Source organism: Litorivivens sp. (assembly GCF_041624475.1).
Taxonomy (GTDB): Bacteria; Pseudomonadota; Gammaproteobacteria; order Pseudomonadales; family Spongiibacteraceae; genus Litorivivens.
Genome location: NZ_JBFJUX010000012.1, coordinates 57,098 through 107,280 on the forward strand (window position 1 = coordinate 57,098; position 50,183 = coordinate 107,280).

Here is a 50,183-nt window from a genome sequence, read left to right on the forward strand (position 1 = left end):
CGCCGATGTCCACCACCAGTCGCCGCGAGCCACCGGGCGAAAAGTCGTTGGCGACCCCGAGGTAGATAAGTCGGGCTTCTTCTGTGCCGGAAATGATATTTATGGGGGCAGGCAGAATGCGCTCAGCCTGTTCAATAAAACTGTTGGCATTGGAAGCTGTGCGCAGGGTGTTGGTGCCTACTATGCGGATATGGTCGGCGGGCACACCCTGCAGGCGCTCAGCCATTTTGCTGAGGCTGTCCAGGGCGCGGTTGATGGCTTCGTCGGACAGGGTGTTGTTCGCGTCCAGCCCGGCGGCGAAGCGCACCATATCTTTCTGGGTGTCGATAACGATGAGTTTATGCTGTTCGAAACGGGCAATAAGCAGGTGAAAGCTGTTGGAGCCCAGGTCGAGGGCGGCGTAAACTTCGGGTATGTCGTCAGACGGCATGAGGATCGGTAGGCTCCGGTTCAGCGGGGCGATTTTAGGGTTGATCGGCAGTGTAACGACAGCTCTGGCGGATTGCGATTGTTTCGACGGCAATATGTCGCAGATCTCCGTCATGGCTTAACCTTTTCTGTCATAAAGTAGTCATATATCTGCTATAGGCTGGCATGTGCCTAACGCTTTTTTTTTGCCAATGGAGTGCTGAATGACTGACTCAGGAGTACGGGATAGCTGGAACCCGAAGGAGTTGAGTTGGCTGTCGTTTAACGAACGTGTCCTGCAGGAAGCTGCCGAGCCGACTGTGCCGATCATTCAGCGAGTGCGTTATCTGGGGATTTTCTCCAATAATATGGATGAGTTCTTCCGGGTGCGGGTGGCTGATGTACGCCGCCTGGCGGCCTTTTCTACGCCGTCCAAGCAGGAAGAGTACAAGCAGTTACTGGAAAAGATACAGCTCCGGGTGGTGGAGCTACAGCACCGCTTTGACCATATTTACCTGGCTACACTGAAAGACCTGCGCAAGCGCGGGATTTATCTGGTGAGTGAACGACAACTGGACGAGCACCAGGTCCAATTTGTCCGCAATTACTTTTTTGAGCACATCCAGCCCGAGCTGGTGCCGATTATTCTCGACGACAACTACCCGCTGCCCGAGTTGAATGATTCGTCGATTTACCTGGCGATCAAGATAGTGTCGTCTGATCAGGTGCGCTATGCCATTCTTGAGGTGCCCACCGATCGTCTTGATCGGTTTATCAGTATTCCGCCACGCAAGGAAAAGCGGGCCAAGGTGATGATGGCGCTGGAAAACCTGATCCGGGTCTGTCTGCATGATGTATTTCGCGGAATTTTTCATCTCGAAAGTGTTGAAGCCTATACCATCAAGCTTACCCGCGATGCGGAGCTGGAGCTTGGGGAGGAGGTTACAGAGAGTTTCTTTGAACGGATGGAGCGCAGCCTAAAGCGCCGCCGCAAGGCGGACCCGGTGCGCTTTGTCTATGACAGCGAGATGCCTGAAGATTTGCGCGACTACCTCGCCCGGCGCCTGGGCTTGGGGCGGCTGGACTCCGTGCTGCCCGGCGGCCGCTATCACAATTCCAAGGATTTTATGGGCTTCCCCAATTTGGGGCCTGCCTATCTGGAATTGAAACCTCTGCCGAAAATACCGGTGCCGGCCATCGACAATCACGACAATATCTTTGACGCGATCACTCAGCAGGATGTGCTGCTGTACTACCCTTATCACAGCTTTTCCTATGTGATTAACCTGTTGCGCACGGCGGCCATTGATCCTGCGGTGCGATCCATTTCGGTGAGCCTGTATCGGGTGGCGTCCAACTCTCACGTGGTGGATGCGCTGATTAATGCCGTGGCCAACCACAAGGAGGTTACTGTGGTGGTCGAGCTACAGGCGCGGTTTGACGAAGAGGCCAACCTCGCCCTGTCGCATCGCCTGCAGGAAGGGGGCGTCAACGTGATTTTCGGGGTCCCGGGCCTGAAAGTTCACGGCAAGCTGATTTCCATTACCCGTCAGGAAAACAATTCCGTACGTTATTTCACCCACGTCGGTACCGGAAACTTTAACGAGAAAACTGCGGAGGTTTATACCGATTTCAGCCTGCTGACTTACGACCAGGAGATTGGGGAAGAGGCGGCAAAGACCTTTGAGTTTATTCGCTACAACTATCGCCGCCCGAACTATAAGCACCTTATCGTGTCGCCGATCAACAGTCGCGAGCGACTGCTGAAAATGATTGATCGCGAGATTGGTGCGGCGAAGGCAGGCGAAGATTGCGGTCTGACTCTGAAGTGCAACAATCTGGTTGACTCGGAATTTATCGAAAAGCTCTACGAGGCCAGCCACGCCGGGGTGCCGGTGCGTCTCATTGTGCGCGGTATGTGCTCGCTGGTGCCGGGTATAAAAGGGTTGAGCGACAATATTGAGGCGATCAGCATTGTCGACCGTTTTTTGGAGCATCCGCGAGTATTCATGTTTTACAACGGCGGTGATCCGCGCTACTTCCTGTCATCGGCGGACCTGATGACCCGCAATATTGATTACAGGGTGGAGGTCATGTGCCCGGTTTATGATCCGGCGGCGAAAAAAATATTGCAGGACATTCTAGATATTCAGTGGGCGGATAATGTGAAGGCGCGAGTGCTGGAGCCCGATTTTGCGAACCGGCTGCGACTGCCGCGCAAGAAGAAAACCAAACGCATCCGCTCTCAGGTGGCCATTCACCGTTACCTGAGTAAAGGACGTCTGCCGCGCCTGAAAAAACTGAGCTATCGGCCGCCTAACGGCGATTGATGTCTTAGCCTTCTATTACCAGCAGATTGCCAGTGACCTTACGCGGTTTGCTGATATCGCCGTCCAGCAGCTCGCCGCCGAAATCCTTCGCGCAACGCTTTGCGAGTTCAAGAAAGGGCGGTCGGCCGGGATCGGCAATAATAATAGTGCCAACCTTGGCTTTAACGGCTTTTTTGACGAGGCTGTAAAGCGGGTCAACAAGCTCGTCCCAGAAGCAGATATCGCCGCCGAGAACGTAATCAAAGCCTTTCAGGTCCTTGATTTTCAATTCTTCATAACGCGCAACGACGGTCTCTACTTCAACGTCGTTCAGCAGGCTGTGGGTCTCGAGAAAAGGGAAGACATTAGGGTCGGCGTCGGTGGCGGTAACATTGGCGTCAAAGTGCTTGGCACAGAAGATGGACAGCAAACCCCAGCCGGCGCCCACCTCGAGGATGTCGGCATCAGGTTCCGGCTCGTGCCGCTTGAGATAATCCATGATCATGAAACTGGAGCCCCACACCTTAGTGCCGTGAATTTCCGGTGTGGGCAGCGCATCAATGATGTGTTTTATCAGGTGGTGTTTCTTTTTGAGGATAATCAGGTCGTTGAGGTAGTAGTAATCTTCGTTAGCCATGCGCACTCTAATTGTTAGTTTAGCTGTCTTCCCAGTCTGCCAGCGCCAGATGACAGTTTTAGTGGGGGATATCCTTGGGTGAATCAAAGTGTATCAGCTCGGCACAACCGGCGCGTATCTGATCCCAGTATTCGACCTTTAAGTGCAGTTCGGCAAAGCCGGCCGTGGGGAAGTGCTTGTGGTCCAGACCGGTGAGCATAATCAGCAGCTCTTCAAGCGCCGGGTTGTGACCGACCACCAGAATACGTTGCAGGCGCGTATCGCAATCTCTCAGCCAGGCTAGCAGTTGAGTGTGGTCAAAGGTGTAGAGTGCGTCGTCTAGGGTCAGTTCGCCAGAGGGCGCATCCAGTGCGTTGCGCACGCGCTTGATTGTACTGCGACAGCGCTTGGCCGGGCTGCTGAAGATATGCTCCACCGCACTGCAATGCTGCTCGATCACGCTGGCAATGGCCAGCGCGTCGCGCTTGCCACGCTTGGACAGCGGCCTGTCGAAGTCGTCGAGGCTTGCGTCGTCGTGGCTGGATTTGGCGTGTCGTAACAGGTAAAGAGTTTTCACTTGTTGTGTTCGCGCAGTACGCGTTGCTTTTGACGGTCCCAGTCGCGCTCTTTTTCGGTATCGCGTTTGTCGTGTTGCTGCTTGCCTTTGGCAAGCGCGATTTCAGCCTTGATAAGGTGTTTCTTCCAATAGAGCGCGGTACACACACAGGTATAGCCCTTTTGCTGGGTGGCTTCAAGCAGCCGGGCCAGCTCTTTGCTGTGCAGCAGCAGTTTGCGGGTGCGGGTGGGATCGCTCACATAATGCGTGGACACGGTTTGCAGCGGCGTGATCTGGGTGCCTAGCAGCCAGGCCTCACCATCCTTGAGCAGAACGTAGCTCTCTGTGATCTGCACCTTGCCGGCGCGGGCGCTTTTCACTTCCCAGCCGTGTAGGGCAACACCGGCTTCAAATTTGTCGGTGAGGTGATAGTCGTGACGTGCTCGCTTGTTGAGAGCGATCGTCGAACTGTTCTGTTTCGGTTTATTGGCAGCCATGGGCGCGCATTATAGGGCTTCTCGCTGGTAAAGCCTACGGAGCTGAGCCAAAATGCCTGCGTATCAGCTATTTATGGGGAATGGTATTGCAACGGGAAACCCTGCAGGGCGTTTGGGTCAGTCGCTGGACCTTTGTGGCTGCGGCCTCCGGTCTGGCTATCGGGCTGGGTAATTTCTGGCGATTTCCCCATGAGGTGGGGCACTACGGCGGCCTGCTCTACATTCTGGCCTATCTCTTTTTTCTTTTGACCCTCGCCATGCCGGTGATGCTGGCGGAAGTGGTGATGGGCTCGCGCGGGCGCGCAAACCCTGAAACCGCCATCCAGTTTCTCAATCTGGAGTCGGGCAGTCGCCGGGAGTGGCGCTTGTCGCCCGTCCTCGCAATGGTGACCGGGCTGTTGATTCTTGTGCACATGGCGGTGATTGCCGGCTGGATACTCAGTTATGCCTACTATCTGTCGGATCATAAGCTGGGAGCGATCAGTATTGAGTTTGCGGGTGAGTATTTTGCGAGCTACATCCAGTCGCGCGAGGAAATGCTGAAGGGCTTTACAGGCTTTATGATCATATTGCTGCCGCTGGCCATGATGCGCATGACGGTGGCGACGGGACAACTTCTGCGCCTGCTGGTGCCCATCATCCTGATCGCCCTGTTGGGTATGGCCTATGCCGCGTCGCAAATGGGCAACTTTCCGGCGGGGCTGTCTTGGATGCTGGCGGTGCGCCCGGAAGATTTCGGGCGCGATGCAATTGTCTCGGCCCTTGGGCAGGCTTTTTATTCATTGGGTATCGGTGTGGGCGCGATGATGATATACGGCGCCTATTTTCCCGATGGTCGTTCCATTTCCCGGCAGGTGGGTGCGGTTGCAGTCATCGATACAGTAGTGGCCTTGGTGGCGGGTATCAGCATTTATGCGTTGGTGCTGGATTACAATATCGAGCCGGGCAACAGCGTCCCGCTGCTGTTTATCAGTTTGCCCTATGTGTTTGGCAATCTGCCCTTTGGCGATCTGTTGGGCGGTGCCTTCTTTGTATTGCTTGGCTTGGTGATGTTGTGCAGCGCGCTGGCACTGCTGGAGCCGACGCTGGCCTGGCTGGTGGAAAAAAGCCCGCTGCCGCGCTGGTTTGCCGCATTGCTGCTGGTGGTGGGTGTGTGGCTGGCGGGGGTCTGGGTGATTGAGGATGTGGCCGCGCCGGGGCCCGCGACTCGACTCTTCATACTGAATCGCGTGACGTCGGAATTACTGCTGCCCTTGAGTGCGCTGGGGCTCGCGCTTTACGCGGGCTGGGTACTGAGGGATGTGCAGGCGCGGGATGAGCTGTACTACTGCAACCCCCGCACATTTTGGATTTGGCGAATACTTTTGCGGTATATTGCGCCCCCCGCCATTCTGGCGGTACTGGTATTGGCCAATTTACCCAAGCAGTGATCGAGTATGACGACCATCAGCCGCAGTGCCTTGCTGCCGTATTCTGCCGATCAGATCTTTGAACTGATCAACGACGTAAGCGCCTACCCGGAGTTTATGGACGGCTGTGTCGGGGCAGAGGTGCTCTCAGAAAGCGACGACGCCATGGTGGCCAGGCTTGATCTGTCACGTGCGGGCGTTCGCCAGAGCTTTACTACCCGCAATGCCCTGCAGCGGCCGCTTGAGATCAAACTGGATCTGGTTGACGGCCCCTTTGAGTCTTTTACCGGGCGCTGGACCTTGCTGGCGCTGAATGAGCGGGCCTGCAAGGTATCCCTGTTTCTGAGTTTCACGCTCAATAGCAGCGTACTGAGCGCGGCCGCCAGACAATTGTTCAACGGCGCGGCCAATTCCATGGTGGATGCGATGGTCAAGCGAGCAAAGGTTGTATATGGATAATCAGATGATTCATGTTGAAGTGGTCTATGCCACGCCGGACAAACAGCAGATTGTTGCGCTGGAAGTACCAGCGGGAACCACCGTGCGCGACGCGGCCTTGAAGTCGGGTCTCGACAGGCAGTTTGAGGGGCTGGATCTGGCGAAGGCTGATCTGGGGATTTTCGGCAAGGCCGTTGCCAAGCCGGAGAGCGTCGAATTAAGCGATGGCGACCGGGTGGAAATTTACCGCCCCCTGATTGCCGACCCGAAAGAGGTGCGCAAGCAGCGAGCGGCCAAGGTCAAGGCGCGGCAGGAGGCCGAGGGGCGCCGCTGAAGTCACCTTCTTCCTCGTCAAATTCGCCTTCTTCCATCGGCTCGACAGGCGGGCTCTGTTCTTTGTCTGCGACGATGGTGCTTTCGTAGTGACTCAGTGCCCCATTGTCGAAAAAGACCGTCAATCGCTGCTTTTCGACGGTGTCATCGGGCTTGCGCAATACGTAGAGGTAGTCCCAGCGATCGCTTGCAAAGCTGTCGCGAATGAGCGGGGTGCCGAGCACAAACTCAACCTGTCCAGTGGACATGCCGGGCTCAAGTTGACTGACCATTTCTTCGGTCACGATATTGCCCTGCTCGATAGGGAGTTTGTAAACGCCGGGAAACTCCAGCGTACTGCAGGCGAACAGCGGCGAAAGGATAATAATCAGGGCAAGGCTTTTTCGCATCATCGGGTACTTAACTTTCATCATCGGTAAAGGCGTGGGATAATAGCGCATTACGTAAACCAACGCTAAGGGATACCCCATGTCCGTCGAAAATCAGGAACTCAAGAAGGCCGGACTGAAGATAACCCTGCCGCGCGTGAAAATCCTGGAACTGCTTGAAACCGCCGAGCACAATAACCAGCACCTCAGCGCAGAAGATGTCTACCGCACGCTGATGGAGTCCGGCGAAGACGTGGGTCTTGCCACCGTCTACCGGGTGTTGACCCAGTTTGAATCTGCCGGCTTGGTTGTGCGTCATAATTTTGAAGGCGGCCATTCTGTGTTTGAGTTGGCCAAGGGTGAGCACCACGACCATATGGTGAACTTGGACAGCGGCGAAGTAGTCGAGTTCTGCGATGAAGTGATTGAAAAGCGTCAGCGCCAGATTGCGGATGATATGGGCTTTGAGCTGATCGACCACAGCTTGGTTCTGTATGTGAAGCGCAAGAAAAAATAGCCTCAGGGTGAGGAGAGAAAGCCAGCCTTAGTGCTGGCTTTTTTGTGGGTGGACGTCCGACATCCGAACAATCAATGCGCCGTTGCCACCATTTCCCGGGCGTGGGCCAAGGTGCTGTCGGTAATGGCCACTCCACCGAGCATGCGCGCAATTTCCTCCACTTTTTCATTGTCACTCAGCGCGACCAACTGGGTTTTAACGGATTTCTTGTCAGACTGCTTGCTGACCTTGATGTGGTGGTCGGCCTGACTGGCAACCTGGGCCTGGTGAGTGACACAGAGTACCTGAGTGGTCTGGCCAAGTTGCTGCAGCAAGGTGCCGACGATTTCCGCGGTGGCGCCGCCAATGCCCACATCCACCTCGTCGAAGATGATGGTAGGTACGGTAACGGCTTGGGCGTTGACCACGTGAATGGCCAGGCTGATACGCGACAGCTCACCGCCGGAGGCGATCTTGTTTAAGGGCCCGGGTTTGCTGCCGGGGTTGGTGCTGATCAGAAATTCGACGTCTTCCAGGCCGTGGCTGGCCAGAGTGCCGGCTTCGACGGGTTCGAGGTTAATCTGAAAGCGGCAGTTAGCCATGGACAGATCGGCCAGATGGGCTTCCACTTTTTTGCTGATGCTGGCCGCCGTTTTCTGGCGTTTCTTACTCAGGCTCTCGGCGGACTTGCGGTAGTCTTTTTCCAGCTGCTCCAGCGCGGCCGTCAAGCCTTCAACACTGTCATCGCCGCCCTGAATATCATCCAGTTCCTGTTGCAGGCGCTGCTGCAGGTCGGGCAATTCGTTGCCGCGGCAATGGTGTTTGCGGGCAATCTGGTAAATGGCGTCGAGTCTTTCCTCCACCTGATGCAAGCGTTCCGGGTCGATCTCCGCTCGATCCAGGTGGTGCTGCAGTTCCCGGCTGGCCTCTTCCACCTGTATCAGGGCGGTTTGCAGCATCTCTTCGGCACTGCTTTGCGAGGGGGCCTTGACCGGGCTGGCACGCAGGGACGACAGGGCCTGATGCAGAATGCCCAGAGCATTGACCTCGCCTTCCTTACACAGGTTCAGGGCGTGGTTGCTGGCGTTGAGAATATGCTCGGCGTTGGCCAGCGACTGCTGCTCTTCTTCCAGCGCCTCTACTTCTCCCGCTTGCAGCGACAGCGCGTCTAATTCATCGAGCTGGTATTGCAGCAGTTGTACGCGGGCGGTGCGCTCGTCGCTCTGCTCAGTCAGGGATTTGAGCTTCTGCTGGGTTTTGTGGTGCTGGCGGGCCAGTCTTGCGACCTCGCCGGCCAGATCGCTGGTGCCGGCGCAGATGTCGAGCAGTTCGCGCTGGTAATCTTTCTTCAGCAGCGACTGATGCTCGTGCTGGCTGTGAATATCCACTAGATGTTCGCCCAGGGCCCGCACATCCTGCAGGGTCGAGGGTTGGCCGTTGATGTAGGCCCGAGAGCGGCCTTCGGCGGTAATTACCCGGCGCAGCATCAGCTCTTCGCTGTCGAACAGGTCGCGGCTTTCCAGCCAGCTTTTGGCGGCGGGGAGGGTGGATATATCGAACAGGGCGTGAACCTCCGCCTTGTCGGTGCCGTGGCGCACGATGCCGGCATCGGCCCGGTCCCCCAGGGTAAGCCCCAGTGCGTCCAGCATGATGGATTTGCCCGCACCGGTTTCGCCGGTGAGGGCGGTCATGCCCGGTCGCAGGTCAATATCCAGATTTTCTGCAATGGCGTAGTTGCGAATACAGAGATGAGTCAGCATGCGGGCACCTGTAAGGATACTGGTTAATTATCTATGCGTGGTTATTTATACAGTAAGTTGTAGCGGTGCGGCAAGAGGGGGGTAGGATGACATTGTAAAAGAAGTCGGCTGCTGGCTAGAATGCAGCCGACGTTGTTGCGCAGATTCGAGAATAATATGGTCGCAGATGCTTTGAACGACAGGGCCCAGAAGCTGCTCAAAGTGCTGGTGGAGCGCTATATTCGCGAAGGTCAGCCAGTGGGGTCGCAGACGCTGTTGCAGGACAGCGGCCTGCCGGTCAGTGCGGCAACCGTGCGCAACATCATGGCGGAACTGGAAGACCGGGGTTATGTGGCATCGCCCCACACCTCGGCCGGGCGCATACCCACCCAGCAGGGCTACCGCTTTTTTGTGGATTCGCTGATCACCGTCTCGCCCCTCGAGGGACGCATTCTCAGCAACCTGAAGTTGGAGCTGGATGCGGAAAAAACCTCAGACGAACTGATTGCCTCTGCCTCTCAGCTGCTGTCGAACCTGACCCGCCAGGCAGGCTTGGTGACCTTGCCCAGCCGCCATCGGCTGAGCCTTCGCCAGGTTGAGTTTCTGCCGCTGTCTGACAATCGCATTCTGGTGATTCTGGTGGTGAATCAGCGCGAGGTTCAAAATCGCGTCATTCGCACCGAGCGCGCCTTTGCAGAGAATGAACTCAAGCAGGCCGCCAACTACATCAATCACCATTTCGCCGGCAAAGATCTGGATACCATTCGCGATCAATTGCTCGATGCCATGCGCTCCGACAAGGATGATATCGACCGCTACATGCAGGCTTCGCTCGATCTGGCAGCGCGGGCGCTGGATATGGGGGAAGGTGACGACCGGCCGTCGGAATATGTGCTGGCAGGTGAGACCCAGCTGCTGGAGTCGGCTACCCCGGACAATCTGGACAAGATGCGAGAGCTGTTCAATGCCTTCGAGAGGAAAAAGGATATTCTTGATCTGATTGATCGTTGTCTATTGGCTGAAGGAGTAAAGATATTTATTGGCGAAGAATCCGGCTACAAGGCCTTTGGCGACTTTTCGGTGATTACTGCGCCTTACCAGCTAGGTGATGGCCGTCCGCTCGGCGTGCTCGGCGTGATCGGGCCTACCCGAATGGCCTATGAAAAGGTGATTCCGATGGTGGATGTCACTGCCCGCATGTTGAGTGTGGCCTTGCGCTCCAGCTAAGGTCAACTCTTTGGTTTTCATAAAGAAATTATAATTTTTTTGGCGCTGCCCTTGAATTCGGTAGGCGCGGCCCCATTGTTGCCCTGCACGGGGTTGTTCCCGTGTCGGATAAAACGATGGAGTGAGAACGCGTGGCCGAGGAAAACCCAAAAGATCAGCAAGACGCAGCCGCAGAAAGCCCTGTAGATGAGCAGCAGGGTGCTGCTGCCCAAGAATCCGAAGGCGAAAAAACCGCCGAAGCCGGTTCCGCCGAGGCGCTACAGGCCGAGATCGAGGCGCTCAAGCAGGAGCTGTCAGACACCAAAGATCAGGCGCTGCGCACCGCCGCCGAAGCCCAGAATATTCGCCGTCGCGCCGAGATCGACGCCGATAACGCCCGCAAGTTTGCGGTTGAGCGCTTTGCCAGGGATTTGCTGCCGGTGGTAGACAACCTGGAGCGGGCTTTGGAAAACGCCCCGGGTGAGCAGACTGACGAGGCGGTCAAGGCCGTGCTGGAAGGTATCGAGCTGACCTACCGCAGCTTTGCCGACATGCTTGAAAAGCACAATCTCAAGGCCATCAACCCGGAAGGCGAGCCCTTCGATCCCCAGCTGCACGAAGCCATGTCCATGGTGGAGGCGCCGGGTGCTGAGCCCAATTCCGTGATTCAGGTGGTGCAGAAGGGGTACACCCTCAATGAGCGCCTGCTCCGGGCTGCCATGGTGGTCGTGTCCAAGTAACGGCCAAGCAGCAAAATTTTTGATTTGGCCTTGAATTCAGCGCGACCGGGCCAATATAGAAACCAGAAACGCATTGTAAGTGACCCGCCAGGCGGGCCAAATGGAGAGTTAGACATGGGTAAAATCATTGGTATTGACCTCGGTACCACCAACTCCTGTGTTGCCATCCGCGATGGTGACAAGGTCAAAGTCATCGAGAACGCCGAAGGCGCGCGTACCACGCCGTCCATCGTCGCCTATACCGAAGACGGTGAGGTGCTGGTAGGTCAGAGCGCCAAACGTCAGGCGGTAACCAACCCTCACAACACTCTGTACGCGGTGAAGCGCCTGATCGGTCGCCGCTTTGAAGACGATGTCGTGCAAAAAGACATCAAGATGGTGCCTTACAAAATCGTCAAGGCCGACAACGGTGACGCCTGGGTAGAAGCCCGCGGCGAGAAAATGGCACCGCCCCAAGTGTCTGCTGATGTTCTGAAGAAGATGAAGAAAACCGCCGAAGATTACCTCGGCGAGGAAGTGACCGAAGCGGTTATCACCGTGCCGGCTTACTTTAACGACTCCCAGCGTCAGGCCACCAAAGACGCCGGTCGCATCGCCGGTCTTGATGTAAAGCGCATCATTAACGAGCCGACCGCTGCGGCGCTGGCCTACGGCATGGACAACCTGGAAGGTGACCGCACCATTGCGGTTTACGACTTGGGTGGCGGTACCTTCGATATTTCCATTATCGAAATCGCCGAAGTGGATGGCGAGCACCAGTTTGAAGTGCTGGCCACGAACGGTGACACCTTCCTCGGTGGTGAGGATTTCGACCTGCGCCTGATCGATTATCTGGCGAGCGAATTCAAGAAAGACAACAGCATCGATCTGAAAGGCGATCCGCTGGCGATGCAGCGTCTGAAAGAAGCCGCTGAGAAGGCGAAAATCGAGCTGTCTTCCAGTCAGCAGACTGAAGTGAACCTGCCTTACATCACGGCAGATGCTTCCGGTCCGAAACACCTGGTGGTGAAACTGACTCGCGCCAAGCTGGAATCGCTGGTTGAAGAGCTGGTTGATCGTTCGCTTGAGCCGATGAAAGTCGCGCTGAAAGACGCCGGTCTGTCGGCCTCTGAAATTGGCGACGTGATTCTGGTGGGCGGTCAAACGCGCATGCCGATGGTGCAGAAGAAAGTGGCTGAATTCTTCGGTAAGGAAGCCCGCAAAGATGTGAACCCCGATGAAGCAGTTGCCATGGGTGCGGCTATTCAGGGTGCGGTTCTGGCCGGTGACGTGAAAGACGTGCTGCTGCTGGACGTTACCCCGCTGACCCTGGGTATTGAAACCATGGGCGGCGTAGCGACACCGCTGATTGAGAAGAACACCACGATCCCGACCAAGAAGTCGCAGATCTTCTCAACGGCTGAAGACAACCAGACTGCGGTGACCATTCACGTGGTACAGGGCGAGCGCAAGCAGGCGTCTCAGAACAAATCGCTGGGCCGTTTCGATCTGGCCGACATTCCGCCGGCACAGCGCGGCATGCCGCAGATCGAGGTTACCTTTGACATCGACGCCAACGGTATTCTGCATGTGTCAGCGAAAGATAAGGCGACCGGCAAGGAGCAGTCTATCGTTATCAAGGCCTCTGGTGGCCTGAGCGATGAAGACATCGACAAGATGGTTCAGGAAGCCGAAGCCCACGCGGACGAGGACAAGAAGTTCGAGGAGCTGGTTACCGCGCGCAATACCGCTGAAGGTCTGGCTCACGCCACACGCAAGACTCTGCAGGAGGCTGGTGACAAGGCTTCTGATGAAGAGAAGAGCGCCATCGAAGCGGCTCTGGCCGAAGTGGACGAAGCCGTCAAAGGCGACGATAAGGAAGCCATCGACGCCGCTGCCCAGAAACTGGGTGAGGCTTCCAATTCGCTGGCACAGAAGATGTACGCCGAGCAGGCCGCTCAGGCCGAAGGTGGTGAGCAAACGGCTGACGGCGATAGCTCCAGTGCCGACGACGTTGTCGATGCGGAGTTTGAAGAAGTTAAGGACGACGACAAAAAGTAGTGCGTCGGACGTCAGATGCTCGACGTCTGATGCGGGACGATAGACGCCGGGCCTTTGTGTCCGGCGTTTTGGCTTAAGCTGGTGGTACGGAAAACAACATGTCAAAACGCGATTATTACGAAGTATTGGGTGTCGAAAAGGGCGCTTCTGATCAGGAAATAAAGAAGGCCTACCGGCGTCTGGCGATGAAATATCACCCGGACCGTAATCCGGATGATGAGTCGGCGAAAGCGCGTTTTCAGGAAGCCAGTGAAGCCTACGAAGTACTCTCCGACGAGGAAAAACGCAGCGCTTATGATCGCTTTGGTCATCAGGGTGTTGATGGCATGGGCGGTATGGGCGGCGGCGCCGGCGGTGGTTTCGGCGGCGGCAGCTTCAGCGATATTTTCGGCGACGTCTTCGGCGATATTTTTGGCGGCGGGGGTGGTGGCCGTGGTCGGGGTGGCCCGCAGCGCGGCTCAGATCTGCGCTACACCCTGGAAATTGATCTGGAGCAGGCGGTGCGAGGCACGACTGCGAAGATCAAGATTCCGACGCTGGTTGCCTGTGAACCCTGCGATGGCTCTGGCGCCAAACCCGGCAGCAAGCCGCTGACCTGTTCCACCTGCGGTGGTGTGGGGCAGGTGCGGATGCAACAGGGCTTCTTCTCGGTGCAGCAAACCTGTCCCGCCTGTCACGGCAAAGGTAAAACCATTTCCGACCCCTGCAGCAACTGTCACGGTCAGGGACGTGTAGAAGAGCGCAAAACTCTGTCGGTCAAGGTTCCGCCCGGCGTCGATACGGGCGACCGCATCCGCTTGGCGGGTGAGGGCGAGGCCGGTGCCGACGGCGGCCCGGCGGGCGATCTCTATGTGCAGATAGCCGTCAAAGCCCATCCGCTGTTCGAGCGCGACGGCAAGCACCTGTATTGCGAGGTGCCGATCTCAATCACCGACGCAGCCTTGGGCGGTGAGCTGGAAGTGCCGACGCTGGACGGCCGCGTGAAACTGAAGATTCCGGCGGAAACCCAGACTGGCAAATTGTTCCGTTTGCGCGGGAAAGGCATCAAACCAGTGCGCGGAGGGGCAGTCGGAGATCTGCTGTGCCGTGTGGTTGTGGAAACGCCGGTCAACCTGACCAAAAAGCAGAAAGAGCTGCTTGAGGAGTTTCAGGCCTCACTGGAAGGTGATTCCCACTCCCCGCGACGCAAAAGCTGGTTTGACGGGGTAAAGGAATTCTTTGATGACCTGAAAATCTAGGGGCTGAAGTTGGATGTCTGACGTCGGACGCGAAGGGCAGCCCAGTGCGCCTTTCCAGTTTTGCGGTCAGACGTCCGACATCCAAGGTCCGACAATTCGCGTCGAAGCGCGAACTCCAAGAATACGATCAATCCCGCTACAATGTCCGCAAGTCAAACCAACACGGAAAATCCAATGACTACCCGAATTGCAGTAACCGGCGCCGCAGGCCGCATGGGCAAAACCCTGATTGAAGCGATCAACCTGGCTGATGGCTGTGAACTGACCGCTGCGCTGGAACGCCCCGACAGTTCGCTGATTGGGGCCGACGCGGGTGAATTGGCGGGCTTGGGTAAAAACGGCGTCAGCATTGCCGGCAGTATTGACGACGTTATCCATGATTTTGATGTGCTGATCGACTTCACTGTGCCGGCGGCGACGCTGGCTAACGCAAAAGCCTGTGGCGCGGCTGGCAAGAAAATCGTGATCGGAACAACCGGTTTCAACGTAGAGCAGAAAGCCGAGTTGGACGCAGCCGTGGCAGGCATTGCAGTGTGTCAGGCTTCAAACTTCAGCACGGGTGTCAATCTTTGTTTCAAGTTGCTGGAAATGGCCGCTGGCGTACTGGGCGATGATGTGGATATTGAGATTGTCGAAGCCCATCACCGCCACAAGATTGATGCACCCTCGGGTACAGCGCTGAGCATGGGCCAGGTTGTCGCCGATACCCTCGGGCGCGATTTACAGAAAGTGGCCGTTTACGGCCGCGAGGGTCAAACCGGTGCCCGCGAGCGGGAGACTATCGGCTTTGCCACTGTGCGTGGTGGCGATGTGGTGGGTGATCATACCGTCAGTTTCTTTGCCGAGGGCGAACGGGTGGAAATCACTCACAAAGCCAGCTCTAGAATGTCCTTTGCCCGCGGTGCGGTGCGAGCGGCAAAATGGCTGGCTGATCAGGGCGCTGGTCGTTACGACATGCGCGATGTTCTCGGATTTAACTAGGCGGTAGCGTAACCGCCTTTTGGAGAGGCGGTTGGGTATTCTCAGTAACAAAAGCATCGACTGGTGTGAGCGCGGACTTATCCCGGACAGGCTGGCACGCGCCGGTATGCGCAGATTGGTTGCGCAGCGTCTGGTTGACGAAGGCAATTGCGATGGTGAGATGCGTAGCGAGCGCTTCAATCGCTTTATCGATGAACTGCGCAACAGTCCCATTGCGATTAATACTGACGATGCCAATGAGCAGCACTATGAAGTGCCTGCCGAATTCTTCCACGGCCACCTCGGCACCCATCTGAAATATTCCTGCTGCCTGTATCCTCAGGGCCATGAAACCCTCGACGAGGCCGAGCGACTTATGCTGGAGCTCTATGCCGAGCGAGCGGGGATTACCGATGGCATGCGCATACTCGATCTGGGTTGTGGCTGGGGGTCGCTCTCCCTTTGGCTCGCCCAGCGCTACCCCAATGCGCAGGTGGTGGGCTTGTCCAATTCCTATGGCCAGCGTGAGTTTATTCTTGGTCAGGCTGAGGCGCGAGGAATCCACAATCTGACGATCTACACCGGAAGTATTGTCGAGTTTGAGATGCCCGCTGACGAACCGCCCTTTGACCGTGCGCTGTCGATCGAAATGTTCGAACACATGAAAAACTACGGCGCACTGCTGGCAAAGCTGCGCCCCTGGCTGAAGTCGGATGGGCGCCTTTTTGTGCATATTTTTGTTCACAAGCTGCTGGCCTATCATTTTGAGGATAAGGGCAACGAAGACTGGATGACTCGCTATTTCTTTTCCGGTGGTACCATGCCGTCGGAGCATCTGCTGTATTATTTTCAGGATGATTTTTCCGTGGCGCGCCACTGGTGGGTCAGCGGCGATCACTATGAAAAAACGGCTAATCAGTGGCTGGAAAAACTGGACAGTCGGCGCGCGGAGCTAATGCCGATTCTGCAACGCTGTTATGGGGATGAAGCCGCCATCTGGTTTCAACGCTGGCGCATGTTTTACATGGCGGTGGCGGAACTGTTCGGCTACAACGGGGGGAATGAATGGGGAGTCGGGCATTATTTGTTGGCGCCGCGCTGACGGCAGCAGTCTTGCTACTGCTGACTGGTTGCGCGCCGGCGCGCTACGACGGCCCCGTTAGCGATCATTTTGACGGGCGAGAATTTCACAACGAAACGCCTTTTCCGCATAAATTTTCCGATTTGCTGGGCTATGTGTTCTCGCGCGAAAAAATTGAGTGGCCGCGCGATGAATCAGTCCCCCAGAGGCCGGCGCCCGTGGAACGGATTGGGACGGGCGGTCTGCGCCTGACCTGGGTGAATCACGCCACCCTGCTGATACAGGCAGATAATCTTAATTTGCTCACCGACCCTATTTGGTCTGAGCGCGCCAGTCCGCTGAGTTTTGCCGGGCCGAAGCGTCACCATCCGCCGGGCATTCCCTTTTCCAAACTGCCGCCCATTGATGTGGTCATGATCAGTCACAGCCACTACGACCATATGGATTCTCCCACGCTGAAGCGCCTGCACGCCGAGCACAACCCGCTGTTTGTGGTTCCGCTGGGCAATGCGGTGCTACTCGAATCGCTGGGCATTGAGCGGATTGTCGAGCTGGATTGGTGGCAGGGTGTTTCGCTGTCGAACGGTTGCAGTCTGAGTGCGGCTCAGGTGAAGCACTGGTCGAATCGGCGGGTGTTTCCCTCGGACCGGAACCTGAGCCTGTGGGCAGGTTTTGTGCTGGAAACGACCGGCGGGCCCGTGTATTTCGGTGGCGACAGCGGCTACGGCCCCCACTACGGGAAAACCCGGGAGCGCTATGGTGCCATGCGCGCGGCCATGCTGCCGATCGGTGCCTATCTGCCGCGCTGGTTTATGGCGTACCAGCATATGGGGCCGGCAGAGGCGGTGCAGGCGCACCAGGATCTGGCGGCGCAGTTCAGTTTGGGGATTCACTGGGGAGCCTTCAAGTTGTCAGTTGAACGCCGTTTTCAGGCAGTTGAGGATCTTGCGGTGGAGGTGAAACGCAGCGGCCTGAACGAACGGGACTTTGTTGCCCCGGCAGTGGGGGCTCACTATGATGTGCAGCCTTTGCCCGGTGCAACCGGGTGTCGTTAACAGCTCAGGACGATGTTACGTGTCGCGTGTTTCCATAGCTTTACCCGAAATTTTCCAGTTCACCACTGAATTGCCGGTTCTGATCGGTCAGGTCAACAGCGGCAACCACCTCGGCAACGATGCTCTGGTAAGCGTCATGAATGAGGCCCGGGTGCGCTTCACTCGCCAGCAGGGCTTTTTGGAAAATGATGTGGCCCGTGGACTGACGATGGTGAATGCCGATCTGGCCGTGGTGTATCAGTCTGAAGCCCATTACGGCGAGGTGCTGGTCGTGTCGATTGCCGCTGTGAACTTTCATCGCTGCGGTTATGATTTCGTCTACCGATTGACGGATAAGGCCAGCGGGCGGGCCATTGCTCAGGGCAAAACCGCGCACATTCTTATCGATGCAGAGGCTAGAAAGCCCATCTCCGAGCCACCCGGCTACTTCGATCCCCTCAGAAGCAATTGATGCAGGCCTCGATTAACGCTGTAGTTAAAGAATTGACAGGTCAAGGCCTCGCGTAAAGTACGTATAGCGCCTATGTCACAGTATCGGTACCTTTGTGCTTAGATTTGACCATAGGAATCTACCCGCAATGGATATTCGATCTAATGTTATGGGCGCTCTGGTGGGCGTTCTTCTGCTGGCACTGGCCGCGGTTTCGCTGGTTTTCATTGGCGACGGGGGCGTGCCAGACAGGGTTCGGGACGTGCGCGTGCTGCAATACCTTGGCTTGTCGAGCCTTGCCGTTTTGCTTGCCGTCTGGGTAACCAGTAGCGTCGTGGCGCGTCGCCTGACCCTGCCAATCGAGCAGCTGACCGATAGCCTGGAGCGTATGCAGCGCGGCAAATTTGCGTGGAAGGTGCCTCACCAGGATCGCGACGATGAGATAGGTACCCTTGCTCGGGCTATGGTTGAAGCGGGAAACCGCCAACGGCACGAAATATCGGAGGTCGTTGAAGGAGCGCAGAATATCAAGCGTCAACTGATGCTTGCCAACAACCGCTTGGACACGGTCTATACAGAGCTGGAATCCTCGAAGACCGCGCTGGATTCCACCCTTGGTCAGCTCGACCAGCTGGAAGTCGTTGATAAACATACCGAGTTGCTAAATCGTCGTTTCTTCGATCAGTCCTTTGCCTATGAGTGGAAGCGCATCCAGCGCAATGGCAAGCCGCTGTCGGTGGCCCTGTGCCGCGTGGCCGACTGGACTGTTCTGGTAGACCGTTTCGGAGAAAGCAGAGCAAATGGCGTAATTCAGAAAATTGGTAATTTGATTGCCGATACGGTTCGAACGACTGATCTTGTGGCGCGGTACAGCGACGACTCTGTTGTATTGATGCTGCCCGAAACACAGGGTTACAACGCCAGTCGGGTGGTGGATGATATACGCAAACTGATTTCCACGCTCGAATTCGAGTCTCCGATCAGGTCCCACGAAGTGAGAGTGGCGGTTGGCCTGGCAGCTAGCGACACGCGTGAAGGTGAAGGGATTGATTTTTCGGATCGTTTGGAGGAGGCGCTTGGAAAAGCGATTGCCCAAGGCGGTCTCGAACTGGGGGTCGCCTGATTGCGGGTGGCAATAGCGGTTCAGGTTCTATACTGTAGTCGTACTTAGTCAGCCCTGCCGAGGGTAATGCTGGCCTGGCACGCCCCTTATGCTCCCAAGTGTCTGGGGGTCAGGCGTGCTGAGACGGTCGGCAAGCCCGCCCGTTGATTATCGGGCTGTATACATTCTTCAAAGAAATAGCCGGGATTACACGGCGCGCCGGTAGACAGCTTCGGGGCAGATCGCGTAAAATCGCGCGCCAGAATCCTGTGGCCGGTGAAGCCGGTGAGCCGATTACGGTATACCGAAAGCGAGATGGGGCCCTCATCTCGCTTTTTTGCGCACGCCCACTTTATCCGTCCGCGTTCTGGCCCGAATTTTAAGGGGTGGGAGCGCGGCAGTCTGTTACCCAAGGAGGTTTGCTTGACGGTTCCAGCTATACTCGCCCTCGCCGATGGAAGCATATTCAGGGGTATTGCAATAGGGGCCGAAGGGCACTCGGTTGGTGAAGTGGTGTTTAACACTGCCATGACCGGCTATCAGGAAATCCTGACTGATCCCTCTTATGCCCGGCAACTTGTGACCCTGACTTATCCCCATATCGGCAATACCGGCGTTAATGATGAAGACGAAGAGGCCAGCGAAATCTGGGCTTCGGGTCTGATCATTCGCGACCTGCCCATGCTGGCCAGTAATTTCCGCAGCCAGCAGAGCCTGTCGGACTATCTGAAAGCCCGCAATATCTGTGGCATCGCCGATATCGATACCCGGCGCCTGACCCGTATTCTTCGCGACAAAGGTGCCCAGAACGGCTGTTTAATGGCCGGTGATATCGACGAAGCCAAGGCGCTGGAGCTGGCCAAGGGCTTTGCCGGTCTGAAAGGCATGGATCTGGCGAAGGAAGTCACCACCGCCGAGTCCTACGCCTGGCGTGAAGGCACCTGGCAGCTGGGCAAGGGGCATCCAACCCTCGACGACGCTGAACTGCCTTACAATGTTGTGGCTTACGACTTTGGTGCCAAGCGCAATATTCTGCGCATGTTGACCGATCGCGGCTGCCGTCTCACCGTTGTGCCAGCCAAAACCCCCGCCGCCGATGTGTTGGCGATGAAGCCTGATGGCGTGTTTCTGTCCAACGGCCCTGGCGACCCCGAGCCCTGCGATTACGCCATTGAGGCGATCCGCGAGATTGTTGAAACAGGAACGCCGGTCTACGGCATTTGCCTTGGCCATCAGCTGCTGGCGCTGGCCTCTGGCGCAAAGACGCTGAAAATGAAGTTTGGTCATCACGGCGCCAATCATCCGGTGCAGGATCTCAAGACCGGGGTGGTGCATATCACCAGCCAGAACCACGGCTTTGCGGTTGATGAAGACAGCCTGCCTGACAATCTGAAGGCGACGCATAAGTCTTTGTTCGACGGCAGCCTGCAGGGCGTCCACCGCACTGACAAGCCGGCTTTCAGCTTTCAGGGGCACCCGGAAGCCAGCCCTGGTCCGCACGATATAGCGCCCTTGTTCGATCATTTCATCGAGCTGATGAAAGCCCACAAAAGCGCGGGTTAACAGACGCTTCTCAGACCCGCGCAAACGCGTCGGGTCTGACGTCCGACGTCGGACGTTAAACACGCGCGTCAGACGTCTGATCTCCGACGTCCGACCGAATACTAACGAAGTTCTGAATTCGACGGTTACGACAACGCCATGCCAAAACGCACAGACATCCAATCAATCCTTATCATCGGTGCCGGTCCCATTGTCATCGGCCAGGCCTGTGAGTTCGACTACTCCGGTGCGCAGGCGTGCAAGGCCCTGAAGGAAGAGGGCTTCCGCGTTATTCTGGTGAACTCCAACCCGGCCACTATCATGACCGACCCGGCGATGGCCGATGCGACCTATATTGAGCCAGTGCAGTGGACGACGGTTGCCAAAATCATCGAAAAAGAACGTCCCGACGCGATCCTGCCCACCATGGGCGGACAGACGGCCCTGAACTGTGCGCTGGATCTGGAGCGTGAAGGCGTTCTGGAAAAGTACGGCGTTGAACTGATTGGCGCGACCGCCGAGGCCATCGACAAGGCGGAAGACCGTCAACTGTTCGACGAGGCGATGAAGCGTATTGGTTTGGAAACGCCCCGCTCGGCGCTGGCCCACAGCATGGAAGAAGCCCTGCAGGTGCTCGATTCCATCGGCTTCCCGGCCATCATTCGCCCCTCTTTCACCATGGGTGGCAGCGGCGGTGGTATTGCCTACAACCGCGAAGAGTACGTGGAGATCTGTGAGCGCGGTCTGGACCTGTCGCCGACCAATGAGCTGCTGATCGACGAGTCCCTGATCGGCTGGAAAGAATTTGAGATGGAGGTTGTCCGCGACAAGAACGACAACTGCATCATTGTCTGCGCAATAGAAAATTTTGACCCCATGGGTGTGCATACCGGTGACTCCATTACCGTGGCCCCGGCCCAGACCCTGACGGACAAGGAATACCAGATCATGCGCAACGCCTCCTGTGCGGTGCTGCGTGAAATCGGGGTGGAGACCGGCGGTTCCAACGTCCAGTTTGGTATCGACCCGAAAGATGGCCGCATGGTCATTATCGAAATGAACCCGCGTGTCAGCCGTTCTTCGGCACTGGCCTCCAAGGCCACCGGTTTCCCGATTGCGAAGGTTGCCGCAAAGCTGGCTGTTGGCTACACACTCGATGAGCTGCAGAACGACATTACCGGCGGCGCGACACCGGCTTCGTTTGAACCGGCCATCGACTACGTGGTTACCAAAATTCCGCGCTTTACCTTTGAGAAATTTGGCGAAGCCCAGCCGCGCCTGCACACCCAGATGAAGTCGGTGGGCGAGGTGATGGCGATTGGCCGAAGTTTCCAGGAGTCGGTTCAGAAAGCCCTGCGCGGTCTGGAAGTCGGCTCCTCAGGCTTCGAACACAAGATTGATACCGACCGCAGTGATGCCCGTGAAACCCTGATTGGTGAGCTGACCAACCCGGGACCAGAGCGTATCTGGTACGTGGGTGACGCCTTCCGCATGGGCATGAGCCTTGACGAGGTCTATGACTACTCCGGCATCGACCCCTGGTTTCTGGTGCAGATCGAAGACATCATTAAAACCGAGAACAGCCTGAAAACCGTCAAGCTGGAAGATATCGACGCCGCCCAGATGTTTGCGCTCAAGCGCAAGGGCTTTTCCGATCAACGCCTCGCGGTGCTGCTTGGTGTTGGCAAGACCGCTGTGCGCGAGCATCGCCACAAGCTGAATATTCGCCCGGTGTTCAAGCGGGTGGATACCTGTGCCGCCGAATTTGCGACGGCTACGGCTTACATGTACTCCACTTACGAGGAGGAGTGCGAAGCGAACCCCTCGGACAAAGACAAGATTCTGGTTATCGGCGGTGGCCCCAACCGTATCGGTCAGGGTATCGAGTTTGACTACTGCTGTGTGCACGCGGCGCTGGCCATGCGCGAAGACGGTTACGAGACCATCATGGTCAACTGTAACCCGGAGACCGTTTCCACCGACTACGACACGTCTGACCGCCTCTACTTCGAGCCGGTAACGCTGGAAGACGTGTTGGAAATTGTCGACAAGGAAAAACCCAAGGGTGTGATTGTCCAGTTCGGTGGTCAGACGCCGCTTAAATTGGCGCGCGCTCTGGAAGCTGCCGGGGTGCCGATTATCGGCACAACGCCCGACGCAATCGACCGCGCCGAAGACCGCGAGCGCTTCCAGCAAATGATTAACAAGCTGGACCTGCTGCAGCCGCCGAATGCCATTGTGCGCTCGGTAGAAGAGGCCATGAACGTCGCCGAACAAATTGGTTATCCGTTGGTGGTTCGTCCTTCCTACGTGCTCGGTGGCCGTGCCATGGAGATCGTCTACAAGGAAGACGAACTGGAGCGCTATATGGTGCAGGCGGTTCACGTCTCCGAAGACTCGCCGGTATTGCTGGATCACTTCCTGAGCGCCGCGGTTGAGGTGGATATCGACGCTGTATCCGATGGTAACGATGTGGTGATCGGTGCGATCATGCAGCACATTGAGCAGGCCGGTGTTCACTCCGGTGACTCGGCCTGTTCGTTGCCGCCTTACTCCCTGCCGCAGGATGTACAGGAAGAGATGCGCTCCATCGTCAAGGCCATGGCCATTGAGCTGGGCGTTAAAGGCCTGATGAATGTGCAGCTCGCCTGGCAGGATGGCAAGATTTACGTCATTGAAGTGAATCCCCGAGCCTCGCGTACGGTACCCTTTGTGTCCAAGTGTATCGGTGTGTCACTGGCCAAAGTGGCGGCGCGCTGCATGGCGGGTACCACGCTGGCAGAGCAGAATTTCACCGAAGAGGTAATACCGAGCTACTACAGCGTTAAAGAAGCGGTATTCCCCTTTAATAAATTCCCGGGTGTCGATCCGATTCTCGGCCCGGAAATGAAATCCACCGGTGAAGTGATGGGGCTGGGCGAAAGTTTTGCCGAGGCCTTTTCCAAGGCTCAGCGCGGCGCCGGCGAAAAACTGCCCAGGCCCGGTCTGGCCTTTATCAGTGTGCGCAACCCGGATAAGCCGGGTGCTATTGAGGTTGCGCGACAGCTGGTTGGTTTCGGTTTCACACTCTGTGCCACCCGAGGTACCCATGCGGTATTGACCGAGGCGGGTTTGGAATGCAAACGTGTTAACAAAGTGAAAGAAGGTCGTCCGCATATCGTCGATATGGTGAAAAACGGCGACATTCAACTCATTATCAACACCACTGAAGGTAAACAGGCAATTGCCGACTCCTCCACCATCCGCCGCTCGGCGCTGGCTGGAAAGATCCCCTACACCACAACACTGGCCGGTGCGGAAGCTATTTGCATGGCGCTGGCGTTTGGTGAGGAGAAAGTGGTTCGTCGCCTACAAGACGTACATAGAGGGATTTTGCAATGAGCCAGGTACCAATGACCGTAGAGGGTGAAGCCCGCCTGCGGGAAGAACTGAAACGCCTCAAAACTGAAGAACGTCCACGTATTATTCAGGCTATTGCCGAGGCGCGTGAGCACGGCGACCTCAAGGAGAACGCCGAGTACCATGCAGCCCGTGAACAACAGGGTTTCTGCGAAGGCCGCATCAAGGAGCTGGAAGGCAAGCTGGCTGAGGCGCGGGTAATTGACGTCAAGAACCTGCCCAATACTGGCAAAGTCATCTTCGGCGTCACGGTCAGTCTTGTGAACTGTGAGACTGACGAAGAAGTGCGCTACCGTATTGTGGGAGAAGACGAAGCTGAGGTTAAAGCCGGCAAAATCTCGGTGACTTCACCGATCGCCCGTGCCCTGATCGGCAAGGTGGAGGGCGACGTGGTGATCGTGCGGGCACCCGGCGGTGACGTGGAGTATGAAATCGACAAAGTAGAGCACCTCTAAAAGGGTGCTCTTGGCTTAGGCTCGAAGGCTCAGCGCAGCAGGTTGGACAGGCGTGGGTTGGGCTTTTTGGCAGCGCGATAAAGCAGAACCACCTTGCCAATCGACTGCACCAGTTCGGCCTTGTGGGTCTCGCACAGGTGACGGGTAACCAGTTTGCGATCTTCCGGCTCCAGAATGGCCAGTTTTACCTTGATCAGTTCGTGGTCTTCCAGGGCGCGCTCGAGCTCTGCATCCACACCTTCTGTCACGCCGCGCTCCGCAATCATCACCACTGGCTTCAATTTGTGGCCAATTGCGCGCAACTGCTTACGCTTTGCTGTATCCATCTGGTTCTGATCCGAGTGCTGAAAAGGGCGCGTATTGTACTCAAAAGGTATACTGTGCGCGACAGGATTGACCCACCATCGATCAAACGGGATATTTTTCTTGGCTAAAAAACGATCTGCCTCCAGCGGTGCCTGGCTCCGGGAGCATTTTGACGACCACTACGTGAAGCAGGCCCAGCGCGAGGGCTACCGCTCGCGTGCATGCTACAAGTTGCTGGAAATACAGGAAAAAGACCGGATTTTGAAGCCCGGTATGAGCGTGCTGGATCTGGGGGCGGCGCCCGGCGGCTGGTCTCAGGTGGCAGCTGAAATCGTCGGCGAGAAAGGGCGGGTCATAGCCACGGATATTCTGGAAATGGACACGCTGGCCGATGTGGAGTTTTTGCAGGGGGATTTCACTGAAGATGCGGTATTTGAGGAACTGTTGCAGATCATTGGTGACAAACCGCTGGACCTTGTAATTTCCGATATGGCCCCCAATATGAGTGGTATGAGTGCTGTCGACCAGCCCCGCTCCATGTATCTGGTTGAGCTGGCTCTGGATATGGCCCGTCGGGTACTGCGCCCGGGTGGGGTGTTCCTGAGCAAAGCCTTTCACGGTGAGGGTTATGAGGAATTTTACCGTGACATGAAAGGCAGCTTTGAGTCTTCTGTAACCCGCAAACCCAAGGCCTCGCGGCCGCGCTCCAGAGAAGTTTACGTGCTCGGCAAGGGCTTCAAGGGCTAGGTCGGTTTTCGTGGCCGCAGTTGAGGTTCTGTAGTAGAGTGAAAGGTTGAAATAGTAGTGGAACGGCGTGTTTGCTGCGCCTGTACCAGAGAGGTTTTCTTTTGAACGATATGGCAAAAAACCTGTTGTTGTGGCTGATCATCGCCGCCGTGCTGCTGTCAGTATTCAACAACTTCAGTGTTAAACCCAATCCCGATACGCTGACCTATTCCCAGTTTATTCAGGAGGTCCGCAGCGATCGCATCGAGAAGGTGACGGTCGATGGGCTCGTGATTCGTGGTTTGCGCCGCGACAATTCCAATTTCGAAACTGTGCGCCCGATGATTGAAGATCCCAAACTGATGGATGATCTTTACAATCACAATGTCGAGGTGCGCGGTACCAAGCCTGCTGAACAGAGCATCTGGTCGCAGTTGCTGATCGCCAGCTTCCCCATCCTCATTATTATTGCGGTGTTCATGTTTTTCATGCGCCAGATGCAGGGCGGCGCCGGCGGTGGAGGCCGGGGAGGCCCGATGGCCTTTGGCAAGAGCAAGGCGCGGTTGTTGAGCGACGATCAAATCAAAACCACCTTTGCCGATGTGGCAGGGGTTGATGAGGCCAAGGAAGACGTGCAGGAACTGGTCGAGTTTCTGCGCGACCCGGGCAAATTCCAGCGCCTTGGCGGTCGTATTCCGCGCGGCGTGCTGATGGTGGGCTCGCCCGGTACCGGTAAAACCCTGCTGGCCAAGGCCATCGCCGGCGAAGCCAAGGTGCCGTTTTTCTCCATCTCAGGTTCTGACTTCGTGGAAATGTTTGTCGGCGTGGGCGCCTCCCGCGTGCGCGACATGTTCGAACAGGCCAAGAAACAGTCGCCCTGTATTATCTTTATCGACGAAATTGATGCGGTGGGTCGCCATCGCGGCGCCGGCCTCGGCGGTGGTCACGACGAGCGCGAGCAGACCCTGAACCAGCTGCTGGTCGAGATGGACGGTTTCGAGGGCAATGAAGGCGTTATCGTTATTGCGGCAACCAACCGTCCCGACGTGCTGGACCCGGCCTTGCTGCGCCCAGGCCGTTTTGACCGCCAGGTAGTTGTCGGTTTGCCTGATATTCGTGGCCGTGAACAGATACTGAAAGTGCATATGCGCAAGGTACCGCTGGCCGATGACGTCAATCCTTCACTGATTGCGCGCGGCACACCCGGTTTTTCCGGTGCCGATCTGGCCAACCTGGTCAACGAGGCGGCGCTGTTTGCAGCCCGCGCTAACTCACGGGTTGTCGGGATGGATCAGTTTGATCTGGCCAAAGACAAGATCATGATGGGCGCCGAGCGCAAATCCATGGTCATGTCAGACAAGGAAAAGCTCAACACGGCTTACCACGAAGCGGGCCATGCCATTGTCGGGCGCATCGTGCCCGAGCACGATCCGGTCTACAAAGTCAGTATCATTCCGCGCGGTCGCGCCCTTGGTGTGACCATGTTCCTGCCGGAAGAAGATCGCTACAGCCACAGCCGCCGCCATATCATCAGCCAGATCTGCTCCCTGTTTGGCGGGCGGATTGCCGAAGAGCTGACACTGGGCCGTGACGGTATTACCACGGGTGCATCCAACGATATCAAGCGAGCCACAGAGTTGGCCCGCAGCATGGTCACCAAATGGGGTCTGTCTGAAAAGATGGGGCCGCAGCTTTACGATGAAGGCGAGGAAGAGGTTTTCCTCGGTCGCTCTGCAACTCAGCATCACAAGAGTGTTTCCGAAGAAACGGCGCGTGAAATTGATGAAGAAGTGCGCAGCATCATCAGTGAATGTTACGCCCGCGCGGAAAGCATTCTGCAGGAGCACCGTGACAAGCTGGATCTGATGGCAGAAGCTTTGATGAAGTACGAGACCATTGACGCGCATCAGATCGACGACATCATGGCGGGGCGTCCGCCGCGCGAGCCCTCGGACTGGGGCGATAGCAATCCACCCAAGGGTGGTGATGGCGTCAAGGCCGACGAGCCGCCCGCCGATACCAAAGAAGGCCCCATCGGTGGCCCGGCGAGTAATCACTAAGCCTTTTAAATAAGTCATCTTATGTCTGACCAAAAACAGGCCTCCGCGCAGACTCTAAACTGCGCGGGTCGCCTGATTGACCTGTCTGTGCCCCATGTCATGGGGGTTCTTAACGTCACCCCCGATTCCTTCTCCGATGGCGGTCAATACAACGCCTGCCTTGACGATGCTTTGCGCCGTGCCGAGATTATGGTGGGCGAGGGCGCCAGTTTTATTGATGTGGGGGGGGAGTCCACCCGGCCCGGCGCTGCAGCGGTCAGCGAGGCTGAAGAGCTGGCGCGAGTGGTACCGGTGGTTGAAGCTCTGGTACGTGAGTTTGATGTGGTGGTGTCGGTCGATTCGTCAAAACCCGGGGTGATGATTGAATCGGTCGGCGCCGGGGCTGGCCTGCTCAACGATGTGCGGGCCCTGCAAGAGCCTGGCGCCTTGTCCGCTGCGGCCCGGCTGGCAGTTCCCGTCTGTGTGATGCACATGCAGGGCCAGCCCTCCACCATGCAAAAGGCTCCCCAGTATCGCAGTGTGCTTGAGGAGGTTTTGGCATTTTTGCACTCGCGTATCCAAGCCTGCGAAACTGCAGGTATTTCACGCAGTCGGATCATCGTAGACCCGGGCTTTGGTTTTGGTAAATCGCCCGAACACAATTTAACCCTGTTGAGTTGCCTGGACGAATTTCAACAATTGGGGCTGCCAATATTAGCGGGGCTGTCCCGTAAATCACTGCTGGGCCAGATTACCGGCCGTCCGGTTGCTGAACGCCTGATAGCCAGCGTTGCTGCGGCAACCCTCGCGGTCTATCGGGGGGCGCGTATAATTCGAGCCCATGATATTGCAGCCACAATGGATGCTGTGAAAGTCGCCCACGCAACAATAAGAGAGACACTGTATGAGTAGAAAATATTTCGGAACGGACGGTATTCGCGGTCGCGTCGGCGAAGGCAATATCACCCCGGAATTTGTTTTGCGACTCGGTTGGGCCGTCGGAAGGGTGCTGGCAAAAGCGCCGGGCGACAAAGTAATAATTGGTAAGGATACGCGGATCTCCGGCTACATGTTTGAGTCGGCCCTGGAAGCCGGACTGGTTGCCGCCGGTGTCGATGTGCGTTTGCTTGGCCCTATGCCCACCCCGGCCATAGCCTATCTGACACGCACCATGAAGGCGGATGCCGGGATTGTTATCAGTGCCAGTCACAACCCCTTTGAAGACAACGGTATCAAATTCTTTTCCGCTAACGGCTGCAAGCTGCCCGATGAGGTGGAGCTGGAAATTGAAGCCCAGCTGGAAAAGCCGATGGAAACGGTAGATTCCGCGCGATTGGGCAAGGTGTCGCGCATCAATGACGCGCCCGGTCGCTACATCGAGTTCTGCAAGCGCGCCATGCCGATTGGGTGTTCGCTGGACGGCCTCACCATTGTTGTGGATTGTGCCCACGGCGCAACCTATCAGGTGGGGCCGCAGACTCTGCGCGAACTTGATGCCAATGTTATTACCATGGGCACGTCGCCCGATGGTCTGAACATCAACAAAGAGGTTGGCTCGACGGCGCCCCAGGCTTTGCAAAAAAGGGTGCTGGACGAAGGGGCTGATCTGGGTATTGCCTTCGACGGCGACGGTGATCGGGTCCTGTTTGTCGATCATCGCGGCGAAGTGGTCGATGGCGACGAATTGCTGTTCATCATTGCCCAGCACGAGATGCTGCGTAATGGTGCTGTTAGCGGTGTGGTTGGCACCTTGATGAGCAACATGGGCTTTGAGCTGGCTCTGAATGAACTGGAGATTCCCTTTGCCCGCGCCAAAGTGGGCGACCGTTATGTGAAAGAGCTGATGGAGTCTCGTGGCTGGCAGCTCGGCGGAGAAAACTCCGGCCATATTATCTGTTCCGACATCACCAGTACCGGTGACGGCATTATTGCGGCGTTGAAGGTATTGCACGCGGTGGTTGATTCCGGCCGTTCACTGGCTGACCTCAAATCCGGCATGAGCAAGTTTCCTCAGATTATGGAAAACGTGCGTATCAAGCCAGGCTGTGAAGTTATGGAACACGACGAGCTTAAAGCAGCGGTTGCGCTGGTGGAAAAGGAGCTGGGTTCCCGCGGTCGGGTTTTGTTGCGCCCTTCGGGCACCGAGCCCGTGATCCGTGTGATGGTCGAGGGCGAATGCCACGACACCGTCACCCGCTTGTGCCGGGGCTTGTCAGAAAAGGTGCAACAACTCGCGGTTTAGTACAGCTTCGTTCTTGTTTCCCCCAGGCAGTTTCTGTAACATTGGCGCCCGTTCTGGGGGTAAGGATAGACGATGCGGCAGAAGCTCGTTGCAGGTAACTGGAAGATGCACGGCAATAGCCAGAGTATCCGAGAGTTACTGGCCGCATTGACGCCGGCAGTGGCTGAAAGTGCTGCTGAAATCGCCGTAATCCCCCCTCTGGTTTATGTGCCGCTCTGCGTGGATTTACTTGCTGGATCAAAGCTATCGATAGGCGCGCAGACTGTCAGTGAACAATGTGACCCCGGTGCTTATACCGGCGAAGTCTCCGCCGAAATGCTGGCGGACAGTGGCTGTCACTATGTTCTGGTAGGCCATTCCGAGCGCCGCTCACTCTACGGAGAGAACGACGCACTGGTCGCCGCCAAGACGGAGGCAGCGCTGAACGCAAAAGTTTTACCGATTGTCTGTGTCGGTGAAACACGAGAACAGCGCGAAGCGGGTGAAACACTGAAGGTTGTCGGCAGACAGCTCGACGTGGTGCTCGCAACCCTGAAGTCGGAGCATGAAAAAATCACCGTTGCTTACGAGCCGGTGTGGGCCATTGGTACCGGGTTGACCGCAACGCCCGAGCAGGCTCAGGAAGTACACGCGTTTATTCGCACGCAATTGGCAGCGCACAGCGCTGAACTGGCTGACACCGTACGTATTCTTTACGGTGGTAGCGTAAAAGCGGCAAATGCCGCAGAATTGTTCGCCCAGCCGGATATAGACGGCGGTCTGGTGGGCGGCGCATCTCTGGATGCTGAAGAGTTTGCAGCAATCTGCAACGCCATTGGTTAGGTTATGGAACAGCTGATACTTATATTTCACGTGCTGGCAGCCCTCTGCATTGTCGGTCTTATCCTGATGCAACAGGGTAAGGGAGCCGATATGGGAGCCTCTTTTGGCAGTGGTGCGTCACAGACCCTGTTTGGGGCGGGTGGTAGCGGCAACGCCCTGACCCGTGCCACGGCGATTCTAGCGACCCTGTTTTTCTGCACCAGCCTGGGTTTGGCCTATGTGGCCAAGCAAAAAGCAGGCGGCGATGGCCTCGGCTTTGACGAGCAGATCCCAGCTCTGGAAGAAAGCCGGGATGTTGCTCCCGTGAACGAGGAAATCCCTGAGTTTGCAGGCGAAGAAGAGAACCTGGCAGACGATATTCCTCAGTAAGACAAATTAGCCGAAGTGGTGGAATTGGTAGACACGCCATCTTGAGGGGGTGGTGAGCATAGCTCGTGCGGGTTCAAGTCCCGCCTTCGGCACCAATCATTAAGGAAGCGCTCCAGTGGAGCGCTTTTTTTATGTGCCTACGGCGGGACGGCGTCCCGCGTTGGCTCGCGCAGTGCGCTCGGGGCGTTGCCCCTGCGGCTTGTCGCCGCAGCCCAAACGGTGAGGCTGTTTGTCGGCACCAATCAAAAGGAAGCGCCTACTGGGCGCTTCTTTTATGTGCCTACGGAGGGACGGCGTCCCACGTTGGCTCGCGCTATTGCGCTCGGGCATTGTCAACATTTGACCTTGTTCGGGATTCAGCGTTTCATCCTAGGGTGCGATAACTCTGCGGGAGGCTGGTGCGATGTGCGGCGCCTTTGAACAGCATCATAAGTCAGTGGTCGCTCTTACGCGGCTGCTGGATAGTTGGCCGAGCGACGCCGAGCGTCGGCTGAATATACGGCCAACAATGATAGCCGGCACGGTGGATGCTGAAGGCTATAAGGCCCGATCCTGGTCGCTGATACCGGCGTGGGCGAAAGAGCCAAAACTCAAATTTAGTACCTTCAATGCGCGAGCAGAAACTCTCACTGAAAAAGCGGCTTTTCGTCAGGCGTGGCAACGGTCACAGCGTTGTGTGGTTCCTGCCTCGGCCTACTTTGAATGGCCCGTGCTAGAGGGTAAGAAACAGCCGCACAGGTTGTTCAGGGCTGATGACGCCCCTTGGTTGATGGCCGGGCTCTGGGAGAATTGGGGGCAGGGTGAAGAGCGGCGAGAGACGTTCACGGTGATTACCACTGTCGTCAGGCCAGATATTGACTGGGTGCATCACCGCATGCCGCTGATGATTGAAGAGCATGACTTGGACTGCTGGCTGGCGGGGGCGCCGGAAGAGGCCGAAACTCTTTTAAGTCGCAAGCCAAATGCAGACATCGTGGTGCAACCGGGCGACCCGAAAATGCCTCCTGAGGACGACTGAGGAGATCTGTCAGGCCGGCAAATATCTTTTCAGATAATCTTCAAACATGGCCCGATCCTGTTCGGCATCCAGACCATAATCCTCGGCCTTGTATTCATGCTTGCCGTGTTTGTCGCGGGGCCGGTTGTCGAGGTAAGTCTGCATTTTCTGGCGCAGCTCGTCGCTGAATTCAAAACCGAAATAGCGGTACATGGATTCGATGACAGCGATTGGGCGCTGCAGAATATCTTCAAAGCGAATATCAAAAAATTGCTGTGAATGTTTTTCCGCAAGCTTTGAGCGGGCGTCCATGCCGCGCTGGAGGAAGGTTTGCCAGTTGGCTACTTCATCGCGTCCTATTGCGACCGGATCAATGGAATCGCTAGCTAGCGAGCGCAGCGAGGCGGTCAGACTGGAGAGGGAGGCAAGTACCTGCATGGGATCGCGGTGGGTCTGCACAATGCAGGCATCGGGATAAACATCCAGAATGGTTTCCAGATAGCCGATATGCGGCGGGGTTTTCAGCAGCCAGCGTTTGCCTTCGCCGTAGCCGGACTGCATCACCTGCAGGCAGCGTTTGTGCCATTGATAGGCACCGGTAAAATTCTGCTGCATCAACCAGCGTCGGAATTCTGGCATGTTGTAGGAGACGATCCACTGCTCGCTCATGAAATGTGAGGCGAGGATGGCGACACATTCCTGAGGCAGCGTTGCGCCGACTTCATGGATTGCTTTAAAGCCTGGAACCAGTTGTTCGACTTGATCAAACTGGGCATTCACTTGCTCAATGCGCGGATCACTGTATAGGGAGTCCTCGCGGGCGGGCGGTACGGGACATTCCACCTCCCAGCTGATTGGAAAGCGATGGTTGCTGTCCTGCGACAGCAGTTCATAAAGGATGGTGGTGCCGGTGCGAGGCATGCCGGCAATAAAGAGCGGCTTGTTGATTTTCTGGTGTTTTATGCCTGGGTTTTGTTTGCTGTAGTTGACGATGTCGAGCCGGCGTTGCAATAGGCTGAGCAGACTCTGGCGGGCGATGCTGCGGCCTATTGTGTTGAGTGCGGCTTCGCTTTCGAGAGCAACACACAAATTCTCCAGAGCCGGCAAAAAGTCGGTGCCGCCAAAGTCGTGCAGGCCACGGTTCTGCATAGCCTGTTGCATCAGTTCGTCGGCGCGGAGTTCGCGCTTGAAACCCATTTTCTGCAGTAACTTGCCGGCTGCATTGATGGTGGCGATGGCAAACGGTCTCTTTATTTTTATTTCAGGCATGGCAAATCAGTGTTCCAGTATGTTGTCAGATTATCTGCAGAGTGCGGCTCTCTGGCTATACCGTTCTGTAACTTTCGGCCATACGTTTGGGTGGTGCCAGTTAATTCGGGCTATCCTAGCATGTGATTCATAAATTTAAGGGCTGGCCGCAGCCGGTAACAGATGGGAGCAGGCATGTTACTAAAAGATAAAGTGGTGATTGTTTCAGGGATTGGCCCGGGTTTGGGTCATGAGTTGGCGCTGGAAGCTGCAAAACAGGGGGCAAAGCTGGCGATCTGCGCGCGCACGGCCAGCAAACTGGATGAGGCCGAGAGGGAGATTCGCGAGGCCGGGCTCGATACGCCCATTCTGAAAGTGCCCACGGATATCGCCGACACCGCTCAGTGCGACAACCTGGTGGCAAAAACGATTGAGGCTTATGGTCGCATCGACGTTCTGATCAACAGCGCCTACAACCCGGGCGCCTTTGACCTTGTGGAAAATGCCGATCTCGACGGCTGGCGGGCGGCCATGGAAGTGAACCTCTACGGCACCATGGCGCTGACTTTGAAAGTCGTACCCCACATGAAAGAGCAGGGCGGTGGTGCCATTGTCATGATCAATACCATGGTGACCCGGCGCCCGCTGCAAACCCAGGCGGGCTACGGCGCCTCCAAGGCGGCGCTGGCCAGTGCTACTCAGCACCTGGCACTGGAGCTGGGCCCTTACAATATTCGCGTCAATTCAACTTATATGGGCTGGATGTGGGGGCCGCCGGTTGAGGGCTATATGCAGCAACAGGCGGAAGCGACCGGCGTATCGGTTGAGGAGCAGAAAGCGGGCGTGGCACAGAATATTCCGCTGCGGGTTATTCCTGAAGATGGGGATTGCGCCAAAGCGGCCATTTTCCTCGCCTCGGACTATGCGCGCGCCATCACCGGCGCGGCGCTGGACGTAAACGGCGGCGAATACTTGCCGCACTGATCGTTGATCGCCCGGGAGGAATGGCGCAAAACGCCGAATTTTCCTCGCGGGCCATTTCCCCTTCTCCCCATCACTAAAATTCGCTACGCTCGTCCTATAATTGCAGGATGGAGAGCGTGATGCGTGTTTGGCCCCTGGCGGCACTAGTGGCGTTGCTAATCTTGGGCGGGTGTTCAAAGCCTGACGATGTTGAGGCTTCGCTCCGGCAATGTGAATCACCTCGCCCGGAATTCTGTACCCGGGAATACCGGCCGGTTTGTGGACTGCGGGATACCGGTGTGCGCTGTATTACCGAGCCTTGCCCCAGTACCGAACTCAAGACCTATGGCAACGGTTGCGATGCCTGCAGTGACGAATCTGTTCTCGGCTACACTGAGGGAGCCTGTGAAGGCGGAGAGGCATCCAATGAGTGACTTTCGTGAAGGCGAGCAGCGGCGCCAGTACTTCCGTTTGCCGTACCCTGCTTCTGAGCAGCCGGTGCTGGTTTGCGGTGATGTGGAGCATAAGGTGGTCGAGATCGCCGAGGGCGGAATTCGTGTCGTGCTCAAGCCCAGTATTGCTCTGGACGTCGATGATATTGTGAGCGGCACTATTCAATTTCATGATGAGCAAACTGAATCCGTAAGCGGGCGAGTGCTGCGCCTGGATGCCGGTCACGCCGTGGTACAGCTTACACTGGGCATTAGCCAGCATCGCGTTATGCAGGAGCAGGCCTTCTTACGCAAAAAATATCCTAACTTTCTTCGCAAGCCCTGATGTTGCCCGGGTTTTGATGCGGTTGCCATAAGAACAAGGAGCTTTCAATGTCTCAAGACTATAGTGCCTTTATGCAGGTATTTATTGATGCCTGGTGCAACAAAGATCTGGAAACCCTGATGGACTGCTTTACCGAGGACGCCGAGTACAACAACGTGCCAATGCCGCCGGTAAATCGGGGCGCCGCCGAGATACGTGCTTTTATTGAGGGCTTTCTGGGGTCGATGGATTCGATTGAGTTTATCGTTCACCGGCAGGTAATCAACGGCAATACGGTGATGAACGAGCGGACGGACCGCATTGTGCTCAACGGTAAGCAGATTGAGCTGCCGGTGATGGGGGTTTTTGAATTTCGCGATGGCAAGATAGCCCGCTGGTGGGATTATTTTGATATGGGGCCATTCACCGGCTGAGCCTGTTACAATCCTGCTCAGACAATAATCATGTGGTTGACGCCTTGAGCAGTAGCAAATACCAGATCAGTCCTGCGCTGGATGCCTTGATTCAGGCGGCCTATCGCGGCCCTCTGGAAGAAACACCCTGGCAGACCTTTCTTAATGACTTTCGTGAAGCGGTTAATGGCAACTACGCCACGCTGATACTGCGTCCGCCCCGGGAAGGTGATGCGGGTGTTGTGCTGAATGCGATAGTCATGTCGCCACATATCTTCAATTCCTACAACGACACCTATTTTTCAATGGATCCTTTCGTCAACCTGCCGCCGGGAGAAGTTTTCACGGTGTCGGAGTTTGTCGGTGAGGAGGAGTTTTTCAACTCCGACTACTATCGGGAATATATCACCCCGTCTGATGTGCGCCATATCATGGGGGCCGACCTGGTGGGCCCCGACGGGCTTACCGCACGTCTGCGCATAACCCGGCCCAAGGCCCGCGATAATTTTGGAGAGGCGGACAAGAGCCTGTGTCGCCAGTTGCTGCCGCACCTGGAACAGGCCATTGAACTGCATTCGCGCATACTGCGCACGGAAAGCGAGCGCGCCTTCTACGAGGATGCGATCGATAAGCTGTCAATGGGAGTTGTCATACTCGACGGCAACGCCAGAGTCCTGCGCAAGAATCACGCGGCGGAACGCCTGCTGGCGGAAAAGCGGGGAATCCAGCAGGTGGCCGGCGCACTGCAGGTTGGCGACAGCCAGGAGAACCGCGCTTTCCGCGCCTGTCTGGAAGAGGTAATGGACGCACACCGCCAGTTCAAACCCGGCTTTGTCCGCGCCTTTCGGGTGGCTGATCGAGGCTCCATGACCGGGCTGGGCTTGCTGGTCAGACCGCTGCCCCCCATCGAAGGCTCGGATGGCAGTAGTAACCCCACCGCGGCCATTCTGGTCAGCGACCCCTATCAGCCGCGGCAGGCACCCAGTGATATATTGATTGAACTGTTTGGTTTTACCCCGGCGGAATCCAAGCTGGCGCTGCGATTGGTAAACGGGCTTACGCTGGATGAAGCCTCGTCAGAGCTGGGCATTTCCCGGAATACCGCCAAATCCCATCTCAGTTCGGTGTTTTCCAAAACCGGCGTTGCCCGACAAACCCAGCTTATTCAGTTGATTCTAAACTCAGTGGCGACCTTTGGCGGTGATAGCTGAGCCATTGCCGAATTAATCAGAGCTGCCCTAGAGGGCCGTCAGCGTGCCATTGAGGTGAGGCCGGTTGCCCTTGGCGTTGCGCAGCGAAAACTGGATCTCGCCGTCAGTTGCGGTATGCATCAAGGTGACGCCGGCCGGCAAAAACAGCGGGGTTTTGAATTCCACATCAATGGCAAAGGCTTCGGCATCAAGCAGGGGCTGCAGCGCTGCCAGGCAGCGCGCCTTGCTCCACATGCCGTGGGCAATATGGCGTTTAAAACCTAGCAGGCGGGCGCTGGCAGGAAATAGGTGGATCGGGTTGTAGTCGCCGGACACGCCCGCATAGCGCCGCCCCAGATTGGAGGCGAGTTCCCAATTCTGGCTGTGTTCAAAATCGGGCAGCGGGCTGCGTTTTTTGGCACCCGACGTCTTGCCCTGGCCGCGCTTGAGTACAGTGGTCAGGTCAGTCCAGACGGTTTCGCCAGCGGCCTGGGCTTCAGTCAGAATGTCGACTTCCAGCCCCGCGGCCACTTCGCGACTGGCGTGAATGCTTGCCTTCAGGCTTAAGGGCTCGCCCAGTGCAATGGGGCGGCGCTGTTCGATGCGGTTACGGGTGTGGACAATCCCCATCGGCGAAAACGGGAAGGCTTTGTGCAACAGCATTTCCATATGCAGGCTGAAAGCCGCAATATGGGGGTAGGTGGCTGGCAGCACCTCGATATCGTCGGTAAATCCGCAGACCTGATTGTAGCGGCGCAGTTTGGCGGCGCTGACGTCGAGCCTGGCAATTGACGCTGAGATGGCGGGAACGGTCGACGAAGCACCCGACTTGCGCGCGATGGCAGCCCGCAGCAGCAGCGAAGGCATAGCCGGAGTCTGCGCAAAGTTAAGTTCGATCGACATAGACGTTCTCCGTAGTGAGCTGTGTTTAGTTCGAAAAAACTATAGGTTGTCTGAAAGGGGCGGTCATTCGCCGCGTCAGCAGGATATCACGGCATAAGGGCCAATGCGGAGTTCGGCATTGGCTTGTCGCCATGAGGCTGGCACAATTCACAGCAAACCCGGCGAATAATGAGAATGGCTGAAAACGTACTGGATCTGCAGGATTCCTCCTTTGTCGTCCAGTTGGTCTATCCGGCGCTGATCGAAAAAGGGCTGGATATCGACCAGATCGCGCAGCGCTGCAATATTACCCCCGAACTCCTGCAAACCAGTCACGCTCGCTACCCGCACGCGGCGCAGCGTCACTTCTGGCAGGTGGTTGAGGAAATCAGCGGCGACCCATTGATCGGTCTTCATCTGGCCGAGATTATGTCACTGCACAAAGGTCAGGTGTGGGAGTACCTTTTTCTAAGCAGTCCAACTTTTGGAGACGGTCTGCAGCGCGCGCTGAACTACCAGCGGCTGGTATCTGACGCATCGCGCTGGGAGCTCGAACGCGACGGGGATATAGCCTGTCTCAATATCCATTTCAGCGGCGGCGCTTCGGCTGAACTGAGGCACTTTGTGGAAGCCTCGGCGCTCTACCTGATCCGCTACTTCCGCACCCTGACTCAGGATAAGTTTGAGCCCCGCTGGCTGGCCTTTGGCCATAAAGCGGCGGCACCGCCCGAGCGCTATGCCGAAGTGCTTGGCTGCGAGGTGCGCTTTGCCGAACCCTCCACCGCCCTGGTATTTAATGCCGAGGTGCTGGAGTTGCCTTCCAGCCGGGCGGAGCCCGAATTGCTGCGGCTGCACGAACAGCTGGCCAATGAACGACTCGCCCGCTTGCAGAAACAGGACATCGTGGTCGATGTGCGTAGCGCCATTGCCGAAACACTGGAGCAGGGCCAGCCCGAATTAAATGATGTGGCGGAGCGGCTGGGCATGAACGCTCGCGTACTGCGAGCCCGTCTGACCGAAGCCGACACCAGCTTTAATCAGGTGTTAGCCGACTATCGCTGTTACCTGGCCAAACGGCTGCTGTCCCGCACCGATGAGTCCATTGCCGATATTGTCTACCTTACCGGCTTTTCCGAACCCAGTACCTTTTACCGGGCCTTCAAACGCTGGACCGATATGACGCCCGTCGAATACCGGGAATTCAAACAGGCGCAACTGCAGGCCCGGTCGGCCGATCAGGCCCCCAGCCAGCTCTGACCGCAAACCCGGATAATATTGCCGGTCACGCCAGCGGCTTGCGGGTTGGCAAAGAAGGCGATGGTTTCCGCCACATCTTCCGGCTGCCCGCCCTGGGACAGAGAGTTCAGGCGTCGACCTACTTCTCTGGTCATCAGTGGTATGGCTGCCGTCATCTGGGTTTCGATAAAGCCCGGCGCCACCGCATTGATGGTGATGTTCCGCTCTTTTAACGACCGCGCCATCTGTTCCACGTAGCCGATCACGCCCGCTTTGGAGGCAGCATAGTTGGACTGACCGCGCTGGCCGGCAATGCCGTTCATGGACGAGACCCCGACGATGCGCCCGCCACTGTTCAGGGCGTCGGACTCCAGCAGCACACTGTTTAATCGCAGCGCGGCACCGAGGTTAATGTCCAGGGTGAGATCCCACCAGTGCTGCGGCATATTGGCTAGGGTTTTGTCGCGGGTGATGCCCGCATTGTGCACAACAATATCCAGCCCACCAGCGGCTTTGGCCTGTTCAAGAACCTTGGCCGGGGTGTCATCGGCGGTGATATCGGCAATCAGCGCCTGTCCCCCCAGTTTACTCATCAGGGTTTCCAGATCGGCCTTCAGGGGTTCCACATCCAAACCGATGATCTTGGCACCATCGCGGGCCAGGGCGGTGGCAATGGCCGCGCCGATGCCGCGACTGGCGCCGGTGACCAGCGCCGTTTTGCCAGCGAGCGGTGCCTTCGAGTCAAATTCACCGATATCCGCAGCTGACACGCGAAATACCTGGGCGTTCACATAGGATGAGCGGTAGGACAGGAGAAAGCCCAGCGGGCCGACCAGCGCCGCTTCAGCGCCGGCTTCAACCGTAATCACCTGCGCGGTAGTGCCACGCTTGCCGGACTCTTTGGCCAACGAGCGGGCCAGACCTTCCAGTGCGCGCTGACAGGCTGCGGCCTGGGGTGAGGATTGCTGCTGGTGGGGGCGCGACAGAATGATAATCCGGCCACAGGTGGATAAGGCTTTCAATGCGGGCTTGAAGAAGTCGTAGGCGAGAGTCAGGTCGCGGGTGTCAGTGATGCCGGTGCCGTCAAAGATCAGCGCCTGCAGTTTGTCGCCGGGCGCCTCGTCACTGTTTTGCCAGGCTTGAATAGTTGCCAGCGAGGCTGCACTTTCTCCGGAAGCACTTGCCGGGCGGCACAGCTCCAGCCCTTGCGATTGGCAGTGAGTGGCAACAGTGGATAAGCAGTCGGCATTGGCGCCTCCGCCCAGCAATACTTTACCGGTAAACGCCGTATCGCCGCGTTTGAGATCGGCCGGTTTGCCGAGGCCAAGGTTGATCAGGGTCTCTACTATCTGGCTCATTGTCGCGTATCCTGCGTTAAAAGGTTGATTGGGGTGTATTCTAGAGAGCTGGGCCCGGCTGCGAATTGACGGCACAGACCGAAGCGCTCGGCAGCTCAGCCAATGCTGCCAGATTTCGCCCGATTATACTGCCTGCAACTTGACTGGAGCTTGCCATGACTCAATCTATTCGCCGCGTCGCCATTATCGGCGGTAACCGTATTCCTTTCGCCCGATCCAATACCGCACTGTTTGGTGCCAGCAATCAGCAGATGCTGAGCGCCGCCATAGAAGGTCTGGTGCAGCGCTACAACCTGCAGGGCAAGCGTCTGGGCGAGGTCACGGCGGGAGCGGTAATGAAGCACGCTCGCGACTTTAACCTGGTGCGCGAATCGGTGCTCGACACCAGCCTGGATCCCAACACCCCCTGCGTCGACGTACAGCAGGCCTGTGGTACGGGCTTGCAGGCCCTGAATATTGTTGCCAACAAGATCGCTCTCGGCCAGATCGATTGCGGTATAGCCGGCGGCACTGACACCACCTCCGATGCGCCCATCGCAGTGAACGAAGGTTTCCGCAAGGTGTTGCTGGAGATCAATCGCTCGAAAACGCTCGGCCAGCGTCTTAAACAGGTATTTCGACTGCGCCCCGGCCATCTGGTGCCGGCCATTCCGCAGAATGCCGAGCCGCGCACAGGGCTCTCGATGGGCGGACACACGGAAGTCACCGCCAAGGCCTGGAATATTGCGCGCAGTGCCCAGGATGAGCTGGCTCTGAGCAGTCACCAGAAACTCGCCGCCGCTTACGAGCGCGGTTTCTTTGATGATCTGATCACCCCGTTTAAGGGGCTGGAGCGCGATAACAACCTGCGCGGCGATACCACCTTGGAAAAGCTCGCCAGCCTCAAGCCCGCCTTTGATCGCGAAAACGGTACGCTGACTGCCGGCAACTCGTCGACCCTGACCGATGGTGCATCCTGTGTGCTGCTGGCCAGTGAAGAGTGGGCCGCGGCGAATAACCTGCCGGTGCGTGCCTACCTGACGGTGATAGAAGCGGCGGCCGTCGACTTTACCGGCAAGGCCGGCGATAAAGAGGGACTGTTGCTGGCGCCGGTGTATGCGGTGCCGCGCATGCTGGACCGCGCAGGGCTGAGCTTGCAGGATTTTGATTTTTACGAAATTCACGAGGCTTTTGCCGCCCAGGTGCTGGCAACACTCAAAGCCTGGGAGGATGACGATTATTGCCGCAGCAAGCTCGGTCGCGACGGCGCGCTGGGCAGCATTGATCGCAGCAAGTTGAATATCAATGGCTCCTCGATCGCGACCGGGCATCCCTTTGCCGCTACCGGCGGTCGCATTGTTGCCACCCTGGCGAAGATGCTGGAAGAGAAGGGCAGCGGTCGCGGCCTTATCTCGATCTGCGCCGCCGGCGGGCAGGGCATAACGGCCATTCTGGAACGTTAATCGCGTTTCTCTTTGGGAGACCACGCGGCATTTGTTAGGCTAGGCTCCGAAACCTGTTAATCGGAGTCCGGCCTTGAAAACCCTCACCTTGAACACCGGATCCGGCTCGATGCCGGTCTACCTCTTTGAGCAGGAGCAATCTGCGCCGCTGCTTATCCTGCTGATGGACGCGATAGGCGTTCGCGACGAGATGCGCAATCTGGCCCGGGACCTGTTCAGCGAAGGCTATACGGTTGCTTTGCCGAGCCTGTATTACCGCGACGGCCACCACGAAGATATGGATTTCAGCAATCCCAAGGTGCACGAAACGGTGATGCGCCTGTACAGCGGTTACAGCCACGCAAAGGCAAAGCAAGATATCGGCGCTATTCTGGAACACTTCTCAGAACGCCCTGTCGGTTTGCTGGGTTTTTGCATGGGCGGGGCCAACGCTCTGTATCTCGCCGGTGCGTTTCCTGAGGACATTGCTGCGGCAGCTGCCATCCATCCCGGCGGCATCGCCACCGAGGCCGAAGACTCGCCCCACAGAGTGGCAGTGAAGGCCAAGGCTGAACTCTATATCGCGATTGCCGATGAAGATCCTTACGCCTCACCCGAGCAGGTTGCTGAGCTTGAAGGTGCGCTCACAGGTGCTGGTGTTCGTTATCAGCTTGAAGTCTACCAGGGCGCTCATCACGGCTTCGCCTTTGCCTCACTGCCGTCATTTAATCATGACGCCCAGCAGCGCTACTGGCGGGAAAGCACAGACCTGTTTGCGCGTTGTCTGAAGGGATAACAGGCTCTGATCCGCATGGTGAACGTCGTGCAAAGCTTGCGAGCCAGCCTTTGTCTGGCGCTGTTTCTGACCTGTTCTGTACCGGCTTCCCTTGCGCTGTCTGTTGACGAACCTTTGCCTGATTTCAGTTTGCCGGCCCTGCTTGGCCGTGGCGAGTTAAGTAATCAGCACTTGCTCGGCCGTGTAGTCTATCTGGATTTCTGGGCGTCCTGGTGCGGGCCGTGCCGGAAATCGATGCCAGCCCTGGATGAGCTTTACCGCGAGCTAGGTGATCGAGGCTTTGCGGTTGTCGCCATCAATCTGGATGAGAAAGAAGGTGAGGCTCGAAAGTTTTTAAGGCGCTTTCCGGTAAGTTATCCCGTGCTAAAAGACGATGGCCGTTCCTTTGCGCGCTTTGGTCTGACCGGGCTGCCGCAGGGTTACCTGTTGGATCGACAGGGTAGGGTGACAGCCGTGCACAAGGGCTTTCAGCAGGGCGACGAGAAGCTGTTGAAAAAACAGATCGTCCACCTGCTGAAAGAAGGCTCGTGATGTCGTCGTGAAAAACTTGCGGTGCAAGCTCGTCAAGCCATCAGCGAATCTCAAAATGCTCCAGCGGCATATCCATCATACTTCCCACCGATCCACGCATGGTTTCGGCGTGGCCTATAGCCCGGGGCAGTAAGCGCTCAAAGAAAAACTCCGCTGTTTCCAGCTTCGCTTCGTAAAAGGCTTTGTCCTCCGGGTTTTCTGCCAGTTTGCGCAGGGCGGCTTCCGCCATTCTTGCCCAGAAAAAGGCCATGGTCACGTAGCCACTCACCATCAGGAAGTCATAAGACGCGGCGCCCACGGCATCCCGGTTGCGCGAAGCGCGCAGCAGAATACCGAGGCACAGGCGGTTCCAGCGGAAAGTGTGTGACAGCAGTTTGCGACCGTATTTGCTCATGCCCGGCTTGAATAGAATACTGAAGCTGTATTTGTACAGACGCTTGCTGAAGCTGCGATAGAGCTTGAGCCCGTCGAGAATGACTTTGCGGCCGAGCAGGTCCATGGCCTGAATGCCGGTGGTGCCTTCGTAGAGGGTGGATATTCGCGCGTCGCGAACAATCTGCTCCATGCCGTGCTCGGTGATATAGCCGTGGCCGCCGAATACCTGCATGCCGTAGTTGGCGCTTTCCAGACCGGTCTCGGTCAGGAAGGCTTTCAGTATTGGCGTCACAAAGCCCAACATATTGTCGGCCTTGGCGCGCTCTTCCTCAGTTTCGCTGAACATCATCAGGTCACCCTGGCGCGCGGCGTCGTAGAGCATGGCCCGGCCACCCTCGGCAAAGGCTTTCTGGGTGAGAATCATGCGTCGCACGTCCGGGTGATGGATGATGGCGTCGCCGGGCTTGTCCGGGTTTTTGTGTCCGGACAGTGAGCGCATGGAGTAACGCTCCATGGCGTAGGGATAGCTGTTCTGATAAGAAAGCTCAGAGGCGGCCAGGCCCTGGATGGCGGTCCCGACACGGGCCGTGTTCATAAAGGTGAACATGCAGGCCAGCCCCTCGTTTTTGGGGCCGAGCATGTAGCCCTTGGCGCCATCAAAATTGATGACGGCGGTGGCATTACCGTGAATGCCCATCTTTTCTTCAAGCGAGCCACAGCTGACCTTATTGAACTCGCCCATGTCACCGTTTTCGTCCACATGAAATTTGGGCACGATAAACAGGGAAATACCCTTGGTGCCTTCCGGTGCGTCGGGGGTGCGCGCCAGCACAATGTGAACGATATTGTCGGTGAGGTCGTGTTCACCGGCGGAGATGAAAATCTTGGTGCCGGTCAACGAAAAGCTGCCGTCGTCATTGGGCTCGGCGCGAGTGCGCATCTGGCCGAGGTCGGAGCCGCAGTGAGATTCCGTCAGGCACATGGTGCCGGTCCATTCGCCGCTGGTGAGCTTGGGCAGGTAGCGCATTTTCTGCTCGTCGGTACCGTGCACGTAGAGGGTGTTCATGGCGCCCAGGCTCAGGCCGGGATACATGCCCCAGGCCCAGTTGGCGGTGCCCACCAGTTCGGATTTGAGCAGGCCCAGCGACAGGGGCAGGCCCTGGCCGCCGTACTCTGCAGGGTGAGACAATCCCTGCCAGCCGCCCTCAATCCACTGCTGATAGGCTTCCTTGAAGCCGTCGGGGGTGGTGACCTTACCGTTATCGAAGGCGCAGCCCTGTTTGTCGCCGACGGCGTTGAGGGGCGACAGAACTTCTTCGCAGAATTTGGCGCATTCGCTGAGAATGGCGTCGATCATGTCCGGGGTGGCATCTTCACCGCAGGGCAGGCCCGCGTAGTGTTTCGGAAAGTCGAGCACCTCGTTGATCACAAACTTGATGTCACGGGTTGGGGCTTTGAATACGGCCATGGTAAACCTCAGAGTGAATCACAGTGAGTCGCACTATAGTCAATGGCGGCGCCGGGTAAATTGGCCGCAGCGGAGCGGTGCTCCGTGACTGCGGTCAATGCCTCGTCCTGACGGGTCATACCAATAGGGTAGGGCGCGTATGAGAAGCTAGGAATCGGCCGGGCGATTTGCTGTAATCTGGGAAAACCGATAACAGGAATATCACATGGATTTACAGCAACTGGCACAGCGCATTCAACGCCTCGAAGCGATTGAAGCGATCAAGCAGCTCAAATACCGTTATTTCTATCATTGCGATCAGAAGCAGCCGGAAAAAGTGCGTCAGTGTTTCGCCGACGGGCCGGTGAAGATCGAGTATGGGCGGGTAGGTAACTTTGAGTCCGCCGATGCGATGATCGAGGTGTTTGCCCGGCTGGCCTGTGAGCCTCATATTGTGGAAATGCACCACGCCCAAAACCCGCAGATTGATATAAAGTCTGATACCGAAGCCACGGCGATTTGGGGTATCTTCTATTATCTGATCGATACCCGGCAGCAGATTGCCACCCAGCTTGGTGGTTTCTACGAAGACTGTTACCGCTGTGTGGACGGGGAGTGGAAAATTTCCGCTACGCGATTTGATGTGAAGTCTACACAGATACTGTCACTGGGCGACGACCGAGTGCAGGCCGTCTTCGCCGGAGCACAGGCGCCGGCCGAACTGGACGACCCGGAAAACCAGGCAGGGTAGACCTGTGGGCTAAGGCAGGAGCGCGTATGAGCAGGGCCATCGAACCGACGTATCACCCACTGGCAGTAGGTGGCTATCTGGCGCAGATAACGCTTAACGCACCAGAGAAAAGCAATGCGCTTTGTGATGAGATGATAGGCGCGCTGGACGGTGTGTTGAAGGAGCTTGCGCAGGATGAAGAAGCCGTTGCGGTGCTGCTGGATGGCAGCGGAGGCAAAAGCTTTTGTGCTGGAGCCGATGCTCGCCAATTGCAAACGGTTGCCTTAAGCGGCGCCGAAAACAGTAGGCATATCGACGACTTTTTTGCCAACAGCTACCGCCTGCTTTACCGCTTGCATCATTTCCCCAAACCGGTGATCTGCTGGGCCAGCGGCGTGGTGATGAATATGGGGCTTGGAATACTGGCGGCGGCCAGCCACCGCATTGCGACTCCCAGCAGCGCCCTGGCGATGCCGGAAATCACCATTGGTTTCTACCCGGATGCAGGGGCTACCTGGTTTATGCAGCAGATGCCGGGCCACAGCGGCCTGTTCTGCGCACTTACAGGCGTTAACCTGAATGCCGGTGATGCGCTCTACAGCGGCCTGGCTGATTACTTTTTACCGGACGCGCGCAAGCAGCCTCTGATTCAACAGTTAACCCGCCTGGATTGGCAGTTTGATGCAGCAGAAGACGCTGAAATGCTGACTGCGGCACTCACCGATTTCGAGGTGGAGTCCAATATCCGCCTGCCCGAATCCCATCTGAAAATCCGCGCCGATCTGATCGAATCTTTGTGCGAAGATTACTCGCCCGCAGCCGTCGAAAACGCCTTTGCCGGCCTGCATGGTGATGACCCTTGGCTGAATGCGGCGGGCCGCAGTTTTGCTGCAGGGTCAGCCTCCACCGCCTGCCTGGTATTGGAGCAGTATCAACGAGGCACCGGTTTGGCACTTGCGGATGCTTTGAAACTGGAAATGGTGGTTTCCGCCAACCGCGCCCGGGATCTGGAGTTTATTGAGGGCGTTAGGGCACGGCTGTTTGATAAAGACAACCGGCCCCAATGGGCTTTCTCGCAATTGCGCCAGGTACCGCAGTCTCTGGTGCTCGACCTTTTCAGCCCGCCCTGGCCTGTTCATCCTCTGGCAGATCTGGGTGTCTGACTATCGCCGGTAGCGTTGCGATTGCTCGGTGATGTGGGTACCTTAGCGCCTCTTTTTTTTACAGTTCAGGTAGCAGCGAGTGAAAAGCTTTCCCCTCAAGCCTCGTTTCAGCGAAACGGACGCGATCGGCCATATCAATAACACCTCCATCGCGGTGTGGTTTGAAACGGCGCGCCTCGAGTTTCTGACCGATGTGTTTGTCGAGGAGGGAGATGAACAGCCGAACTGGTTTATGGCGACCCAGACCATAGATTATCTGGGCGAAAACTTTTTTGGCATTGAAGTTCGCATGGATCTATCCGTCATTCAAATCGGCAACACTTCTTTCAAGGTCGGTTGCAAGATGTACCAGAATGACAAGCAGACCGTGCGCGCCTCAGCCGTGCTGGTGCACGTGGATAGAGCTTCGAAAAAGCCTACTCCCATTCCTCCTCAGATGCGGGCGGTGCTGGAAGCTGAGCTGGACAGTAACTGGCTCTGACAGCAGGGCGGTGGTCATTACCCGCCGCCCTCCGCAGAGATCAATCAGTCAAAGGCTCGCGGCATTTTCATGTTCAGCGCATTCAGGCCGCCGTTAACCCCGATAATGTCGCCGGTCAGATAGCTCGCCGCCGGCGACGCCAGATACACCGCGCAGCTGGCAATATCCTCAACCTCACCGAGGCGCCCCATCGGGGTCAGGTCGACCATCGCCTGCTCAATATCGTCATTCAGTACGGTTTTCAGCGCTTCCGTGCGGGTGGAACCCACCGCAATGGCATTGACGCGCACTTTGGGGGCAAACTCCTGAGCCATTTCCCGGGTGAGAAAGGACAGGGCACTTTTGGCGGTGCCGTAGGCGGTGAAGAAGGATGAGGTTTCCTGACCGGCGATTGAGGAAATGTTGAGAATGCTGCCGCCGCCGGCGCTCTCCACCATTTTCGGGATAACCAGCTTTGACAGGGCAAAGGCGGTGCTCACGTTGAACTGGAAGGCCGAATTGAATTCTTCCACCGAGGTTTTCAGCATGGGCTTGGGTGGAAATCCGCCGGCGTTGTTAACCAGGATGTCGATCCGGCCGAAGGTGCTCATGGCTTTCTCTACCAGCGCCTCCAGTTGGTCCTGCTTCATTACATCGGTTACCACTATCAACGCTTTGCGGCCAAAGCTCTCGACGGCAGCGGCGGTTTCCTGTAACTGTGACTCGGTGCGAGCGGCCAAAACCACGTCGGCGCCGACTTCTGCGTAGGCCTTGGCGATGGCCGCGCCGATGCCTCGACCGGCGCCAGTGATCAGCGCAACTTTGTTATCCAGACGAAATTGATCCAATATGCCCATACCGTTATCTTGCCTCATTGTGTGACGGGTAAATTCAGCTTTCTATTCAACACCTTACGCGCTGTAATTAGGTCATCCGATTGGGTGATACTTGGTGCGCGGAGCCTGTGACAGAATTTTGTACCAAGCTGGTAGAAAGCTACATTACATTCAGTATATGCGTGAATAGCGTAAGGAGATTGCCATGAGTCAGGTATCGCAGGTGCCGCGCAAGCCGCACCGTATAGAGGCGAAGGAATTACCCGAGCGTTACGCCCGAGGCTGGTACTGTCTGGGATTGGCAGAGGAATACACCGATAAGCCGGTAAAACTGGACTATTTCGGAACGCGTCTGGTTGCTTACCGCGGTGAAGACGGCCAGATTCACGTGTTGGATGGCTACTGTCCGCACATGGGCGCGGATCTCAGCGAAGGCTGTGTCGAAGGCAACTCAATCCGCTGTCCTTTCCACGACTGGCGTTGGGGCGCAGATGGTGTCTGTGACGATATTCCCTATGCCAAACGCATTCCGCCCAAGGCCGTGATCGGTGCCTACCCGACCTGTGAAGAAAATCACCTGCTGTTTGTCTGGTACGATCCCGAAGGCAACCCGCCCATTGAAGAGCAGGCTATCCCCAAAATTGACGATCTGTTCAGTGGCGACTGGACCATCTGGCAAATGGACAAGATGACCATCCAGACCAACTCCCGCGAGCTGGTCGACAATATGGCGGATGTGGCCCACTTTGGCCCGATTCACGGTGCGCCGGTCAAAACCTTCAAGAACATCGTGCACAAGCACACTTATCAGCAGGTGCTGACCGGTGGCAGTGAGCTGCTGGCGGAAGAGGGCGAACTGACCTCAACCGCGACCTACTACGGCCCCGCTTACATGAACACCTATATGACCGGTCAGATTGACGGTCAGCTGGTTGAAAGCCGGTTGTTGGTGACCCACGTACCCATCGACACCGAAAGTTTTGACCTGCGCTTTGGTGTTTCGGTGCGCAAGATGCCAGGACTGTCTGAAGAGCAGAACAACGAGATTGCCCAGCAGTACACGGAGCAAAACCGTACGGCTTTCTTCCAGGACGTTCATATCTGGCACACCAAGACCCGTGTCGATAACCCGGTGCTCTGTGACGGCGATGGCCCGATCCACAAACTGCGTCAGTGGTACGATCAGTTCTATGTTGACCTGAAAGATGTGCCCGAGCAGTTTAACGAGAAGAAAGAATACGTCGTCGATATCCAGTAGGTATTGGCTATAGCGTAGCGATCAAGCCCGGTACTGCATTCTCCTGCTGTACTGGGCTTTTTATTTTTGGTATTACACAGGCTTCTCCAAGCCTTTAACTCGCCAGTTTTCAGACTAATAAGGAAATTACCATGGATGTACGTAGCCTGGGCTATGTTGTTATCGAATCCACCGATCCTGCCAAGTGGCTGGATTACGGCACCAATATTCTCGGCCTGATGGTCGCCCCCAATATGCCGGAAGACGGCAACGTTTACCTGAAGATGGATGAGCGCCCCTTCCGCTTCGTGATCACCAAAAGCGATCAGGACCGTCTGCAGCTTTGCGGCTGGGAGCTGGCCGATCAGGAGACCTTTGAATCAACCAAGGAAAGCCTGCAAAGCGCCGGCGTCGAATTTACCGAAGGCAGCGCCGAGCTGGCGCAGGCTCGGCAGGTGCGCGGCCTGATCAGCCTTAAAGACCCTGCAGGCAACGGTCTGGAACTGTATTGGGGTGCGTCGCTGGACTACGCCAAGTTTGTTTCGCCCAAGGGCATTGCCGAATTTGAAACCGGCTTTAACGGAGATATGGGCTTTGGCCACGCGGTACTGCCGGCGCCGAATCTGCAGGAAACCCACGCTTTTTATCGGGATGTACTGGGCTTTGGCGACACCGATTACATGCACTTCAAATTCAGTGAAGACCCGAACGACCCGGGGATGGGGCTGAATTTCATGCACGTGAACAACCCGCGTCACCACAGCCTGGCCCTGTATCAGGACCAGAGTCCGGTGGGCTGCATTCACCTGATGGTGGAAGTGCGCGAGGATGTCGATGAGGTGGGCTATTGCCTGGACCGGGTTAACGAGGCCGGTATTCCCGTGGTCTCCACCCTGGGCCGCCACACCAACGACCGTATGCTATCGTTCTATATGGCCACGCCCACGGGCTTTGCCATGGAATTCGGTACGGGCGGCCTGCAGATGGATTGGGAAGGCTACACCCCGACAGTCAGTACCCTGCCCAGTTACTGGGGGCACAAGTTCCAGTCCCCGGAAGGCTGAGAATTCCAACGACAAACGCCTGCTCAGCGCAGTAAGCAGTAACAAGAGGACTGTTTGATGTCAGATAAAGCACAACTTCAGCAACAGGTGCGTGCTGCGGCACGTAAACTCGTGCCGGTATTGCGTGAGCGGGCGGATGCCTGCGAGCAGGCGCGGCAG

The 50,183-nt window shown here is 56.9% G+C and carries 50 protein-coding genes and 1 tRNA gene (1 of these 51 cut by a window edge); 39 read left to right on the top strand and 12 right to left on the bottom strand.

Annotation, left to right across the window (positions count from 1 at the left end; translation table 11 throughout):
- Nucleotides 1-430: the start of an exopolyphosphatase gene (locus tag ABY734_RS12720; protein WP_372779621.1), read on the bottom strand. The gene continues 1,070 nt to the left of window position 1, outside the view; only the first 430 of its 1,500 coding nucleotides appear in the window; the start codon lies at nt 428-430; its stop codon lies beyond the left edge, outside the window.
- 202 nt (nt 431-632) lie between these two features.
- Between ABY734_RS12720 and ppk1 the strand changes: the two genes are divergently transcribed.
- A complete protein-coding gene (gene ppk1, locus ABY734_RS12725; RefSeq protein WP_372779622.1) occupies nt 633-2,738 on the top strand; it encodes a polyphosphate kinase 1 in 2,106 nt (701 codons plus the stop codon).
- A 4-nt stretch (nt 2,739-2,742) separates the two neighbouring features.
- Here ppk1 and ABY734_RS12730 read toward each other — a convergent pair whose 3' ends face one another.
- From ABY734_RS12730 to smpB, 3 genes are read right to left on the bottom strand one after another with little or no spacing between them, the layout of a single operon-like run.
- Entirely contained in the window at nt 2,743-3,354 is a 612-nt protein-coding gene (locus ABY734_RS12730) for a methyltransferase (protein WP_372779623.1), read from the bottom strand.
- A gap of 58 nt (nt 3,355-3,412) precedes the next feature.
- The gene (locus ABY734_RS12735) at nt 3,413-3,910 is read right to left on the bottom strand and encodes a histidine phosphatase family protein (protein WP_372779624.1); all 498 of its coding nucleotides are present in this window, start codon (nt 3,908-3,910) and stop codon (nt 3,413-3,415) included.
- Nucleotides 3,907-4,386 carry an SsrA-binding protein SmpB gene (gene smpB, locus ABY734_RS12740; protein ID WP_372779625.1) on the bottom strand — a complete coding sequence of 160 codons (480 nt, stop codon included), beginning with the start codon at nt 4,384-4,386 and terminating at the stop codon, nt 3,907-3,909. Before smpB ends, ABY734_RS12735 begins: the two co-directional genes overlap by 4 nt.
- A gap of 86 nt (nt 4,387-4,472) precedes the next feature.
- Here smpB and ABY734_RS12745 point away from each other — a divergent pair, with 86 nt between their 5' ends.
- From ABY734_RS12745 to ABY734_RS12755, 3 genes are read left to right on the top strand one after another with little or no spacing between them, the layout of a single operon-like run.
- Entirely contained in the window at nt 4,473-5,816 is a 1,344-nt protein-coding gene (locus tag ABY734_RS12745; protein WP_372779627.1) for a sodium-dependent transporter, read from the top strand.
- A gap of 6 nt (nt 5,817-5,822) precedes the next feature.
- Nucleotides 5,823-6,254, top strand: coding sequence for a type II toxin-antitoxin system RatA family toxin (locus tag ABY734_RS12750; RefSeq protein ID WP_372779628.1), 432 nt, complete (start codon nt 5,823-5,825; stop codon nt 6,252-6,254).
- Nucleotides 6,247-6,567: an RnfH family protein gene (locus ABY734_RS12755; RefSeq protein ID WP_372779629.1), complete on the top strand. Its 321-nt coding sequence runs from the start codon at nt 6,247-6,249 to the stop codon at nt 6,565-6,567. The genes ABY734_RS12750 and ABY734_RS12755 overlap by 8 nt, the downstream gene beginning before the upstream one ends.
- On the opposite strand, the gene ABY734_RS12760 is transcribed toward ABY734_RS12755, so the two are convergent.
- Nucleotides 6,533-7,006 carry an outer membrane protein assembly factor BamE gene (locus tag ABY734_RS12760; protein WP_372779630.1) on the bottom strand — a complete coding sequence of 158 codons (474 nt, stop codon included), beginning with the start codon at nt 7,004-7,006 and terminating at the stop codon, nt 6,533-6,535. The two genes, ABY734_RS12755 and ABY734_RS12760, sit on opposite strands and share 35 nt — an antisense overlap.
- Before the next feature lie 28 nt (nt 7,007-7,034).
- Between ABY734_RS12760 and fur the strand changes: the two genes are divergently transcribed.
- Nucleotides 7,035-7,451, top strand: coding sequence for a ferric iron uptake transcriptional regulator (fur, locus tag ABY734_RS12765; protein ID WP_372779631.1), 417 nt, complete (start codon nt 7,035-7,037; stop codon nt 7,449-7,451).
- A 71-nt stretch (nt 7,452-7,522) separates the two neighbouring features.
- Here the strand turns inward: fur and recN are convergent, their stop codons facing one another.
- The gene (gene recN, locus ABY734_RS12770; RefSeq protein ID WP_372779632.1) at nt 7,523-9,190 is read right to left on the bottom strand and encodes a DNA repair protein RecN; all 1,668 of its coding nucleotides are present in this window, start codon (nt 9,188-9,190) and stop codon (nt 7,523-7,525) included.
- Nucleotides 9,191-9,346: 156 nt separating this feature from the next.
- Here recN and hrcA point away from each other — a divergent pair, with 156 nt between their 5' ends.
- The 12 genes from hrcA (at nt 9,347) to greA (ending at nt 24,417) form a co-directional block, all read left to right on the top strand.
- On the top strand, nt 9,347-10,396 hold the full coding sequence (gene hrcA, locus ABY734_RS12775; protein WP_372779633.1) for a heat-inducible transcriptional repressor HrcA: 1,050 nt from the start codon (nt 9,347-9,349) through the stop codon (nt 10,394-10,396).
- A gap of 131 nt (nt 10,397-10,527) precedes the next feature.
- On the top strand, nt 10,528-11,115 hold the full coding sequence (gene grpE / locus ABY734_RS12780; protein ID WP_372779634.1) for a nucleotide exchange factor GrpE: 588 nt from the start codon (nt 10,528-10,530) through the stop codon (nt 11,113-11,115).
- Nucleotides 11,116-11,229: 114 nt separating this feature from the next.
- Nucleotides 11,230-13,155, top strand: coding sequence for a molecular chaperone DnaK (gene dnaK, locus ABY734_RS12785; RefSeq protein WP_372779636.1), 1,926 nt, complete (start codon nt 11,230-11,232; stop codon nt 13,153-13,155).
- Between the two features lie 98 nt (nt 13,156-13,253).
- Nucleotides 13,254-14,393 (top strand): molecular chaperone DnaJ, encoded by a 1,140-nt coding sequence (gene dnaJ / locus ABY734_RS12790; protein ID WP_372779638.1) that lies wholly within the window; start codon nt 13,254-13,256, stop codon nt 14,391-14,393.
- Nucleotides 14,394-14,567: 174 nt separating this feature from the next.
- The gene (dapB, locus tag ABY734_RS12795; protein ID WP_372779640.1) at nt 14,568-15,374 is read left to right on the top strand and encodes a 4-hydroxy-tetrahydrodipicolinate reductase; all 807 of its coding nucleotides are present in this window, start codon (nt 14,568-14,570) and stop codon (nt 15,372-15,374) included.
- Between the two features lie 106 nt (nt 15,375-15,480).
- Nucleotides 15,481-16,455, top strand: a complete 975-nt coding sequence (locus tag ABY734_RS12800) for a cyclopropane-fatty-acyl-phospholipid synthase family protein (protein ID WP_372779699.1) — start codon at nt 15,481-15,483, stop codon at nt 16,453-16,455.
- Complete coding sequence (locus ABY734_RS12805; protein WP_372779642.1) at nt 16,419-17,489, top strand: MBL fold metallo-hydrolase; 1,071 nt, start codon at nt 16,419-16,421, stop codon at nt 17,487-17,489. Before ABY734_RS12800 ends, ABY734_RS12805 begins: the two co-directional genes overlap by 37 nt.
- 19 nt (nt 17,490-17,508) lie before the next feature.
- Nucleotides 17,509-17,940 carry an acyl-CoA thioesterase gene (locus tag ABY734_RS12810; protein ID WP_372779643.1) on the top strand — a complete coding sequence of 144 codons (432 nt, stop codon included), beginning with the start codon at nt 17,509-17,511 and terminating at the stop codon, nt 17,938-17,940.
- 127 nt (nt 17,941-18,067) lie between these two features.
- The gene (locus ABY734_RS12815; RefSeq protein WP_372779644.1) at nt 18,068-19,042 is read left to right on the top strand and encodes a diguanylate cyclase domain-containing protein; all 975 of its coding nucleotides are present in this window, start codon (nt 18,068-18,070) and stop codon (nt 19,040-19,042) included.
- A 402-nt stretch (nt 19,043-19,444) separates the two neighbouring features.
- The gene (gene carA, locus ABY734_RS12820) at nt 19,445-20,584 is read left to right on the top strand and encodes a glutamine-hydrolyzing carbamoyl-phosphate synthase small subunit (protein ID WP_372779646.1); all 1,140 of its coding nucleotides are present in this window, start codon (nt 19,445-19,447) and stop codon (nt 20,582-20,584) included.
- A gap of 138 nt (nt 20,585-20,722) precedes the next feature.
- Nucleotides 20,723-23,944 (top strand): carbamoyl-phosphate synthase large subunit, encoded by a 3,222-nt coding sequence (carB, locus tag ABY734_RS12825; protein ID WP_372779648.1) that lies wholly within the window; start codon nt 20,723-20,725, stop codon nt 23,942-23,944.
- Nucleotides 23,941-24,417, top strand: a complete 477-nt coding sequence (gene greA, locus ABY734_RS12830; protein WP_372779650.1) for a transcription elongation factor GreA — start codon at nt 23,941-23,943, stop codon at nt 24,415-24,417. Before carB ends, greA begins: the two co-directional genes overlap by 4 nt.
- Before the next feature lie 29 nt (nt 24,418-24,446).
- Here greA and ABY734_RS12835 read toward each other — a convergent pair whose 3' ends face one another.
- On the bottom strand, nt 24,447-24,743 hold the full coding sequence (locus ABY734_RS12835) for a YhbY family RNA-binding protein (RefSeq protein ID WP_372779652.1): 297 nt from the start codon (nt 24,741-24,743) through the stop codon (nt 24,447-24,449).
- Nucleotides 24,744-24,843: 100 nt separating this feature from the next.
- Here ABY734_RS12835 and rlmE point away from each other — a divergent pair, with 100 nt between their 5' ends.
- The 8 genes from rlmE (at nt 24,844) to ABY734_RS12875 (ending at nt 31,939) form a co-directional block, all read left to right on the top strand.
- Entirely contained in the window at nt 24,844-25,470 is a 627-nt protein-coding gene (gene rlmE / locus ABY734_RS12840; RefSeq protein ID WP_372779654.1) for a 23S rRNA (uridine(2552)-2'-O)-methyltransferase RlmE, read from the top strand.
- Nucleotides 25,471-25,580: 110 nt separating this feature from the next.
- Nucleotides 25,581-27,509, top strand: coding sequence for an ATP-dependent zinc metalloprotease FtsH (gene ftsH / locus ABY734_RS12845; RefSeq protein WP_372779701.1), 1,929 nt, complete (start codon nt 25,581-25,583; stop codon nt 27,507-27,509).
- A gap of 21 nt (nt 27,510-27,530) precedes the next feature.
- Nucleotides 27,531-28,400 (top strand): dihydropteroate synthase, encoded by an 870-nt coding sequence (gene folP, locus ABY734_RS12850; RefSeq protein ID WP_372779656.1) that lies wholly within the window; start codon nt 27,531-27,533, stop codon nt 28,398-28,400.
- Nucleotides 28,393-29,730 carry a phosphoglucosamine mutase gene (gene glmM / locus ABY734_RS12855; protein ID WP_372779657.1) on the top strand — a complete coding sequence of 446 codons (1,338 nt, stop codon included), beginning with the start codon at nt 28,393-28,395 and terminating at the stop codon, nt 29,728-29,730. The genes folP and glmM overlap by 8 nt, the downstream gene beginning before the upstream one ends.
- Nucleotides 29,731-29,802: 72 nt before the next feature.
- On the top strand, nt 29,803-30,552 hold the full coding sequence (tpiA, locus tag ABY734_RS12860) for a triose-phosphate isomerase (RefSeq protein WP_372779659.1): 750 nt from the start codon (nt 29,803-29,805) through the stop codon (nt 30,550-30,552).
- 3 nt (nt 30,553-30,555) lie between these two features.
- Nucleotides 30,556-30,921 (top strand): preprotein translocase subunit SecG, encoded by a 366-nt coding sequence (gene secG, locus ABY734_RS12865; RefSeq protein ID WP_372779661.1) that lies wholly within the window; start codon nt 30,556-30,558, stop codon nt 30,919-30,921.
- Nucleotides 30,922-30,930: 9 nt separating this feature from the next.
- A tRNA-Leu gene (locus tag ABY734_RS12870) sits at nt 30,931-31,016 on the top strand.
- A gap of 308 nt (nt 31,017-31,324) precedes the next feature.
- Complete coding sequence (locus ABY734_RS12875; RefSeq protein WP_372779663.1) at nt 31,325-31,939, top strand: SOS response-associated peptidase; 615 nt, start codon at nt 31,325-31,327, stop codon at nt 31,937-31,939.
- 9 nt (nt 31,940-31,948) lie between these two features.
- Here the strand turns inward: ABY734_RS12875 and ABY734_RS12880 are convergent, their stop codons facing one another.
- Nucleotides 31,949-33,187, bottom strand: a complete 1,239-nt coding sequence (locus tag ABY734_RS12880) for a sulfotransferase (protein ID WP_372779665.1) — start codon at nt 33,185-33,187, stop codon at nt 31,949-31,951.
- A gap of 174 nt (nt 33,188-33,361) precedes the next feature.
- Here ABY734_RS12880 and ABY734_RS12885 point away from each other — a divergent pair, with 174 nt between their 5' ends.
- The 5 genes from ABY734_RS12885 (at nt 33,362) to ABY734_RS12905 (ending at nt 36,509) form a co-directional block, all read left to right on the top strand.
- Nucleotides 33,362-34,150: an SDR family oxidoreductase gene (locus ABY734_RS12885; RefSeq protein WP_372779667.1), complete on the top strand. Its 789-nt coding sequence runs from the start codon at nt 33,362-33,364 to the stop codon at nt 34,148-34,150.
- Nucleotides 34,151-34,269: 119 nt separating this feature from the next.
- Nucleotides 34,270-34,563 (top strand): hypothetical protein, encoded by a 294-nt coding sequence (locus ABY734_RS12890; protein WP_372779669.1) that lies wholly within the window; start codon nt 34,270-34,272, stop codon nt 34,561-34,563.
- Complete coding sequence (locus ABY734_RS12895) at nt 34,556-34,906, top strand: PilZ domain-containing protein (RefSeq protein ID WP_372779671.1); 351 nt, start codon at nt 34,556-34,558, stop codon at nt 34,904-34,906. Before ABY734_RS12890 ends, ABY734_RS12895 begins: the two co-directional genes overlap by 8 nt.
- A gap of 47 nt (nt 34,907-34,953) precedes the next feature.
- Nucleotides 34,954-35,319 (top strand): limonene-1,2-epoxide hydrolase family protein, encoded by a 366-nt coding sequence (locus ABY734_RS12900; RefSeq protein ID WP_372779672.1) that lies wholly within the window; start codon nt 34,954-34,956, stop codon nt 35,317-35,319.
- Between the two features lie 44 nt (nt 35,320-35,363).
- Nucleotides 35,364-36,509, top strand: coding sequence for a LuxR C-terminal-related transcriptional regulator (locus tag ABY734_RS12905; protein ID WP_372779673.1), 1,146 nt, complete (start codon nt 35,364-35,366; stop codon nt 36,507-36,509).
- Nucleotides 36,510-36,536: 27 nt separating this feature from the next.
- On the opposite strand, the gene ABY734_RS12910 is transcribed toward ABY734_RS12905, so the two are convergent.
- Nucleotides 36,537-37,391, bottom strand: coding sequence for a MaoC/PaaZ C-terminal domain-containing protein (locus ABY734_RS12910; RefSeq protein ID WP_372779674.1), 855 nt, complete (start codon nt 37,389-37,391; stop codon nt 36,537-36,539).
- 174 nt (nt 37,392-37,565) lie between these two features.
- On the opposite strand from ABY734_RS12910, the gene ABY734_RS12915 reads away from it, so the two are divergent.
- Nucleotides 37,566-38,627: an AraC family transcriptional regulator gene (locus ABY734_RS12915; RefSeq protein WP_372779675.1), complete on the top strand. Its 1,062-nt coding sequence runs from the start codon at nt 37,566-37,568 to the stop codon at nt 38,625-38,627.
- Here the strand turns inward: ABY734_RS12915 and ABY734_RS12920 are convergent.
- A complete protein-coding gene (locus ABY734_RS12920) occupies nt 38,606-39,964 on the bottom strand; it encodes a 3-oxoacyl-ACP reductase (RefSeq protein WP_372779676.1) in 1,359 nt (452 codons plus the stop codon). The genes ABY734_RS12915 and ABY734_RS12920 overlap by 22 nt on opposite strands.
- 155 nt (nt 39,965-40,119) lie before the next feature.
- Here ABY734_RS12920 and ABY734_RS12925 point away from each other — a divergent pair, with 155 nt between their 5' ends.
- The 3 genes from ABY734_RS12925 to ABY734_RS12935 all read left to right on the top strand — a co-directional run bounded on the left by ABY734_RS12925 (nt 40,120) and on the right by ABY734_RS12935 (nt 42,712).
- Nucleotides 40,120-41,406 carry an acetyl-CoA C-acetyltransferase gene (locus tag ABY734_RS12925; RefSeq protein WP_372779678.1) on the top strand — a complete coding sequence of 429 codons (1,287 nt, stop codon included), beginning with the start codon at nt 40,120-40,122 and terminating at the stop codon, nt 41,404-41,406.
- 73 nt (nt 41,407-41,479) lie between these two features.
- Complete coding sequence (locus ABY734_RS12930; RefSeq protein WP_372779680.1) at nt 41,480-42,181, top strand: dienelactone hydrolase family protein; 702 nt, start codon at nt 41,480-41,482, stop codon at nt 42,179-42,181.
- 27 nt (nt 42,182-42,208) lie between these two features.
- A complete protein-coding gene (locus ABY734_RS12935; RefSeq protein ID WP_372779682.1) occupies nt 42,209-42,712 on the top strand; it encodes a TlpA family protein disulfide reductase in 504 nt (167 codons plus the stop codon).
- Between the two features lie 40 nt (nt 42,713-42,752).
- Here ABY734_RS12935 and ABY734_RS12940 read toward each other — a convergent pair whose 3' ends face one another.
- Nucleotides 42,753-44,555, bottom strand: a complete 1,803-nt coding sequence (locus ABY734_RS12940) for an acyl-CoA dehydrogenase C-terminal domain-containing protein (RefSeq protein WP_372779683.1) — start codon at nt 44,553-44,555, stop codon at nt 42,753-42,755.
- Between the two features lie 205 nt (nt 44,556-44,760).
- Between ABY734_RS12940 and ABY734_RS12945 the strand changes: the two genes are divergently transcribed.
- From ABY734_RS12945 to ABY734_RS12955, 3 genes are all read left to right on the top strand, one after another.
- Nucleotides 44,761-45,285, top strand: a complete 525-nt coding sequence (locus ABY734_RS12945) for a nuclear transport factor 2 family protein (protein WP_372779685.1) — start codon at nt 44,761-44,763, stop codon at nt 45,283-45,285.
- Nucleotides 45,286-45,311: 26 nt separating this feature from the next.
- A complete protein-coding gene (locus ABY734_RS12950) occupies nt 45,312-46,427 on the top strand; it encodes an enoyl-CoA hydratase/isomerase family protein (RefSeq protein WP_372779687.1) in 1,116 nt (371 codons plus the stop codon).
- Nucleotides 46,428-46,506: 79 nt separating this feature from the next.
- Nucleotides 46,507-46,908 (top strand): acyl-CoA thioesterase, encoded by a 402-nt coding sequence (locus ABY734_RS12955; RefSeq protein WP_372779689.1) that lies wholly within the window; start codon nt 46,507-46,509, stop codon nt 46,906-46,908.
- A gap of 44 nt (nt 46,909-46,952) precedes the next feature.
- Here the strand turns inward: ABY734_RS12955 and ABY734_RS12960 are convergent, their stop codons facing one another.
- A complete protein-coding gene (locus ABY734_RS12960; RefSeq protein WP_372779691.1) occupies nt 46,953-47,744 on the bottom strand; it encodes an SDR family oxidoreductase in 792 nt (263 codons plus the stop codon).
- A gap of 184 nt (nt 47,745-47,928) precedes the next feature.
- On the opposite strand from ABY734_RS12960, the gene ABY734_RS12965 reads away from it, so the two are divergent.
- Together ABY734_RS12965 and ABY734_RS12970 are read left to right on the top strand one after the other, a co-directional pair.
- Entirely contained in the window at nt 47,929-48,981 is a 1,053-nt protein-coding gene (locus ABY734_RS12965) for a Rieske 2Fe-2S domain-containing protein (protein ID WP_372779693.1), read from the top strand.
- A gap of 131 nt (nt 48,982-49,112) precedes the next feature.
- Nucleotides 49,113-50,024, top strand: a complete 912-nt coding sequence (locus ABY734_RS12970; RefSeq protein WP_372779694.1) for a VOC family protein — start codon at nt 49,113-49,115, stop codon at nt 50,022-50,024.
- Nucleotides 50,025-50,183: the final 159 nt, after the last annotated feature.

Coding starts and splice junctions, on each gene's coding strand:
- ppk1 (WP_372779622.1), top strand. CDS start 633: ATGACTGACTCAGGAGTACGGGATAGCTGGAACCCGAAGGAGTTGAGT.
- ABY734_RS12730 (WP_372779623.1), bottom strand. CDS start 3,354: ATGGCTAACGAAGATTACTACTACCTCAACGACCTGATTATCCTCAAA.
- smpB (WP_372779625.1), bottom strand. CDS start 4,386: ATGGCTGCCAATAAACCGAAACAGAACAGTTCGACGATCGCTCTCAAC.
- ABY734_RS12750 (WP_372779628.1), top strand. CDS start 5,823: ATGACGACCATCAGCCGCAGTGCCTTGCTGCCGTATTCTGCCGATCAG.
- ABY734_RS12755 (WP_372779629.1), top strand. CDS start 6,247: ATGGATAATCAGATGATTCATGTTGAAGTGGTCTATGCCACGCCGGAC.
- ABY734_RS12760 (WP_372779630.1), bottom strand. CDS start 7,006: ATGCGCTATTATCCCACGCCTTTACCGATGATGAAAGTTAAGTACCCG.
- fur (WP_372779631.1), top strand. CDS start 7,035: ATGTCCGTCGAAAATCAGGAACTCAAGAAGGCCGGACTGAAGATAACC.
- recN (WP_372779632.1), bottom strand. CDS start 9,190: ATGCTGACTCATCTCTGTATTCGCAACTACGCCATTGCAGAAAATCTG.
- hrcA (WP_372779633.1), top strand. CDS start 9,347: ATGGTCGCAGATGCTTTGAACGACAGGGCCCAGAAGCTGCTCAAAGTG.
- dnaK (WP_372779636.1), top strand. CDS start 11,230: ATGGGTAAAATCATTGGTATTGACCTCGGTACCACCAACTCCTGTGTT.
- dnaJ (WP_372779638.1), top strand. CDS start 13,254: ATGTCAAAACGCGATTATTACGAAGTATTGGGTGTCGAAAAGGGCGCT.
- dapB (WP_372779640.1), top strand. CDS start 14,568: ATGACTACCCGAATTGCAGTAACCGGCGCCGCAGGCCGCATGGGCAAA.
- ABY734_RS12800 (WP_372779699.1), top strand. CDS start 15,481: ATGCGCAGATTGGTTGCGCAGCGTCTGGTTGACGAAGGCAATTGCGAT.
- ABY734_RS12805 (WP_372779642.1), top strand. CDS start 16,419: ATGGGGAGTCGGGCATTATTTGTTGGCGCCGCGCTGACGGCAGCAGTC.
- ABY734_RS12815 (WP_372779644.1), top strand. CDS start 18,068: ATGGATATTCGATCTAATGTTATGGGCGCTCTGGTGGGCGTTCTTCTG.
- carB (WP_372779648.1), top strand. CDS start 20,723: ATGCCAAAACGCACAGACATCCAATCAATCCTTATCATCGGTGCCGGT.
- greA (WP_372779650.1), top strand. CDS start 23,941: ATGAGCCAGGTACCAATGACCGTAGAGGGTGAAGCCCGCCTGCGGGAA.
- ABY734_RS12835 (WP_372779652.1), bottom strand. CDS start 24,743: ATGGATACAGCAAAGCGTAAGCAGTTGCGCGCAATTGGCCACAAATTG.
- ftsH (WP_372779701.1), top strand. CDS start 25,581: ATGGCAAAAAACCTGTTGTTGTGGCTGATCATCGCCGCCGTGCTGCTG.
- folP (WP_372779656.1), top strand. CDS start 27,531: ATGTCTGACCAAAAACAGGCCTCCGCGCAGACTCTAAACTGCGCGGGT.
- glmM (WP_372779657.1), top strand. CDS start 28,393: ATGAGTAGAAAATATTTCGGAACGGACGGTATTCGCGGTCGCGTCGGC.
- tpiA (WP_372779659.1), top strand. CDS start 29,803: ATGCGGCAGAAGCTCGTTGCAGGTAACTGGAAGATGCACGGCAATAGC.
- secG (WP_372779661.1), top strand. CDS start 30,556: ATGGAACAGCTGATACTTATATTTCACGTGCTGGCAGCCCTCTGCATT.
- ABY734_RS12875 (WP_372779663.1), top strand. CDS start 31,325: ATGTGCGGCGCCTTTGAACAGCATCATAAGTCAGTGGTCGCTCTTACG.
- ABY734_RS12880 (WP_372779665.1), bottom strand. CDS start 33,187: ATGCCTGAAATAAAAATAAAGAGACCGTTTGCCATCGCCACCATCAAT.
- ABY734_RS12885 (WP_372779667.1), top strand. CDS start 33,362: ATGTTACTAAAAGATAAAGTGGTGATTGTTTCAGGGATTGGCCCGGGT.
- ABY734_RS12890 (WP_372779669.1), top strand. CDS start 34,270: ATGCGTGTTTGGCCCCTGGCGGCACTAGTGGCGTTGCTAATCTTGGGC.
- ABY734_RS12895 (WP_372779671.1), top strand. CDS start 34,556: ATGAGTGACTTTCGTGAAGGCGAGCAGCGGCGCCAGTACTTCCGTTTG.
- ABY734_RS12900 (WP_372779672.1), top strand. CDS start 34,954: ATGTCTCAAGACTATAGTGCCTTTATGCAGGTATTTATTGATGCCTGG.
- ABY734_RS12910 (WP_372779674.1), bottom strand. CDS start 37,391: ATGTCGATCGAACTTAACTTTGCGCAGACTCCGGCTATGCCTTCGCTG.
- ABY734_RS12915 (WP_372779675.1), top strand. CDS start 37,566: ATGGCTGAAAACGTACTGGATCTGCAGGATTCCTCCTTTGTCGTCCAG.
- ABY734_RS12920 (WP_372779676.1), bottom strand. CDS start 39,964: ATGAGCCAGATAGTAGAGACCCTGATCAACCTTGGCCTCGGCAAACCG.
- ABY734_RS12925 (WP_372779678.1), top strand. CDS start 40,120: ATGACTCAATCTATTCGCCGCGTCGCCATTATCGGCGGTAACCGTATT.
- ABY734_RS12940 (WP_372779683.1), bottom strand. CDS start 44,555: ATGGCCGTATTCAAAGCCCCAACCCGTGACATCAAGTTTGTGATCAAC.
- ABY734_RS12945 (WP_372779685.1), top strand. CDS start 44,761: ATGGATTTACAGCAACTGGCACAGCGCATTCAACGCCTCGAAGCGATT.
- ABY734_RS12950 (WP_372779687.1), top strand. CDS start 45,312: ATGAGCAGGGCCATCGAACCGACGTATCACCCACTGGCAGTAGGTGGC.
- ABY734_RS12960 (WP_372779691.1), bottom strand. CDS start 47,744: ATGGGCATATTGGATCAATTTCGTCTGGATAACAAAGTTGCGCTGATC.
- ABY734_RS12965 (WP_372779693.1), top strand. CDS start 47,929: ATGAGTCAGGTATCGCAGGTGCCGCGCAAGCCGCACCGTATAGAGGCG.
- ABY734_RS12970 (WP_372779694.1), top strand. CDS start 49,113: ATGGATGTACGTAGCCTGGGCTATGTTGTTATCGAATCCACCGATCCT.